The organism is Sabulicella rubraurantiaca, assembly GCF_017355885.1.
GTDB classification, from domain to species: Bacteria; Pseudomonadota; Alphaproteobacteria; order Acetobacterales; family Acetobacteraceae; genus Roseococcus; species Roseococcus rubraurantiacus.
In genome coordinates, this window is sequence record NZ_JAFEUU010000013.1 from 1 (window position 1) to 51,133 (window position 51,133).

General features: G+C 69.7%; 67 protein-coding genes and 1 pseudogene. 47 read left to right on the forward strand and 21 right to left on the reverse strand.

The window, feature by feature from the left end:
• From JTJ31_RS18575 to rplQ, 28 genes are all read left to right on the forward strand, one after another.
• The coding region (locus JTJ31_RS18575) for an EF-Tu C-terminal domain-related protein (RefSeq protein WP_457852414.1) at positions 1-129 on the forward strand (129 nt) is incomplete at its 5' end.
• An 11-nt stretch (positions 130-140) separates the two neighbouring features.
• Complete coding sequence (gene rpsJ, locus JTJ31_RS18580; protein ID WP_207540231.1) at positions 141-449, forward strand: 30S ribosomal protein S10; 309 nt, start codon at positions 141-143, stop codon at positions 447-449.
• Positions 450-471: 22 nt separating this feature from the next.
• Positions 472-1,143, forward strand: a complete 672-nt coding sequence (rplC, locus tag JTJ31_RS18585; RefSeq protein ID WP_207540357.1) for a 50S ribosomal protein L3 — start codon at positions 472-474, stop codon at positions 1,141-1,143.
• Between the two features lie 10 nt (positions 1,144-1,153).
• A complete protein-coding gene (gene rplD, locus JTJ31_RS18590) occupies positions 1,154-1,774 on the forward strand; it encodes a 50S ribosomal protein L4 (protein ID WP_207540232.1) in 621 nt (206 codons plus the stop codon).
• Positions 1,775-1,809: 35 nt separating this feature from the next.
• Complete coding sequence (locus JTJ31_RS18595) at positions 1,810-2,106, forward strand: 50S ribosomal protein L23 (protein ID WP_457852415.1); 297 nt, start codon at positions 1,810-1,812, stop codon at positions 2,104-2,106.
• A 3-nt stretch (positions 2,107-2,109) separates the two neighbouring features.
• A complete protein-coding gene (gene rplB, locus JTJ31_RS18600; protein ID WP_207540234.1) occupies positions 2,110-2,946 on the forward strand; it encodes a 50S ribosomal protein L2 in 837 nt (278 codons plus the stop codon).
• A gap of 5 nt (positions 2,947-2,951) precedes the next feature.
• The gene (gene rpsS / locus JTJ31_RS18605; protein WP_207540235.1) at positions 2,952-3,230 is read left to right on the forward strand and encodes a 30S ribosomal protein S19; all 279 of its coding nucleotides are present in this window, start codon (positions 2,952-2,954) and stop codon (positions 3,228-3,230) included.
• A gap of 4 nt (positions 3,231-3,234) precedes the next feature.
• A complete protein-coding gene (rplV, locus tag JTJ31_RS18610; RefSeq protein WP_207540236.1) occupies positions 3,235-3,627 on the forward strand; it encodes a 50S ribosomal protein L22 in 393 nt (130 codons plus the stop codon).
• A gap of 1 nt (position 3,628) precedes the next feature.
• Entirely contained in the window at positions 3,629-4,306 is a 678-nt protein-coding gene (gene rpsC / locus JTJ31_RS18615; protein WP_207540237.1) for a 30S ribosomal protein S3, read from the forward strand.
• A gap of 11 nt (positions 4,307-4,317) precedes the next feature.
• Positions 4,318-4,740 (forward strand): 50S ribosomal protein L16, encoded by a 423-nt coding sequence (gene rplP, locus JTJ31_RS18620; RefSeq protein WP_207540238.1) that lies wholly within the window; start codon positions 4,318-4,320, stop codon positions 4,738-4,740.
• Positions 4,741-4,744: 4 nt separating this feature from the next.
• Entirely contained in the window at positions 4,745-4,960 is a 216-nt protein-coding gene (gene rpmC / locus JTJ31_RS18625; RefSeq protein WP_207540239.1) for a 50S ribosomal protein L29, read from the forward strand.
• A gap of 14 nt (positions 4,961-4,974) precedes the next feature.
• Positions 4,975-5,241, forward strand: coding sequence for a 30S ribosomal protein S17 (gene rpsQ, locus JTJ31_RS18630; protein WP_207540240.1), 267 nt, complete (start codon positions 4,975-4,977; stop codon positions 5,239-5,241).
• Positions 5,238-5,606 carry a 50S ribosomal protein L14 gene (rplN, locus tag JTJ31_RS18635; protein ID WP_207540241.1) on the forward strand — a complete coding sequence of 123 codons (369 nt, stop codon included), beginning with the start codon at positions 5,238-5,240 and terminating at the stop codon, positions 5,604-5,606. Before rpsQ ends, rplN begins: the two co-directional genes overlap by 4 nt.
• A gap of 3 nt (positions 5,607-5,609) precedes the next feature.
• Positions 5,610-5,930, forward strand: a complete 321-nt coding sequence (gene rplX / locus JTJ31_RS18640) for a 50S ribosomal protein L24 (RefSeq protein WP_207540242.1) — start codon at positions 5,610-5,612, stop codon at positions 5,928-5,930.
• 125 nt (positions 5,931-6,055) lie between these two features.
• The gene (gene rplE, locus JTJ31_RS18645; protein WP_207540358.1) at positions 6,056-6,598 is read left to right on the forward strand and encodes a 50S ribosomal protein L5; all 543 of its coding nucleotides are present in this window, start codon (positions 6,056-6,058) and stop codon (positions 6,596-6,598) included.
• A gap of 55 nt (positions 6,599-6,653) precedes the next feature.
• Positions 6,654-6,959: a 30S ribosomal protein S14 gene (gene rpsN, locus JTJ31_RS18650; RefSeq protein WP_207540243.1), complete on the forward strand. Its 306-nt coding sequence runs from the start codon at positions 6,654-6,656 to the stop codon at positions 6,957-6,959.
• A gap of 12 nt (positions 6,960-6,971) precedes the next feature.
• Positions 6,972-7,370 carry a 30S ribosomal protein S8 gene (gene rpsH / locus JTJ31_RS18655; protein ID WP_207540244.1) on the forward strand — a complete coding sequence of 133 codons (399 nt, stop codon included), beginning with the start codon at positions 6,972-6,974 and terminating at the stop codon, positions 7,368-7,370.
• Between the two features lie 16 nt (positions 7,371-7,386).
• Positions 7,387-7,920 carry a 50S ribosomal protein L6 gene (rplF, locus tag JTJ31_RS18660; RefSeq protein ID WP_207540245.1) on the forward strand — a complete coding sequence of 178 codons (534 nt, stop codon included), beginning with the start codon at positions 7,387-7,389 and terminating at the stop codon, positions 7,918-7,920.
• Positions 7,920-8,282: a 50S ribosomal protein L18 gene (gene rplR, locus JTJ31_RS18665; RefSeq protein ID WP_207540246.1), complete on the forward strand. Its 363-nt coding sequence runs from the start codon at positions 7,920-7,922 to the stop codon at positions 8,280-8,282. The genes rplF and rplR overlap by 1 nt, the downstream gene beginning before the upstream one ends.
• Before the next feature lie 15 nt (positions 8,283-8,297).
• On the forward strand, positions 8,298-8,927 hold the full coding sequence (rpsE, locus tag JTJ31_RS18670) for a 30S ribosomal protein S5 (protein WP_207540247.1): 630 nt from the start codon (positions 8,298-8,300) through the stop codon (positions 8,925-8,927).
• On the forward strand, positions 8,920-9,108 hold the full coding sequence (gene rpmD / locus JTJ31_RS18675; protein WP_207540248.1) for a 50S ribosomal protein L30: 189 nt from the start codon (positions 8,920-8,922) through the stop codon (positions 9,106-9,108). The genes rpsE and rpmD overlap by 8 nt, the downstream gene beginning before the upstream one ends.
• Before the next feature lies 1 nt (position 9,109).
• Complete coding sequence (gene rplO / locus JTJ31_RS18680) at positions 9,110-9,604, forward strand: 50S ribosomal protein L15 (RefSeq protein WP_207540249.1); 495 nt, start codon at positions 9,110-9,112, stop codon at positions 9,602-9,604.
• 105 nt (positions 9,605-9,709) lie between these two features.
• Positions 9,710-11,065 (forward strand): preprotein translocase subunit SecY, encoded by a 1,356-nt coding sequence (secY, locus tag JTJ31_RS18685; protein ID WP_207540250.1) that lies wholly within the window; start codon positions 9,710-9,712, stop codon positions 11,063-11,065.
• 15 nt (positions 11,066-11,080) lie between these two features.
• Entirely contained in the window at positions 11,081-11,734 is a 654-nt protein-coding gene (locus tag JTJ31_RS18690) for an adenylate kinase (RefSeq protein WP_207540251.1), read from the forward strand.
• A 155-nt stretch (positions 11,735-11,889) separates the two neighbouring features.
• A complete protein-coding gene (gene rpsM / locus JTJ31_RS18695) occupies positions 11,890-12,267 on the forward strand; it encodes a 30S ribosomal protein S13 (RefSeq protein ID WP_207540252.1) in 378 nt (125 codons plus the stop codon).
• Position 12,268: 1 nt separating this feature from the next.
• Complete coding sequence (rpsK, locus tag JTJ31_RS18700; protein ID WP_207540253.1) at positions 12,269-12,667, forward strand: 30S ribosomal protein S11; 399 nt, start codon at positions 12,269-12,271, stop codon at positions 12,665-12,667.
• A 20-nt stretch (positions 12,668-12,687) separates the two neighbouring features.
• The gene (locus JTJ31_RS18705; protein WP_207540254.1) at positions 12,688-13,704 is read left to right on the forward strand and encodes a DNA-directed RNA polymerase subunit alpha; all 1,017 of its coding nucleotides are present in this window, start codon (positions 12,688-12,690) and stop codon (positions 13,702-13,704) included.
• A 78-nt stretch (positions 13,705-13,782) separates the two neighbouring features.
• Positions 13,783-14,205, forward strand: coding sequence for a 50S ribosomal protein L17 (gene rplQ, locus JTJ31_RS18710; protein ID WP_207540255.1), 423 nt, complete (start codon positions 13,783-13,785; stop codon positions 14,203-14,205).
• 73 nt (positions 14,206-14,278) lie between these two features.
• Here the strand turns inward: rplQ and JTJ31_RS18715 are convergent, their stop codons facing one another.
• From JTJ31_RS18715 to JTJ31_RS18745, 7 genes are all read right to left on the reverse strand, one after another.
• Positions 14,279-14,689 (reverse strand): hypothetical protein, encoded by a 411-nt coding sequence (locus JTJ31_RS18715; RefSeq protein WP_207540256.1) that lies wholly within the window; start codon positions 14,687-14,689, stop codon positions 14,279-14,281.
• Complete coding sequence (locus JTJ31_RS18720) at positions 14,682-15,632, reverse strand: Bug family tripartite tricarboxylate transporter substrate binding protein (protein WP_207540257.1); 951 nt, start codon at positions 15,630-15,632, stop codon at positions 14,682-14,684. Before JTJ31_RS18720 ends, JTJ31_RS18715 begins: the two co-directional genes overlap by 8 nt.
• A gap of 279 nt (positions 15,633-15,911) precedes the next feature.
• Positions 15,912-16,559 carry a hypothetical protein gene (locus JTJ31_RS18725; RefSeq protein ID WP_207540258.1) on the reverse strand — a complete coding sequence of 216 codons (648 nt, stop codon included), beginning with the start codon at positions 16,557-16,559 and terminating at the stop codon, positions 15,912-15,914.
• A gap of 367 nt (positions 16,560-16,926) precedes the next feature.
• Positions 16,927-18,120 carry a cystathionine beta-lyase gene (gene metC / locus JTJ31_RS18730; RefSeq protein ID WP_207540259.1) on the reverse strand — a complete coding sequence of 398 codons (1,194 nt, stop codon included), beginning with the start codon at positions 18,118-18,120 and terminating at the stop codon, positions 16,927-16,929.
• Complete coding sequence (locus JTJ31_RS18735; protein ID WP_207540260.1) at positions 18,120-18,953, reverse strand: sulfurtransferase; 834 nt, start codon at positions 18,951-18,953, stop codon at positions 18,120-18,122. The genes metC and JTJ31_RS18735 overlap by 1 nt, the downstream gene beginning before the upstream one ends.
• A gap of 5 nt (positions 18,954-18,958) precedes the next feature.
• Positions 18,959-19,669 carry an alanyl-tRNA editing protein gene (locus tag JTJ31_RS18740; RefSeq protein ID WP_207540261.1) on the reverse strand — a complete coding sequence of 237 codons (711 nt, stop codon included), beginning with the start codon at positions 19,667-19,669 and terminating at the stop codon, positions 18,959-18,961.
• Positions 19,666-20,301, reverse strand: coding sequence for an NUDIX domain-containing protein (locus tag JTJ31_RS18745; protein ID WP_207540262.1), 636 nt, complete (start codon positions 20,299-20,301; stop codon positions 19,666-19,668). The genes JTJ31_RS18740 and JTJ31_RS18745 overlap by 4 nt, the downstream gene beginning before the upstream one ends.
• Positions 20,302-20,319: 18 nt before the next feature.
• Between JTJ31_RS18745 and JTJ31_RS18750 the strand changes: the two genes are divergently transcribed.
• The 3 genes from JTJ31_RS18750 to JTJ31_RS18760 are packed head-to-tail and all read left to right on the forward strand — an operon-like array spanning position 20,320 to position 23,529.
• Positions 20,320-21,228 (forward strand): DMT family transporter, encoded by a 909-nt coding sequence (locus tag JTJ31_RS18750; RefSeq protein ID WP_236020434.1) that lies wholly within the window; start codon positions 20,320-20,322, stop codon positions 21,226-21,228.
• Positions 21,225-22,730, forward strand: a complete 1,506-nt coding sequence (locus JTJ31_RS18755) for an ArnT family glycosyltransferase (protein WP_207540263.1) — start codon at positions 21,225-21,227, stop codon at positions 22,728-22,730. The genes JTJ31_RS18750 and JTJ31_RS18755 overlap by 4 nt, the downstream gene beginning before the upstream one ends.
• Before the next feature lies 1 nt (position 22,731).
• Positions 22,732-23,529, forward strand: coding sequence for a YdcF family protein (locus tag JTJ31_RS18760; protein ID WP_328805775.1), 798 nt, complete (start codon positions 22,732-22,734; stop codon positions 23,527-23,529).
• Here JTJ31_RS18760 and JTJ31_RS18765 read toward each other — a convergent pair.
• Genes JTJ31_RS18765 through JTJ31_RS18790 form a run of 6 tightly spaced genes read right to left on the reverse strand, consistent with a single transcriptional unit; the run spans position 23,526 to position 29,633 of the window.
• On the reverse strand, positions 23,526-24,398 hold the full coding sequence (locus JTJ31_RS18765) for a glycosyltransferase family 2 protein (RefSeq protein WP_207540264.1): 873 nt from the start codon (positions 24,396-24,398) through the stop codon (positions 23,526-23,528). The two genes, JTJ31_RS18760 and JTJ31_RS18765, sit on opposite strands and share 4 nt — an antisense overlap.
• Positions 24,395-25,246: a glycosyltransferase family 2 protein gene (locus JTJ31_RS18770; RefSeq protein WP_207540265.1), complete on the reverse strand. Its 852-nt coding sequence runs from the start codon at positions 25,244-25,246 to the stop codon at positions 24,395-24,397. Before JTJ31_RS18770 ends, JTJ31_RS18765 begins: the two co-directional genes overlap by 4 nt.
• Positions 25,243-26,340: a glycosyltransferase gene (locus JTJ31_RS18775; protein WP_207540266.1), complete on the reverse strand. Its 1,098-nt coding sequence runs from the start codon at positions 26,338-26,340 to the stop codon at positions 25,243-25,245. Before JTJ31_RS18775 ends, JTJ31_RS18770 begins: the two co-directional genes overlap by 4 nt.
• Complete coding sequence (locus JTJ31_RS18780; protein ID WP_207540267.1) at positions 26,337-27,386, reverse strand: glycosyltransferase family 4 protein; 1,050 nt, start codon at positions 27,384-27,386, stop codon at positions 26,337-26,339. Before JTJ31_RS18780 ends, JTJ31_RS18775 begins: the two co-directional genes overlap by 4 nt.
• Positions 27,383-28,888: an oligosaccharide flippase family protein gene (locus tag JTJ31_RS18785; RefSeq protein WP_207540268.1), complete on the reverse strand. Its 1,506-nt coding sequence runs from the start codon at positions 28,886-28,888 to the stop codon at positions 27,383-27,385. Before JTJ31_RS18785 ends, JTJ31_RS18780 begins: the two co-directional genes overlap by 4 nt.
• Positions 28,889-28,922: 34 nt before the next feature.
• On the reverse strand, positions 28,923-29,633 hold the full coding sequence (locus tag JTJ31_RS18790) for a sugar transferase (protein WP_207540269.1): 711 nt from the start codon (positions 29,631-29,633) through the stop codon (positions 28,923-28,925).
• Positions 29,634-29,789: 156 nt separating this feature from the next.
• On the opposite strand from JTJ31_RS18790, the gene JTJ31_RS18795 reads away from it, so the two are divergent.
• The gene (locus tag JTJ31_RS18795; protein WP_207540270.1) at positions 29,790-31,319 is read left to right on the forward strand and encodes a DUF6311 domain-containing protein; all 1,530 of its coding nucleotides are present in this window, start codon (positions 29,790-29,792) and stop codon (positions 31,317-31,319) included.
• On the opposite strand, the gene JTJ31_RS18800 is transcribed toward JTJ31_RS18795, so the two are convergent.
• Entirely contained in the window at positions 31,275-32,252 is a 978-nt protein-coding gene (locus JTJ31_RS18800; protein ID WP_207540271.1) for a glycosyltransferase family 2 protein, read from the reverse strand. The two genes, JTJ31_RS18795 and JTJ31_RS18800, sit on opposite strands and share 45 nt — an antisense overlap.
• Before the next feature lie 67 nt (positions 32,253-32,319).
• Between JTJ31_RS18800 and greB the strand changes: the two genes are divergently transcribed.
• Both greB and JTJ31_RS18810 read left to right on the forward strand, forming a co-directional pair.
• Positions 32,320-32,841, forward strand: a complete 522-nt coding sequence (gene greB, locus JTJ31_RS18805) for a transcription elongation factor GreB (RefSeq protein ID WP_207540272.1) — start codon at positions 32,320-32,322, stop codon at positions 32,839-32,841.
• On the forward strand, positions 32,838-33,989 hold the full coding sequence (locus tag JTJ31_RS18810) for an MFS transporter (protein WP_207540273.1): 1,152 nt from the start codon (positions 32,838-32,840) through the stop codon (positions 33,987-33,989). The genes greB and JTJ31_RS18810 overlap by 4 nt, the downstream gene beginning before the upstream one ends.
• Here JTJ31_RS18810 and JTJ31_RS18815 read toward each other — a convergent pair.
• Positions 33,986-34,819 (reverse strand): alpha/beta fold hydrolase, encoded by an 834-nt coding sequence (locus tag JTJ31_RS18815; protein WP_207540274.1) that lies wholly within the window; start codon positions 34,817-34,819, stop codon positions 33,986-33,988. The genes JTJ31_RS18810 and JTJ31_RS18815 overlap by 4 nt on opposite strands.
• The gene (locus JTJ31_RS18820) at positions 34,816-35,697 is read right to left on the reverse strand and encodes a DMT family transporter (protein WP_207540275.1); all 882 of its coding nucleotides are present in this window, start codon (positions 35,695-35,697) and stop codon (positions 34,816-34,818) included. The genes JTJ31_RS18815 and JTJ31_RS18820 overlap by 4 nt, the downstream gene beginning before the upstream one ends.
• A 41-nt stretch (positions 35,698-35,738) precedes the next feature.
• On the opposite strand from JTJ31_RS18820, the gene JTJ31_RS18825 reads away from it, so the two are divergent.
• Positions 35,739-38,045, forward strand: a complete 2,307-nt coding sequence (locus JTJ31_RS18825; protein WP_207540276.1) for a xanthine dehydrogenase family protein molybdopterin-binding subunit — start codon at positions 35,739-35,741, stop codon at positions 38,043-38,045.
• A 147-nt stretch (positions 38,046-38,192) separates the two neighbouring features.
• Here the strand turns inward: JTJ31_RS18825 and JTJ31_RS18830 are convergent, their stop codons facing one another.
• The gene (locus JTJ31_RS18830; RefSeq protein ID WP_207540277.1) at positions 38,193-38,420 is read right to left on the reverse strand and encodes a hypothetical protein; all 228 of its coding nucleotides are present in this window, start codon (positions 38,418-38,420) and stop codon (positions 38,193-38,195) included.
• Positions 38,421-38,494: 74 nt separating this feature from the next.
• A complete protein-coding gene (locus JTJ31_RS18835; protein WP_207540278.1) occupies positions 38,495-39,346 on the reverse strand; it encodes an isocitrate lyase/PEP mutase family protein in 852 nt (283 codons plus the stop codon).
• A 76-nt stretch (positions 39,347-39,422) separates the two neighbouring features.
• Here JTJ31_RS18835 and JTJ31_RS18840 point away from each other — a divergent pair, with 76 nt between their 5' ends.
• Positions 39,423-40,505: an alpha-hydroxy acid oxidase gene (locus tag JTJ31_RS18840; protein WP_207540279.1), complete on the forward strand. Its 1,083-nt coding sequence runs from the start codon at positions 39,423-39,425 to the stop codon at positions 40,503-40,505.
• A gap of 191 nt (positions 40,506-40,696) precedes the next feature.
• Complete coding sequence (locus tag JTJ31_RS18845) at positions 40,697-41,077, forward strand: hypothetical protein (protein ID WP_207540280.1); 381 nt, start codon at positions 40,697-40,699, stop codon at positions 41,075-41,077.
• A 12-nt stretch (positions 41,078-41,089) separates the two neighbouring features.
• On the opposite strand, the gene JTJ31_RS18850 is transcribed toward JTJ31_RS18845, so the two are convergent.
• Positions 41,090-42,340 carry an AmpG family muropeptide MFS transporter gene (locus JTJ31_RS18850; RefSeq protein ID WP_207540281.1) on the reverse strand — a complete coding sequence of 417 codons (1,251 nt, stop codon included), beginning with the start codon at positions 42,338-42,340 and terminating at the stop codon, positions 41,090-41,092.
• Positions 42,341-42,385: 45 nt separating this feature from the next.
• Here JTJ31_RS18850 and JTJ31_RS18855 point away from each other — a divergent pair, with 45 nt between their 5' ends.
• The 8 genes from JTJ31_RS18855 (at position 42,386) to JTJ31_RS18890 (ending at position 48,398) form a co-directional block, all read left to right on the forward strand.
• Positions 42,386-43,012: a histidine phosphatase family protein gene (locus JTJ31_RS18855; RefSeq protein WP_207540282.1), complete on the forward strand. Its 627-nt coding sequence runs from the start codon at positions 42,386-42,388 to the stop codon at positions 43,010-43,012.
• A 47-nt stretch (positions 43,013-43,059) separates the two neighbouring features.
• Positions 43,060-43,896 (forward strand): lipid-binding SYLF domain-containing protein, encoded by an 837-nt coding sequence (locus JTJ31_RS18860; RefSeq protein WP_207540283.1) that lies wholly within the window; start codon positions 43,060-43,062, stop codon positions 43,894-43,896.
• Positions 43,893-44,579 (forward strand): lipid-binding SYLF domain-containing protein, encoded by a 687-nt coding sequence (locus JTJ31_RS25065; RefSeq protein ID WP_207540284.1) that lies wholly within the window; start codon positions 43,893-43,895, stop codon positions 44,577-44,579. Before JTJ31_RS18860 ends, JTJ31_RS25065 begins: the two co-directional genes overlap by 4 nt.
• Before the next feature lie 74 nt (positions 44,580-44,653).
• Positions 44,654-45,154, forward strand: coding sequence for a YcgN family cysteine cluster protein (locus JTJ31_RS18870; protein ID WP_207540285.1), 501 nt, complete (start codon positions 44,654-44,656; stop codon positions 45,152-45,154).
• Positions 45,151-46,095 carry a dihydrodipicolinate synthase family protein gene (locus tag JTJ31_RS18875; protein ID WP_207540286.1) on the forward strand — a complete coding sequence of 315 codons (945 nt, stop codon included), beginning with the start codon at positions 45,151-45,153 and terminating at the stop codon, positions 46,093-46,095. The genes JTJ31_RS18870 and JTJ31_RS18875 overlap by 4 nt, the downstream gene beginning before the upstream one ends.
• Positions 46,095-46,409 (forward strand): cupin domain-containing protein, encoded by a 315-nt coding sequence (locus tag JTJ31_RS18880; protein WP_207540287.1) that lies wholly within the window; start codon positions 46,095-46,097, stop codon positions 46,407-46,409. The genes JTJ31_RS18875 and JTJ31_RS18880 overlap by 1 nt, the downstream gene beginning before the upstream one ends.
• A 52-nt stretch (positions 46,410-46,461) precedes the next feature.
• Complete coding sequence (locus tag JTJ31_RS18885; RefSeq protein ID WP_207540288.1) at positions 46,462-47,682, forward strand: family 1 glycosylhydrolase; 1,221 nt, start codon at positions 46,462-46,464, stop codon at positions 47,680-47,682.
• Positions 47,682-48,398, forward strand: coding sequence for an SDR family NAD(P)-dependent oxidoreductase (locus tag JTJ31_RS18890; RefSeq protein ID WP_207540289.1), 717 nt, complete (start codon positions 47,682-47,684; stop codon positions 48,396-48,398). Before JTJ31_RS18885 ends, JTJ31_RS18890 begins: the two co-directional genes overlap by 1 nt.
• Before the next feature lie 39 nt (positions 48,399-48,437).
• On the opposite strand, the gene JTJ31_RS18895 is transcribed toward JTJ31_RS18890, so the two are convergent.
• Entirely contained in the window at positions 48,438-48,845 is a 408-nt protein-coding gene (locus JTJ31_RS18895; RefSeq protein ID WP_207540290.1) for a hypothetical protein, read from the reverse strand.
• Between the two features lie 112 nt (positions 48,846-48,957).
• On the opposite strand from JTJ31_RS18895, the gene JTJ31_RS18900 reads away from it, so the two are divergent.
• Both JTJ31_RS18900 and JTJ31_RS24735 read left to right on the forward strand, forming a co-directional pair.
• Positions 48,958-49,755 carry a helix-turn-helix transcriptional regulator gene (locus JTJ31_RS18900; protein ID WP_207540291.1) on the forward strand — a complete coding sequence of 266 codons (798 nt, stop codon included), beginning with the start codon at positions 48,958-48,960 and terminating at the stop codon, positions 49,753-49,755.
• 132 nt (positions 49,756-49,887) lie between these two features.
• Positions 49,888-50,364 (forward strand): annotated as a pseudogene (locus tag JTJ31_RS24735) (sugar transferase); the annotation flags it as partial.
• A gap of 72 nt (positions 50,365-50,436) precedes the next feature.
• On the opposite strand, the gene dnaQ reads toward JTJ31_RS24735, so the two are convergent.
• Complete coding sequence (dnaQ, locus tag JTJ31_RS18910) at positions 50,437-51,114, reverse strand: DNA polymerase III subunit epsilon (RefSeq protein ID WP_207540292.1); 678 nt, start codon at positions 51,112-51,114, stop codon at positions 50,437-50,439.
• Positions 51,115-51,133: the final 19 nt, after the last annotated feature.

Genomic DNA, 51,133 nt, shown 5'->3' on the forward strand with positions numbered 1-51,133 from the left:
CCGGGCGACAACGTGTCGATGGATGTCGAGCTGATCGCCCCCATCGCCATGGACGAGGGGCTGCGCTTCGCCATCCGCGAGGGCGGCCGCACCGTCGGCGCCGGCGTCGTCGCCTCCATCGCGAACTAAGGCTCCGAATCATGGACAGCCAGAATATCCGCATCCGCCTGAAGGCGTTCGATCACCGCGTGCTGGATGGCAGCACGCGGGAGATCGTGCAGACCGCGAAGCGGACCGGCGCGCGCGTGCGGGGCCCGATCCCGCTGCCGACCGAGATCGAGCGTTTCACCGTGAACCGCTCGCCGCACGTGGACAAGAAGAGCCGCGAGCAGTTCGAGATCCGGACCCACCGCCGGCTCCTGGACATCGTTGACCCCACGCCGCAGACCGTGGACGCGCTGATGAAGCTCGACCTCGCCTCCGGCGTGGACGTCGAGATCAAGATCTGAGGACCGGACCATGGCCAGCCAGATCCGGACGGGGCTGATCGCGCGCAAGCTCGGCATGTCCCGCCTGTTCAACGAGGACGGGTCTTCCACCCCCGTCACCCTGCTTCACGTGGACTCCGTCCGCGTCGTCGCCGCCCGCACCGAGGAGAAGGACGGCTATGCCGCCCTGCAGCTCGGCTTCGGCAAGGCGAAGGCGAAGAACGTGTCCAAGGCCAATCGCGGCCACTTCGCCAAGGCTGGCGTGGAGGCTCCGGCGAAGGTCGCCGAGTTCCGCGTCTCCGCCGACGCGGCGGTCGAGCCGGGCACGGCGCTTTCGGTCGAGCACTTCGTGAAGGGCCAGCGCGTCGACGTGACCGGCACCACGAAGGGCAAGGGGTTCCAGGGCGCCATGAAGCGCTGGAACTTCGCCGGCCTCGAGGCGACGCACGGCGTTTCGATCAGCCACCGCTCGCACGGCTCCACCGGCAACCGCCAGGATCCGGGCAAGACCTTCAAGAACAAGAAGATGGCCGGCCATCTGGGCCAGGAGCGCGTGACCACGCAGAACCTGGTGATCGCCGGTCATGACGCCGAACGCGGCCTGCTGCTCGTCAAGGGCGCGGTCCCGGGTGCGACGGGTTCCTTCGTGCTGGTGCGCGACGCCGTGAAGCGCGCCCGCCCGGCCGAGGCGCCCTTCCCCGCGGCGACGGCCTGAGGACACGATCATGCAGGTGAACGTCATCACCCTCGACAACGCCACCGCCGGCGAGGCCGACCTGCCGGAGGAGATCTTCGGCGCGGCCCCCCGCGCGGACATCATGGCGCGCGTCGTTCATTGGCAGCTCGCGAAGCGCCGTGCCGGCACCCACAAGGCCAAGGGCATGGGCGAGGTTTCGGGCACGACCAGGAAGCCGTACCGCCAGAAGGGCACGGGCTCGGCCCGCCAGGGCTCGCTGCGCGCGCCGCAGTTCCGCACCGGCGGCGTGGTGCATGGCCCGGTCGTTCGCGATCACGGCTACTCGCTGCCCAAGAAGGTCCGCCGCCTCGGTCTGATCTCCGCCCTGTCGCAGAAGGCGCGGGACGGACAGCTCGTGGTGCTCGACGCCGCCACCGCCGAGGAGGGGGCCAAGACCTCCGCCATGGCGAAGCGCGTCAAGGCGCTGGGCTGGAAGAAGGCGCTGGTCATCGACGCGGCGGTGGATGCGAACTTCATTCGCGTCTTCCGCAACATCCCGGGGATGGACGCGCTGCCGACGGCGGGCGCGAACGTCTATGACATCCTGAACCACGACGTGCTCGTGCTGACGCGCGCCGGCGTGGAGGCCCTGAAGGAGCGCCTGGCATGAGCGCGACGGTGAGCAAGCCGAAGGCGCCCGCGCCCATCGGCAAGGAGCGCATGTACCAGGTGGTGCTGGCGCCCATCGTGACCGAGAAGGCGACGGCGATGAGCGAGACGGGGCAGTACGCCTTCCGCGTCACGCTGGACGCCACCAAGCCCGAGATCAAGCAGGCGATCGAGGGGCTGTTCGGCGTCTCCGTCACCGCGGTGAACACGCTGGTGATGAAGGGCAAGACCAAGCGCTTCAAGGGCCGTCCTGGCCAGCGCTCGGATTACAAGAAGGCGATGGTGCGCCTGGCCGAGGGCCAGAGCATCGACCTGACGACGGGGCTCGCGTAACCCATGGCGCTGAAGAACTACAACCCGGTCACGCCGAGCCTTCGCGGCACGGTGCTGATCGACCGCTCGGGCCTGTGGAAGGGCAACCCGGTGAAGGGTCTGACGGAGGGCAAGTCCTCCTCCGGCGGGCGCAACAACCATGGCCGTATCACGGTGCGGTTCCGGGGCGGCGGGCACAAGCAGGCCTATCGCCTCGTCGACTTCAAGCGCCGCGCCAAGTGGAACGTGCCCGGCACCGTTGAGCGCCTGGAATACGACCCGAACCGCACGGCCTTCATCGCCCTGGTGAAGTACGAGGACGGCGAGCTGGCCTATATCCTCGCCCCGCAGCGCCTGAAGGCCGGCGACCCGGTCATCGCCGGCGACCGCGCGGACATCAAGCCGGGCAATGCCATGCCGCTGGGCGCGATCCCGGTCGGCACGGTCATCCACAACATCGAGCTGAAGCCCGGTGCGGGCGGCAAGGTCGCGCGCTCCGCAGGCACCTTTGCGCAGCTGGTGGGCAAGGATGCCGGCCTGGCGCAGATCAAGCTGATGTCCGGCGAGTTGCGGACGGTGCGGGCGGAGTGCATCGCCTCCATCGGCGCCGTGTCCAACCCGGACAACAGCAACCAGCAGCTTGGCAAGGCCGGCCGCTCGCGCTGGCTGGGCCGCAAGCCGCACAACCGTGGCGTGACCATGAACCCGGTCGACCACCCGCATGGCGGTGGTGAAGGCCGGACCTCCGGTGGCCGCCACCCGGTGACCCCCTGGGGCAAGCCGACCAAGGGCGCCAAGACCCGCAACAACAAGCGGACGGATCGCCAGATCGTGCGCCGCCGCAACGCGACGAAGGGCTGAGGGCGATGCCGCGCAGCGTTTGGAAAGGGCCGTTCGTGGACGGCTACCTCCTGAACAAGGCCGAGGCGGCCCGCGCCTCGACCCGCAACGAGGTCATCAGGACCTGGTCGCGCCGTTCCACCATCATGCCGCAGTTCGTCGGCCTGACCTTCGGCGTCTACAACGGGCGGAAGTTCCTGCCCGTGCAGGTGACCGAGAACATGGTCGGCCACAAGCTGGGCGAGTTCTCGCCGACGCGCACCTTCGGTGGGCACTCGGCGGACAAGAAGGCGAAGCGAGGCTGATGCGATGAGCAAGCCGAAGCACCCCCGCGGCCTCGCGGATTCCGAGGCCCAGGCGATCGCGCACAATATCCGCGTGAGCCCGCGCAAGCTGAACCTCGTGGCCGGCATGATCCGCGGCGCGAAGGCCCAGGACGCGATCGCGACCCTGACCTTCAGCAAGCGCCGCATCGCGCAGACCGTGAAGAAGACGCTGGAGAGCGCCATCGCGAACGCGGAAAACAACCACCAGCTGGACGTCGACCGCCTGGTCGTCGCCCGGGCCGAGGTGGGCCGCGCCATCGTGATGAAGCGCTTCCATGCCCGCGGCCGCGGCAAGTCGTCGCGCGTGGAGAAGTGGTTCAGCCACCTGAAGATCGTGGTGGCCGAGCAGGAAGCACCGAAGGCGGAGGCCGCGTAACATGGGTCACAAAGTCAATCCGATCGGGCTCCGTCTCGGCATCAACCGGACCTGGGACAGCCGCTGGTACGCCGACCGCGACTATGCGCGCCTGCTGCACGACGACGTGAAGCTGCGCGACACGCTGAAGGAGCGGCTGAAGTCCGCCGGCGTGGCCAAGGTCGTGATCGAGCGCCCGGCCAAGAAGCCCCGCGTGACGATCCACGCCGCCCGCCCGGGCGTCGTGATCGGCAAGAAGGGCGAGGGCATCGACTCCCTGCGCAAGGACCTGTCGGCCAAGGCCGGCGCGGACGTGTCGCTGAACATCCTCGAGATCCGCAAGCCGGAGCTGGACGCCACGCTGGTGGCCGAGAGCATCGCGCAGCAGCTCGAGCGCCGTGTGGCCTTCCGCCGTGCGATGAAGCGCGCCGTGCAGTCCGCGATGCGCCTCGGCGCCCTGGGCATCCGCATCAACTGCGGCGGCCGCCTGGGCGGCGCGGAGATCGCGCGGCTCGAGTGGTACCGCGAGGGCCGGGTGCCGCTGCACACGCTGCGCGCTGACATCGACTACGGCATCGCGACCGCGAAGACGACCTATGGCACCTGCGGCGTCAAGGTCTGGATCTTCAAGGGCGAGATCATGGCCCATGACCCGATGGCCCAGGACCGCCGCGCCCACGACCAGGCGCCGCAGCGGTAAGGTGACAGACAATGTTGCAGCCTAAGCGAACCAAGTACCGGAAGGCCCACAAGGGCCGGATCAAGGGCGTGGCCAAGGGCGGCTTCTCGCTGACCTTCGGCGGCTTCGGCCTGAAGGCGCTGGAGCCCGAGCGCGTCACCGCGCGGCAGATCGAGGCGGCTCGCCGCGCGATCACCCGCGCCATGAAGCGCCAGGGCCGCGTCTGGATCCGCATCTTCCCGGACGTTCCCGTTTCGACGAAGCCGGCCGAAGTCCGCATGGGCTCGGGCAAGGGCGCGCCGGAATACTGGGTGGCCCGGGTGAAGCCCGGCCGCATCATGTTCGAAATCGACGGCGTCCCTGTGGACACGGCACGCGAGGCCCTGGGCCTGGGCGCGGCCAAGCTGCCGATCCGGACGAAGATCGTGACGCGCCTCGGCGCGGCGGAGGCTTGATCCCATGACCAAGATCGCCGATATCCGCGCGAAGTCCGCTGACGAACTCAGCGGGATGCTCATCGACCTTCGCAAGGAGCAGTTCAATCTCCGTTTCCAGCGGGCCACGGGCCAGCTGGAGGCGACCGGACGCATCAAGGCCCTCCGCCGCGATATCGCCCGGGTGAAGACCATCCTGGCCGAGCGCGAGCGCGCGGCCGCCAACACCAGCAAGGCTTGAGGAGACCCCGGCCAATGCCGAAGCGAGTCCTCACGGGCCGGGTTGTCAGCGACAAGATGGACAAGACGGTCACCGTCTTGGTCGAGCGTCGCGTGATGCACCCGCTCTACAAGAAGTTCATCCGGCGTTCGAAGAAGTACGCCGCCCACGACGAGGCCAACCTGTGCAAGGAAGGCGACCTCGTGAGCATCGAGGAGTGCCCGCCCCTGTCCAAGCGCAAGGCCTGGATGGTGGTCGAGCGCAACGGGCAGCCCCTGGCCGCTGAAGGAGCGCAGGCATGATCGGCGTCGAGGCGAACCTGGACGTGGCCGACAACTCCGGCGCGCGCCGCGTCCAGTGCATCAAGGTGCTGGGCGGCTCCAAGCGGAAGACGGCCAGCGTGGGCGACGTGATCGTGGTGTCCGTGAAGGAAGCGATCCCCCGCGGCAAGGTGAAGAAGGGTTCGGTGGAGCGCGCGGTGATCGTGCGGACCGCCTACCCGGTGCGCCGCGCCGATGGCTCGGCGATCCGCTTCGACCGCAATGCCGCCGTGCTGATCAACAAGCAGGGCGAGCCGATCGGGACCCGCATCTTCGGACCGGTGGTGCGCGAGCTTCGCGCCCGCAAGTTCATGAAGATCATCTCGCTGGCTCCGGAGGTGCTGTAACCCATGGCCGCCAAGATCAAGAAGGGCGACCGGGTGCAGGTCCTGACCGGCCGCGACAAGGGCAAGCGCGGCGAGGTGCTGCGCGTGGTCCCGACCGAGAACCGTGCCTTCGTCCAGGGAATCAACCTGGTGAAGAAGCACACGAAGCAGACGCGCGTGGGCGAGACCGGTGGCATCGTCTCCAAGGAGGCGGGCATCGACCTTTCGAACCTCGCGCTGATCGACCCCAAGACGGACAAGCCGACCCGCGTGGGCTTCCGCGTCCTCGAGGACGGGAAGAAGGTGCGCGTGGCCAAGGCTTCTGGTGAGGTGCTCGACCGATGAGCGGCACGAAGAAGGGCAACGCCCCCGCGGCGAAGAAGGGCGGCGACGCGCCGGCCGAGAGCAGCGGGCGCCGCGTCGACGCGATCCCGGCGGCTGCCGGCCCAGCGGCGGCGACGCCGTCCGAGATGGCGCGGCTGCAGAAGCACTACAACGAGGTCGTGAAGGCCGCGCTCCAGCAGGAGTTCGGCTATGCGAACCCGATGGAAGTGCCGAAGCTCGAGAAGATCGTCCTGAACATGGGCGTCGGCGAGGCGGCGGGCGACCAGAAGAAGCTGGACGCGGCCGTGGCCGACATGACGCTCATCGCCGGCCAAAAGCCGGTGCGGACGCGCGCCAAGAAGGCCATCGCGGGCTTCAAGATCCGCGAAGGCCAGGCGATCGGCTGCAAGGTGACGCTTCGCAAGGCGCGCATGTACGAGTTCCTGGACCGCCTGGTCACGATCGCGCTGCCGCGCGTCCGCGACTTCCGCGGCATCCCGGGCAATCGCGGCTTCGACGGGCGCGGGAACTACTCGCTCGGCCTGAAGGAGCAGATCGTCTTCCCCGAGATCAACTACGACAAGGTTGATCAGGTTCGGGGCATGGACATCGTGTTCGTCACGACCGCGAAGACGGACAAGGAAGCCAAGGCCCTCCTCAAGGGCTTCGACCTTCCCTTCGTCAATTGATTCATCGGAAAACCGTGGGCCGGAGGGCCCGCAGGTTCCAGGAGACCCTGACGTAATGGCCAAGACCTCTTCCGTCGAGAAGAACAACCGGCGCGCCCAGCTCGCGGCCCGGCACGGCGCCAAGCGCGCGGCGCTGAAGGCTGTCGTGATGGATCGCGACGCGCCGATCGAGGATCGCTTCGAGGCGACGCTGAAGCTCGCGCAGATGCCGCGCAACGGCGCCAAGATCCGCGTCCGCCTGCGCTGCGAGCTGACGGGCCGCCCGCGCGGCAACTACCGGAAGTTCAAGCTGAGCCGCAACATGTTGCGGGACCTGGCCAACAAGGGCCAGCTCCCCGGCGTGGTGAAGGCGAGCTGGTAAGGAGCCCCCGGCATGTCCATGTCCGATCCGCTGGGCGACCTGCTCTCCCGCATCCGCAACGCGCATGGCGCGCGGCAGACCAAGTGCCTGGCCCCCGCCAGCCGTCTCAAGACCGACGTGCTGGAGGTGCTGAAGCGCGAGGGCTACATCCGCGCCTGGCGCGTCTCCGAGCTGCGCCCCGGCGTCAGCCAGATCGAGATCGAGCTGAAGTATTCCGAGGGCGAGCCCGCCATCAAGGAAATCAGCCGCGTCTCCAAGCCCGGTCGCCGCGTGTACAGCAAGATCAAGGAGCTGCCGAAGTTCTATAACGGCCTCGGCATCCAGATCTTGTCCACGCCGCGCGGCGTGATGAGCGATGCAGAAGCACGCGCTGCCAATGTTGGCGGCGAAGTGCTCTGCCGCGTCTTCTGAGCCAGGAGGGAACACGATGTCCCGAGTTGGCAAGTATCCCGTGCCAGTTCCGGCGGGCGTCTCGCTCGCGCTGAACGGCCGCACCCTCACCGCCAAGGGCAAGCTGGGCGAGCTGACGCTCGACCTCACCGACGCGGTGGATGTCGAGATCCGCGAGAAGGAGGTGGCGGTCAGCCCGCGTGGCGACGACCGGCGCTCCCGCACGCTGTGGGGCACCACGCGCTCCCTCGTGCAGAGCATGGTGCAGGGCGTGTCCACGGGCTTCTCCAAGTCCATGGAGATCACCGGCACCGGCTATCGCGCTGCGATGCAGGGCAATGACCTGGTTCTGAACCTCGGCTACAGCCACGAGATCCGGTACCCGGCCCCGGCCGGCATCAAGATCACGACCGAGCGCCCCACCGCCATCAAGGTGGAGGGGATGGACAAGCAGAAGGTCGGCCAGGTGGCGGCTGAGATCCGCGCCTATCGCGGTCCCGAGCCCTACAAGGGCAAGGGCGTGAGGTACGACAACGAGGTGATCCTCCGGAAGGAGGGGAAGAAGAAATAATGGCCGACAAGCTCGCCATGATGGAGCGCCGCCGCCAGCGGCTGCGCTACCAGATCAAGCAGAAGGGCGCCGGGCGCCCGCGCCTGTCCGTGTTCCGCTCGGGCCGGCACATCTATGCCCAGGTGATCGACGATGCGGCGGGCCGCACCGTCGCCGCTGCCTCGTCGCTCGAGAAGGACATGCGTTCCTCGCTCAAGACCGGCGCCGACAGGTCGGCGGCGGAGGCGGTGGGCAAGCTGGTCGCCGAGCGTGCGGTGGCTGCGGGCGTGACCGCCGTGGTCTTCGACCGCGGACCCTTCCTGTACCATGGCCGCGTCAAGGCGCTGGCCGATGCCGCCCGCGAGGGCGGGCTGAACTTCTGACGCGAGGGCAACGACATGGCACGTGAACCGCGCGGCGGCGACGGCAGCAACGAGAACCGGGGGCGCGGCCGTGGCCGCGACCGCGACCAGAACCGCAACCAGCCCGAGCGGGAGCAGGGCGACGAGCTGCAGGACAAGCTCGTCACTATCAACCGCGTCGCCAAGGTGGTGAAGGGCGGCCGTCGCTTCTCCTTCGCCGCCCTGGTGGTGGTGGGCGACCAGAAGGGCCGCGTCGGCTGGGGTTCCGGCAAGGCGCGTGAGGTGCCCGAGGCGATCCGCAAGGCGACGGAGCGTGCCAAGAAGGGCATGATCCGCGTGCCGATGCGCGAGGGCCGCACCCTGCACCACGACGTGATCGGCGAGTTCGGCGCTGGCCGCGTGATCCTGCGCGCGGCCCCTGCCGGTACGGGCATCATCGCGGGTGGCCCCATGCGCGCCGTCTTCGAGACGCTGGGCATGGGCGACGTGGTGGCGAAGTGCACCGGCTCGACCAACCCCCACAACATGGTGAAGGCGACCTTCGCGGCGCTGGAGCGTGCGGCGAGCCCGCGCGCGGTGGCGAACCGCCGCGGCAAGAAGGTCGCGGACCTGCTCGGCCCCCGCAAGGACGGCGCCGAGCCGGCCCAGGAGGCGGCGAATGTCTGAGGCTAAGAAGACGGTGAAGGTTACGCAGGTGGCCAGTGGGAACGGGCGCAAGCCCGGCCAGCAGGACACGCTGAAGGGCCTTGGCCTGAACAAGATCGGTCGCACGCGCGAGCTGGAGGACACTCCCTCCGTGCGCGGCATGATCCGTAAGGTGCAGCACCTGGTGAAGGTGGACGACTGAGATGAAGCTCAACGAACTGCGCGACAACGAGGGCGCGCGGCCCAAGTTCAAGCGCGTCGGGCGCGGCATCGGGTCCGGCAAGGGCAAGACCGCGGGCCGCGGCGTGAAGGGCCAGAAGGCGCGTACCGGCGTGTCGCTGAACGGGTTCGAGGGCGGTCAGCTCCCGATCTACCGGCGTCTGCCGAAGCGCGGCTTCAAGAACATCTTCCGCGTCCACTATGCGCCGCTGAACATTGGCGCGCTGCAGGAGGCGATCGAGGCCGGGCGCATCAGCGCCGAGGGCGAGATCACTGAGGCGGCGCTGCGCGAGGCCGGGCTGGTCCGGCGCGGGCCCAAGTATGCCGGCGTCCGGCTGCTGGGCCGCGGCGAGATCAAGAACGCGGTCCGGATCACCGTCTCCGGCGCTTCGGCCACGGCCAAGGCGGCGATCGAGGCGGCTGGCGGCACCCTGACCCTGCCGGAAGCGGCGGCCAGGACCGAGGCGGCGTCCGAGTGACGCCGGGGGCGTGCCGTCACGGCGCGCCATGCTAACATGGCGACGGCGCGGGCCGGGGTGGACCCCTGGCCTGCGCCGTTCGCGTGAGATGGGATAGGGACGCGCATGGCTTCGGCCACCGAACAACTTGCGGGCAGCATGAACCTCGGCGTTCTCGCCAAGGCCACCGAGCTCAAGAAGCGCATCTGGTTCACCCTCGGGGCGCTGATCGTCTACCGCATCGGCACCTACGTGCCGGTGCCGGGCGTGGACGCGCAGGTGATGGGCGAGATGCTGCGCCAGCACGGCGGCGGCATCCTGGGCATGTTCGACATGTTCACGGGCGGCGCGCTCGGACGCATGACCGTCTTCGCGCTGAACATCATGCCCTACATCTCTGCCTCGATCATCACGCAGCTGATGACCGCCGCCATCCCCTCCTGGGAGACGCTGAAGAAGGAAGGCGAGTCGGGACGGAAGAAGCTGAACCAGTACACGCGCTACCTCACCCTCGTCATCGCCATCGTCCAGGCTTGGGGCATCGCGGTGGGGCTGGAAGGGATCCGGGGCAGCACCGGGGCGGCGGTCGCCGATCCCGGCATGTTCTTCCGCGTCTCCGCCGTCATCACCCTGGTCGGCGGGACCATGTTCCTGATGTGGCTGGGCGAGCAGATCACCGCGCGCGGCGTCGGCAACGGCATCTCGCTCATCATCTTCGCCGGCATCGTGGCGAACCTGCCCTCGGCGCTGGTCTCGACGCTGGAACTGGGCCGCACCGGCGCGCTCTCCACCTTCTTCATCATCTTCTTCCTGTTGGCGGCGCTGGCTGTCATCGCCTTCGTGGTGTTCATGGAGCGCTCGCAGCGGCGCATCCCGGTGCAGTACCCGAAGCGCCAGGTGGGCAACCGCATGTTCGGTGGCGAGGCCACTCACCTGCCGCTGAAGCTGAACACGGCCGGCGTGATCCCGCCGATCTTTGCCTCCTCGCTGCTGCTGCTGCCGGCGACGGTGGCCGGCTTCTCCACGGATGCGACCGCCGATAGCTGGCTGACCACGATCGCCAACCTGCTGGCACACGGACAGCCCCTCTACATGGCGCTATACCTGGCGCTGATCGTCTTCTTCGCCTTCTTCTACACGGCGGTGGTGTTCAACCCGGCCGAGACAGCGGACAATCTCAAGAAGTATGGCGGCTTCGTGCCGGGCATCCGCCCGGGCCAGAACACAGCGGATTACCTGGACCGGGTGCTTACGCGCCTGACCGTGATCGGCGCCGCCTATCTCTGCATCGTCTGCATCATCCCCGAGTTGCTGATCAGCAATTACGGCGTGCCCTTCTATTTCGGCGGCACTTCGCTCCTCATCATCGTGACGGTGACGATGGACACGGTGGCGCAGATCCAGTCGCATCTCTTCGCCCATCAGTATGAGGGGCTGATCAAGAAGGCCCGTCTCGGCGGGCGTGGGCCGCGGCCACGGTAAGACGGGGACAGACCGATGAACCTCATCCTTCTGGGGCCGCCGGGGGCGGGCAAGGGCACCCAGGCGAAGCGCCTCGAGGAGCGCTTCGGGATCGTGCAGATCTCGACAGGCGACATGCTGCGGGCCGAGGTGAAGTCCGGCTCGGCCATCGGCCAGGAGGCCAAGGCGATCATGGAGAGCGGGGCGCTGGTCCCGGATTCCATCATCACCACCATGCTGGCCGCCCGGGTGAAGCAGCCCGACGCCACCAAGGGGTTCATCCTGGACGGGTTCCCGCGCACCGTGCCGCAGGCCGAGGCGCTGGACGTCGTGCTGCGGGAGAAGGGCCTCCATCTCGACCACGTGATTGAGCTGAAGGTGGATGACGCCGCCCTGGTGCGGCGCATCTCCGGCCGCTTCACCTGTGCCAAGTGCGGCGAGGGCTACCACGATGAGTTCAAGCGCCCGCGCCACGAAGGGGTCTGCGACGTGTGCGGCTCGACCGAGTTCAGCCGCCGCGCCGACGACAAGGCAGAGACGGTAGGAGCGCGGCTTGATGCCTATCACCGCCAGACCGCGCCGTTGCTTCCGTACTATGCGGCGCAGGGCAAGCTTCGGCAGGTGGACGGCATGGCCGACATGTCCGTGGTGACGGAGGAATTGAACCGCCTCCTCGCGAACTCGGCTTGACGGGACTGGCCCCAGGTCGTAAGACCCCGCCTCTCGCGGGCGGGGCGTGCCGGGTGCGGCTGCCTTCGGCCGCGTTCGGCTTTTGGATCATAGAGGATTGGGCCGGCTGTTCCGGCCCGCACGTGTGGGCCGAGAGGCCCCAGAGGAGCTGAGACGTGGCGCGCATCGCTGGCGTGAACATTCCCCCCAACAAGCGCGTGGAAATCTCGCTGCGCTATATCTATGGCATCGGTCCCGTGAACGCGAGGCAGATCTGCGACACGGTCGGCATCCCGGCCGAGCGTCGCGTGAATCAGCTCACCGACGACGAGATCATGAAGCTGCGCGAGATCATCGACCGCGACTTCCGCGTCGAGGGTGACCTGCGTCGCGAGACGGCGATGAACATCAAGCGCCTGATGGACATGGCCTGCTATCGCGGCCTGCGCCATCGCCGCGGTCTGCCGGTTCGTGGCCAGCGCACCCACACCAATGCCCGTACGCGCAAGGGCAAGGCCGTGCCCGTGGCCGGCAAGAAGAAGGTGACCAAGTAAGATGGCCCGCTCTCCCGCCGCCGGTTCCCGCCCCAAGAAGAAGGAGCGGAAGAACATCTCCTCCGGCGTGGCGCATGTTCTCGCCACCTTCAACAACACCATCGTGACCATCACGGACGCCCAGGGCAACGCCATTGCCTGGTCCTCCTCGGGCACGAAGGGGTTCAAGGGCTCGCGCAAGTCCACCCCCTACGCCGCGCAGGTCGCCGCCGAGGATGCGGGGCTGAAGGCGCGCGACCACGGCATGGAGACCCTCGAGGTCGAGGTGTCGGGTCCGGGTTCGGGTCGTGAGTCGGCGCTGCGCGCGCTGCAGTCCGTGGGCTTCCACGTGACCGCCATCCGCGACGTGACGCCCATCCCGCACAATGGCTGCCGCCCCCGCAAGCGCCGCCGCGTCTGACCGGGGCCAGGAGAAGCACCTTGCTCGAACGGAACTGGGAAACCCTCATCAAGCCGGAAAAGCCGCGCGTTGACTCGGTCAGCGCCGACGGCCGCGCGGCTGAGCTGGTGGTGGAGCCGCTGGAGCGCGGCTTCGGCATGACGCTCGGCAACGCGCTGCGTCGCGTGCTGCTGTCCTCGCTGCAGGGTGCGGCGGTGACGGGCGTGCGCATCGACGGCGTGCTGCACGAATTCAGCAGCCTGACCGGCGCGCGCGAGGATGTGACGGACATCATCCTCAACCTCAAGCAGCTGGCGATCCGGTACGAGGGCGAGGGTGCGAAGCGCCTGATGCTGACGGCCACCGGTCCCGGTGAGGTGCGTGCCGCCGACATCCAGGTCACCGGCGACATCGAGATCAGCAACCCCGAGCTGCTGATCTGCACGCTGGACGAAGGTGCGACCCTCAACATGGAGCTGACGGTCGAGACCGGCCGCGGCTACGTGCCAGCGTCGCAGAACCGCAAGGAAGACAGCCCGATCGGTCTGATCCCGATCGACGCGATCTTCTCCCCGGTGCGCAAGGTCGCCTATCGCGTCGAGCCGACGCGCGTCGGCCAGCAGACGGACTTCGACAAGCTTGTCATGTCGGTCGAGACCAACGGCACGGTGGCGCCGGAGGACGCGGTGGCGCTGGCCGCTCGCATCCTGACGCATCACCTCGGCATCTTCATCACCTTCGAGGAGCCGCGCGAGCAGCGCCGCGACGAGGTGCAGGACGACCTGCCCTTCAACCGCAACCTGCTTCGCAAGGTGGACGAGCTGGAGCTGTCGGTCCGTTCTGCGAACTGCCTGAAGAACGACAACATCGTCTACATTGGCGACCTGGTGCAGAAGAGCGAGCAGGAGATGCTCCGCACACCGAACTTCGGCCGCAAGTCGCTGAACGAGATCAAGGAGGTCCTCGCCTCCATGGGGCTGAGCCTCGGCATGCCCGTGCCGGGCTGGCCGCCGGAGAACATCGAGGATCTCGCGAAGAAGGTCGAGGAGCCGTTCTGAGCGGCATCCCACGGCGGGGAGGGGGCTTCCCGCCGCCACTGCACGGATAGGCGGGCCGCGCGCCCGGGAGTTTGAAAGATGCGTCACGGAATGGCCGGCCGGAAGCTCGGCGTCACCTCGGCCCACAGGGTCTCGATGCTCCGCAACATGGCGACGAGCCTGTTGAAGCACGAGCAGATCACGACGACCCTGCCCAAGGCGAAGGAGCTGCGTCCTTATGTCGAGCGCATCATCACGCTCGGCAAGCGCGGCGGTCTGCATGCGCGGCGTCAGGCCTATGCGCAGATCCGTGACGAGAAGGTGGTGGACAAGCTGTTCTCCACCATCGCTGAGCGCTACCAGGGCCGCAGCGGCGGCTACACGCGCGTGCTGAAGGCGGGCTACCGCTATGGCGACATGGCCTCCATGGCCGTGATCGAGCTGATGGACCGCGACCCGGCGGCCAAGGGCCAGGATAGCGGCCCGAAGCCGGAAGCGACCGAGGAGCAGGAGGCGGTCTGAGCCCGCGTGGGTCAGGCCACCGAAAGGGGCGGCGGGGCAACCCGGCCGCCCTTTTTCTTTGCGCGGGCGCTTCTCAAAGGAAGCGCATCTGCTCCGGGATCTGCGGATTGAAGCGGCGCAGCGGCTCGCGCAGCGCGCGGGGCCAGGGGGCGAAGCGCGGCGGGATGAAAAGGGAAGGTCGGTTCCCCTCCCACAGCATCACCGCGATCTGCTCGCTGGCCGGTGAATAGGCCAGGAAGACATGGGCGGAGCCGTGGGCATGGCCCGAGAGCCAGCCTTCCTCCCACGCGATGCCGGGCCCCTCGCCGCGCAACGCGTCGCTCACGATGCGCTGCCGCCCACCCGTCACCGGGCGCAGCCGCGGCGTCACGGCTGGGTGCACCGCCAGCGCCAGGACAGGCTGGCCGGGCAGCCCGGCGAACTCCTCCGGCAGCGGGGCGGAAGCCGGCGCCGCGGCCAGCAGGAGGAGGTCGCGCCTAGTCAATGCGGATATTCGCCTCGCGCACCAGCGTCGCCATCGCCGCGCGGCCCTCGGATACGAAGCGCGCGAAAGTCGCGGGATCGCTGCCCACCGGCACGGCGGCGAGCTGCGCAAGGCGGCGCTGCACCTCGGCTTCCGCCAGCGTGGCGGCCAGGGCCGTGTGGAGCTGGGTCACCAGGGCGGGCGGCGTGCCGACGGGAGCGAAGAGAGCGCACCATTCGCTCAGCTCGATGCCGGGGGTGCCAAGCTCGGCGAAGGTGGGCACGTCCGGACGCAGGGAGACGCGCTGCGGCGCCGAGACGGCGAGGAAGCGCGCACGGCCGCTATCCACGATCGGTCCGGCGGAGAGCATGGTGATGAAGCACCCGTCGAGGGTACCGGCCGCGAGGTCGCGCGCCGCGTCGGCGCCACCTCTATAGGGGATGTGGGTTACGTCGATCCCGGCAGCGCGGGCGAATTGCACGAGGCCGAGATGCCCGGCTGTGGCATTGCCCTGAGTGCCGAGATTCAGCGTCTGGCGCTTAGCGAGGGCGATGAACTCGCGCAGGTCGCGGGCCGGGAGGTCGTTCTTCACCGCCAGCACCTGCGGAAAGGTGACGGCGAGCGAGATCGGCGCAAAGGCCGTGGCGTAGTCGAAGGTAAGGCCGCGTAGCAGGGCCGGGTTCACCAAGTGCGAGGAGGCATCCATGAGCAGCGTGTGGCCGTCTGGCGCAGCGCGGGCCACCTCGTTGCCGCCGAGCGAGCCACCCGCGCCGGTGCGGTTCTCCACGACGATGGTGGCGCGAAGGCGCTGCGACAGCCCAGGCGTGACGGCGCGTGTGGCGCTGTCGGCCGCCCCGCCGGCCGCGAAGGGCACGATGACGCGGATCGGGCGGCTGCCGAAGCCCTGCGCCGACACGGCGGCCGGCAGAAGGGCAGGGAGTGCGAGAAGGGTACGGCGCTTCATGCGACCCTCTTTCTCCGGCGTGGCCAGCCCGTCAAGGCAAAGCGCTGCGTCGCATCTGCCAAGCGTGGGAGAAACCCGCCCGGCACATTGCCGTTGTTCCAAGGTCATCACAAACAGGTGGGACCATGAACAACATCGTGTACATCGTTGGCGCCGTCGTCATCGTCATCGCCATCCTCAGTTTCCTCGGCCTGCGCTGAAGCCCCGCACACGAAACGGGGGCGGCCGGTGGTTCCGGCCGCCCCCTTCTTTTGCCCGGCTGAAAGACGCCGGGTGCGATCAGGCAGCGCTGCGCCTGCGCAGCAGGGCAAGGCCCAGCACGCCTGCGCCGAGCAGTGAAAGCCCAGCGGGCACCGGAACCGCGACCGGAATCGCGGCAGACCCGCCCGAAAAGGCGAAGGTGCCGGCGAGATTCAGCCCATCCGTCTGACCGGAGAAGGTGAAGGTCCCCGGCGTGTCATCGAAGCCCAAGGCGCGCAGCACCCCAACGCCGTTGATGAGCAGGTAGTCCGTCGGCTGCGACTGGGGCGAGAGAGCGGGGATCGTGTACTGCGTGACCGTCAGGTTCGCCAGGTCGAAGGACAGGCCTCCGACGGTGAAGAAATCCGTGATCGGCCCTGTGAACCCCGCGAAGATGAAGTCCTGAATTGTCCCAATGTCGCCAGCCGTGACGGGCAGGTTGGAGCCAGGATCCACGTTGTTGACCAGGAATGCCCCGGTCCCCGACCCCGCCCCCGCATTGGTGACACAATCGCCCGACACGGAAGCGCAGAAATCGACGGCCACCGCATCCGCCAGACGGACAGCGTTGCCCCCGGCATCCTCGCCCTGAAAGAGACCCGTGAAGTCGATGGAGCCGCTCAAGGGCACGGCCTGCGCCGCCACGGGGGCAAGCAAGACCCCAAGGCCGAAGGCTAGTCTTTGCATGATTTTTGTTTTCGCCATTCCACGGCACCTCCCCCCGGCCAAGGCGCGTACAGCACGCACCCTGATCGAGCCAGGGTCATGAATAGAATTCTCGGAATGGGTATGTCGTTATGCGTGTATCGAGTTTTATTAACGAACCGCGCGTTGAAATATGCGACGTCTCTTTACTTATACGCGCGTCGGGCAGCTCGAGCCTAATGCAGGAAGACTGCATAGCTTGCGAGGTGGCTGGGCCACCGGAACCCAGCCCAATCCAGGGCCGGCGCAGGCTGCTTGTGGCGTTGGCACGCTGCTGGCCCTGGCCGAGACGTGCACGCCGTCAGCCAGGGCTAGCCTCAATCCACGGTGCCCTCTGCGGAGGGCGCGATCAGCGCGACAGCGTCGCCAAGCCCTGCTCGAGATCACCCAGCAGATCCGGCACTTCCTCCAGCCCGACGTGGATGCGGAAGGTCGGGCCGCCGAAATCCCCTGTGCCCGCGCTGCGGCTGAGGAAGCCGGTGGTCGGGATAGCCAGGCTCTCGAACCCGCCCCAGGATGCGCCGATGCCGAAAAGCCGCAGTGAGTCCACGACGCGGAACATGTCCTCCTGGCTGTAGCGCGGCTGCAGCACCACGCCGAACAGGGAGCAGGTTCCGGTGAAGTCGCGCTTCCACAGCGCATGCTGCGGGTGGGAGGGCAGCGCGGGGTGCAGCACCTGCTTCACCTCGGGACGCGCCTCCAGCCAGCGTGCGACCTCCAGCCCGGCCTCACCCTGCGCCTGCAGCCGCACTGCCATGGTGCGGACGCCGCGCAGCGCCAGCCAGCAATCATCCGGCGACGCATACTGGCCGAGGGTGGAGGCGGCGGAGCGCACGGCGAGGTGATCCTCCTCCGAGTTCACCGTCGCCGAGCCGAGCAGGATGTCGGAATGGCCGCCGACATACTTGGTCAGCGCCTGGATGGAGACGTCCACCCCATGCCGGAAGGGCTGGAAGTGGTGGATGCCCCAGGTATTGTCCATCAGCACCTTGCAGCCCCGCGCATGGGCGGCGCGGCTGATGGCCGAGATGTCCTGCACCTCGAAGGTGTGTGAGCCGGGGCTCTCCGTATAGACGACTTTGGTGTTGGGGCGGATCAGCGCCGCCATCCCCGGCTCGTCCACGCACGGGTCGTAGAAGGTGGTCTCGATGCCCCAGCCCTGCATCAGCGTGGTGGCGAGGTTGCGCGCCGGGCCATAGACGCTGTCCGGCATGAGGCAATGGTCGCCCGCCTTCAGGAAGGCGAGCAGCGGCACCGCGACGGCGGCGAGACCGGTGCCGAGGATGGTGCAGCGCGTGCCGCCCTCGATCTCGCAAATCACGTCCTCCAGGGCGTAGTGCGTCGGCCCGCCCTGGGTGCCGTAGGTCATGAACTGGTCGTAGCGCTTCGCCGCACCCGCCTTGCGGGACTCGCAATCGGGAAAGAGCACGGTGGAGCCGCGATGCACGGGCGGGTTCACGAAGCCGTGGATGCGGACTCCGGCACGTCCCGCATGGCTCATGCGGGTGGCAAAGCCGTGCTTGCCGTAGGGGGCCTCAGGCATCAGGAAGCGACCTTCTCGGTTTCGGGGCGCGAGGCCCATTCAGTCCAGGAGCCGTCGTAGACGGCGGGTTCCGGCAGCCCGGCGCGCAGCGCGCCGAGGGTGAGGATGCAGGCGGTGACGCCCGTCCCGCAGGAGGTGATGAGCGGCCGCGACCCGTCCGCGCCAGCCTGGGCGAAGCGGGCGCGCAGCGCCTCGGGCGGCAGCATGGTGCCGTCGGCGGCGAAGAGCTCGTTGAAGGGGATATTGGCGGCGCCCGGCATGTGGCCGGAGGGTAGGCCGGGGCGGGGTTCCGGCGCCTTGCCGTCAAAGCGGCCCTTGGCGCGCGCATCCAGCACCAGGGCCGAGCCGTCGCGCAGCGCCGCCTTCACGTCGCCAATGCCGCGCAGCCGGGCCGTGGAGAAATCCGCCGTGTACCTGGCCTGAGCACGCTCCGCCGCCTCCCCGGATTCCACGGGGCGTCCCTCGGCCAGCCACTTGGGCAGGCCGCCATCCAGCACGGCCGCCTTGGTGTGGCCCATCAGCCGCATCAGCCACCAGCCGCGCGCCGAGGATTGCAGCCCCTTCTGGTCGTAGAACACGACCGGCATGTCATTGCCGATGCCCATCCAGCCCATCAGCCGCTCGAAGCGCGCCGGCGTCGGGGCCATGTGCGGCAGGGTGGCGTCGGGATCCGCGACTTCGTCGATGTCGAAGAAGGCGGCGCCGGGAATATGCGCCTCGCGGAACTTGGTGCGCCCGTCATGCGGTTCGTTCGGCAGGTATTTCGTCGCATCGAAGACCCGCACATGGGCGAGGTTCGCTTCCAGCCATTCGGTGGAGACGAGGTGGTCCATCTGTCTCAATCCTCCAACGCGATGGAGATGCGGCGGTTCTGACGACCCTTGCTTTCCAGCTTCAGCACCGTGACGCGGCCGATCTCGCCGGTGCGGGCGACATGGGTGCCGCCGCAGGGCTGGAGGTCCACGGGCGTCTCGCCCGCGCCGATCCGCACCAGCCGCACCTGCCCGCCGGTGCGGGGCGGCTGTACCGACAAGGTGCGCACGAGGCCGGGATTGGCATCCAGCTCCGCCTCGCCGATCCAGGAAAAAGACACGGGGTGGTCCTCGGCCACCAGGGCGTTCAGCCGCTCCTGCCACCATTCCTTGGGCGGCGGCTCGGGCAGGTCGAAATCGAGGCGCGACTTCTCCGCGCCGATCTGTCCGCCCGTCACGCCGATACCGGGCGTGAGCGAGCAGAGCAGGTGCATGGTGGTGTGCATCCGCATGTGGCGGTGCCGCCGCGCCCAGTCGAGCGCGACCGTCACCTCCGCGCCGACGGGCGGCAGCTCCCCCGCAACGGGGTGCAGCACCGTGCCGTCCTCGCCCTTCAGCGCCTCGCCGGTCGCGGCCTCACCGCCTTCCCAGCGCATGGTGCCGGTGTCGCCCGGCTGCCCGCCAGAGCGCGCATAGAACACGGTGCGGTCCAGCACGATGCCGTTGGGCTGATGCTCGACGACGCGGGCGGTGCACTCGCGCAACGCCGCGTCTTCCAGGAAGAGTTTTTGGGTCATGTCCAGGCCTCGCGCAGCCTTGCGCGGTTTTGCCGCAGCCAGAACAGGCACAGCGCGGCGGTGGCGTTGCGGATCGCGCCGCCATCGAGGCGGGCGAAGCCCTCCTCAGCGGGCAGCAGCAGGGTGCGGATGTCCTCGCCCTCGGCGGCAAGGCCGTGCGTCGCCGCCACCGTCTCGGGCAGGCGGACGCGGCCGCAATACAGGTGGATGTGCTCGTCGCAGCCGCCCTGCATCAGCATGTAGTGGCCGATGGCTTCCAGCTGGTCCGCCTCCAGCCCGGCTTCCTCCACCGTCTCGCGGCGGGCGCAATCCGCCGGGTCCTCACCGGGTTCCAGCAGCCCGGCGACGCATTCCGTCATGACCGGCTCGAAGCCGGCGGCAAGGGCCGGAAGGCGGAACTGCTCGATCAGGCAGATCCGGTCGGTCCAGGGATCGTAGGGAAGCAGGGCCACGGCGCCGCCACGGCGCCACAGCTCCCACACCAGCTCGGGCGAGCGTGCGCCGTCGAAGCGACGATAGGTGAAGCGGACGCGCTGCACGGGGAAGCGGCCATTCCAGGCTACCTCATCCTCCCGCACATCGAGTCCCGGATGCGGCGGGATCGGCGGAGCCTTGCTCGGTCTGGCGCTCATTGGCCGCGGAGCCTAGCCTTGCCCCCGACGCCCGTCCACATGACCACTCCCGACATAAAATCCGCCCGAAGGCGCGCCATCCTCGCCATCCTGCTGGCTGCCCTGCTTTTCGCGGGGGCGGCGGCCTGCGTGAAGGCGCTTGGCGGGGAGGTGCCGCTGGCGCAGATCGTCCTGTTCCGCTCCGCCTTCGCCTTGCCGGTGCTCCTGCCGATGCTGCGCACGGCGGGGGGCTGGAAGGCGCTGCGGACGACGCGTCCGGGCGGGCATGCGCTGCGCCTCGTCTTCGGCTTCGCGGGGATGGCGGGGGCCTTCTACGGCTACGCCCATCTGCCGCTGGCGACAGTGACGGCGCTGGGCTTCACCATGCCGCTCTTCCTGGCGCTGCTGGCCGTGCCCCTGCTGGGGGAAAGGCTGGAGGCGGCGCGCGGCCTCGCGGCGCTGGTGGGGTTCGGCGGCGTGCTGCTGATGGTGCGGCCCGGGGCGGGCGGCGATGGCTGGGCCATGCTGGTGGTGCTGGGGGCGGCGCTGGCCTGGGCGCTGGCGATGATCACCATTCGGCGCATGGGGGCGCGGGGCGAAAGCGGCGTGTCCATCGTCCTGTGGTTCTCCTTCGGCTCCACCCTCGTCGCGCTCCTCTGGAGCCTGCCCGGCTGGGTCTGGCCGACGCCCACGCAATGGCTGCTGCTGGCGGTGATCGGCGGCGTGTCCGCCTTCGCGCAGATCCTGATGACGGAGGCGTATCGCGTGGCCGAGCCCACGGTGGTCGCGCCCTTTGAATATTCCGGCATCGTCTGGACCACGGCGCTTGGCGCGCTGATCTGGGCGGAGGCGCCGGATGGCTGGGACGCGATGGGCATCCTGCTGCTGGTGGGGGCGGGGCTGGCGCTGTGGCGGCGCGAGGCGATGGCGGCAGGCTTGAAGCGGTGAGGATTCCAGCCGCACATGGCGCCATGCCCGCGCGCATCGCTTGGACCCTGGCCCTCCTTCTGCTTCCGCTGCTCGCGCTGGGGCTGCGCTGGGCGTCCTTCCTCCCTTCCGTGATCGATTGGGATGAGAGCCTCTACTTGCTCCAGGCGCGGGAGTGGCTGCGAGGGAACTGGCCGCTTTCCGGCGTGTGGGACATGCACCCGGTGGGCGCGCCGGGAATGATCGCGCTGGCCTTCCTCGTTTTCGGCGAGAATCTCTGGGCCGTGCGCCTGCTGGGCGCGCTCTGCGTCGCGGCGACAGGCTATGCGCTCATCTGGCTGGTGCGGAATCTCGGCGGCGGCCGGACGATGGCCTATGCGGCGGCGCTTCTCTACGCCGCGCATTCGATGCTGCTGGGCGGGCTGGCCTCGAACACCGAGATCCTCTTCGCGCCGATGGCGGTATCCGCTCTGGCCCTCGCCGTGGCCCAGGGCGAGCCCTGGCGGCGCCTCTTGCCCATGGGCGCGCTGGTCGGCCTCGCCCTGCTGGTGAAGCCGGTGGCGACGCCGGAAGGCTGCCTTGCCTTCGCCCTGCTCGTGCTGCCGCTGCTGCGCGCGCGGCGCTGGCGCGAGGTGACGTTGATGGCGCTGGCCTATGCCGCGCTCTGCGCCGCGCCGACGCTGCTCACCGGGCTGGTCTATGCGCTGCGCGGCGAATTCTCCGATTGGTTCACCTCTTCCCTCCTCGCGCCGCTGCAATACGCCTCCGGCCGCATGTCGGCGGAGCAGGCGCTGTGGCGCAGTACCCTGGCGGGGCTGGAGTTCCGCTGGCTGATCCTGCTGGCGCTGCCGGCTTTCGCCGGGCTGACGGTGGCCGACGAAGGGCCGCGCCGCGTCGCGCGCTTCGGGCTGCTGTGGCTGGCCGTCGCGCTGGTGGCGGTGGTGGGGCCCGGGCAGTTCTTCGGCCATTACTTCCTGATCCTGCTGCCGCCCCTGTCGCTGCTCGCGGCGCTCGGGCTGTTCCTGGCTGCGCGCGCCCTGGCTTCGGCGCGCGCCCGGGCCGCGATGCTGGCGGTTCTCGCCCTCATCGCGACCGACCTCGTGGCGCGGGACCTTGAGCCCCGGCTCTCGCGCGGCTTCGCCCTGGGCAGCCCGGACACGCCACGCCGCATGGCGAACCTCATGAATGAGGAGCTGCAGGAGGGCGACACGATCTTCGTGCCGAACTACCAGCCCGTCGTGTATTTCCTCACCGAGGCGCGATTGCCGACGCGCTTTCCCTTCCCGGTCCACCTCACCGGATCCTTCGCCACGCTGGCTGGGGTGGACACAGATGCGGAAGTGAAGCGCATCCTCGAATCCCGTCCGCGCTTCATCGTGCTCGACCGCTCGGAATGGTTCGGCATGCGCGTGAGCGCCATGGCGATGCTGAGCGAGGCGCTGGAGGAGGGCTACGAGCTTGCCGCCTCCTTCGTCGAGGAGCGGGGTACGGTAGAGCTGTGGCGGCGGTTGGAGTCGGAGTAGCGTGGTTCAGGACATTCTCTTCTTCGCGTCGAAGATCTTCTGGCTCTTCGCGCGGCCCAACACCTTTGCGCTGCTGCTGCTCGCGATCGGCTTGGCGCTGCTGTGGCGCGGGCGGCGCTGGGGGCGCTGGCCCGCCCTGCTGGGCTTCGGATGGTATGCGGCGGTGCTGCTGACGCCACTCGCCGCCTGGGTCACCTTGCCGCTGGAGGACCGATTCCCGCGTCCCTCGGCGCCGGAGCGGGTGGATGGCATCGTCATCCTTGGCGGGGCGGTGGAAACGAAGCTGACCGAGGGGCGCGGCATCCCTTCGCTGAACGGCGCGGCGGAACGCATGACGGAGACGGTGGCGCTGGCGCGCCGCTACCCGCAGGCACGAATCGTGTTCAGCGGCGGCTCCGGCTTGGCTATTCCGGGCCTGCTGACGGAGGCGGAGGTGGCGAGGCGCCTGTGGGAATCGCTCGGGCTGGAAGGGGAGCGGGTGATCTACGAGGACCGCTCCCGCAACACCTGGGAGAACGCGACCGAGACTCACGCCCTGCTGAACCCGCGCGCTGAGGAGAACTGGCTTCTCGTCACCAGCGCCAGCCACATGCCACGCTCGATGGGGTGCTTCCGGCGGGCCGGGTGGCGCATCACGGCTTGGCCCGTGAACTACTCGACCCAGCCGGGCGGGGCCGGGTGGTTCGACCCGCCGCTTTCCATGCGGCTGGGGCAGGCGGAATGGGCGGTGCGGGAGTTCGTGGGCCTCGTGGCCTATTACCTGCTGGGGCGCACGAGCGCGCTCTTCCCCGCGCCCTAAAGCTCCGTGATGCGGCCCGGATGGGCGCGGCCGCGCAGCAAATCCCACAACCCGCGCAGATTGCCACGCAGCCGGCCGAACCGGTCCACCTCCTTCTCCGGCCAGGGCGACTTCAGCAGGTTCACCAGCAGGTGCCGCCCGGCGGAGGGCAAGGCATGCGACCAGGGAAACGAGCCCTTCCGCGCCAGGTAGACCGGGTTCACCACCTGCGAGTAGCCCAGCCGCCGCCCCGGCACGCGCCCCGACTTGGTGCCGAGATGCACGCCGCGCGCCGCCAGCAGCCGCAGGATCGTCCCGTGCGGCAGGAGGCGGCGCGACAGGTCGATGTCCTCGTACCAGGCGTAGAGGGGCAATTCCTCGTCGAAGCGGATGCCGTGCTCGCGCAGCGGAGCGAGGCGCAGCGCCATGTTGCAGCCATAGGCGTTGAAGGCGGGCGCTGTGGACAGCGCCTCGCTAAGTGGCGGTGCGGCGGCGAGCACGGCGCGCGCCTCCTCCGGCGAGAGGCCTGGGCCCTTTGCGCCATCGGCCAGGACGACGCCCGTCGCGACGGTGCAATCGGGCCGCGCCTGCAGCACCGTCTCCAGCACTTCCAGCCATTCGGGCGCGGGCAGGAAATCGTCGTCGAAGAAGGCCACTGCGTCGCAATCGCCCAGCTCGGCGATGATGCGGTTGCGCTGGCGCGGCAGGCCCGGCTCTCCGCGCAGCAACTCCACCCCGGGAAAGCGCGCGGCGATGCCCGCCACGTCCTCGTCGGAGACATGGCAGACGAGGATGCGGTCCGGCGCGCGTGTCTGCCGGTCCAGCTCCGCGAGAGTCTCTGCCAGGATGGCGGGGCGGCCGCGCGTGGCGATGCCGATGGCGATCCTCATGCGAGCGGCCCTGGCGGCGGCAGGGGTGCGGCGCGCATTCCGGCGAAGCGCCCGCGCAGCGTGGCGAGGTAGTAGCGCGCATGAAGGCCGCGCCCGCGCAGCAGCGACAGCGCCGCCCCGGCGAGCGGGCGATACAGGAAGGGCGCCCAGATGCGCGCGGGCACGCCGTGACGGCGCAGCGCGAAGCCCAGCCCCTCTCCATAGCGGGCGGCGCGTGCCACCGCCTCGGGGGAGAGGCGCTTGTCCGGGTGGACCACGCGCAGCCCCGGCTCGTAGCGCGCCGCATGGCCGGCGGCGATGGCGCGGCAGACTAGGTCATTGCCCTCCGCCGAGCCGAAGCGCGTCCCCGGCCCCATGCGCTCGTCGAAGCCGCCCAGCGCCAGGGCGATGTCGCGCCGAAGCCAGAGGTTGAACTCGATCACGCTGGTCCAGGCATTGGCGAAAGTGATCGGGCCGCCCTCCGACCGCCAGCGGCCGGAACCCAACCCGCCCTCGGGCGCCTCGGCCGGGCCGGTCAGCACGGCCAATCTCGGGTCGGCAGCGAAGGCGGCACGGACCTGTGCGAGCGTGCCCGGCTTCAGCAGGCAATCATCGTCGGGAAAGGCGACGATCTCCCCACGCGCATGGCGCAGGCCGAGATTGCGTCCCGCATTGGCATTGGCAACCTCGCTGCGGAGATGCAGCAGCGGGAAGCGGTCCCCCCATTCCGACACCAGCGCGCCCAGTCGCCCATCCTCGTTCTGATCGGCCAGGATGACCTCGAAGGGCTGCTCCTGCGCCGCAAGGCTCTCGAACAGCGCGCCGATTTCCGCGACGCGGCCGCGCGTGGCGACGATGAGGGAGATCATGCCGCCACCGCACGCAGGAGCCGCTCGCGGAACTTCTCGGCGGAGAAATCCTCGGCGTGGAGGCGGCAGACGGTGGGATGGAAGCGCGCCTCCTCCCGCACGAATTCTCGGACGGCATTGACGATGCTGTCCACCGACTGGTCGGGGAAGAGCAGCCCCGTCTCGCCCTCGCGCACGATGTCGGCGGCACCGCCGCGCCCGTAGCAGATTAAGGGCGTGCCGGCGGCCTGGGCCTCCACCAGCGCGATGCCGAAATCCTCCTCCGCGGCGAAGACGAAGGCGCGGGCGGTCTGCACCAGCTCCACCAGCTTCGGCTGCGACACGCGGCCCAGCACCTGGATGTTGGGCGCGCCCTCCGCCGCCTTCGCCACCAGCGGAGCGGAAGGCCCGTCCCCGGCGATGAGCAGCGGAAGATCAGGCATGCGGCGGAAGGCTTCCGCCACCAGTTCCACGCGCTTGTAGGGCACCTGGCGGGAGGCAACGACGAAATGGGTGCGTGGCGCCGTGCCCATGGGGAAGCCCGCCACGTCCACCGGCGGATGCAGCACCTCCGCCTCCCGACGCCAGGTCTTGCGGATGCGCTCGGCGATGTAGCGGCTATTGGCGAGGAGCTTGTCGGGACGCGAGGCGCTCGCCTGATCCCACAGCCGCAGGCGATGCAGCAGCCAGCGCGTATAGGCGCCCTTTAGCCCGCCCTCGCTGCCCGATTGACGCAGATACTGGCCCTGCAGATCCCAGGCGTAGCGCATGGGCGAGTGGATATAGGAGACGTGGCGCGTGCCTGGCCCCGTCACCACGCCCTTTGCGACCGCATGCGAGGAGGAGAGCACGAGGTCGAAGCCGCGCATCTCGAACTGCTCGATCGCGATCGGCATGAGCTGGAGGTAGTTGCGGAACATGCGCCGCGCGAAGGGCATGCGCTGGAGAAAGGAGGTGTGCGGCACCTTGCCGTGCAGGAATCCCCGCTGCCCTTCCGCAAGGAAGTCGCAAAGCACGAATAGCTCCGCATCCGGATAGCAGAGCAGCATCTGCTCCAGCACGCGTTCGCTGCCCGCGTAGCTGTCGAGCCACTCATGGACGATGGCCACCTTCATGCGGCGATGAACCCCAGCAGGCGGCGCGCGGCCGCGTCCCAAGAAAACTGTGCGGCCTGGTGCCGCCCGGCTTCGGCCAGATGTGAGCGCAGCGCGGAGTCGTCGGCCAGTCGTGCCACCGCCTCGCCCAGGGAATCCGGGCGAGCGGGGTCGAACCAAAGTGCCGCCTCGCCGCAGACTTCCGGCAGGGCACCGGCGGGGGCGGCGATGACGAGGCAGCCGCACCACATCGCCTCCACCGGCGGCAGGCCGAACCCCTCGTAGCGCGAGGGGAAGAGCAGGGCGAGGGCGGCTTCGTAAAGCGCGCGCAACTCTGCGTCGCTGACGCGACCCAGGGCGCGCACCTCGCCGAGGAGGTCGGAGCCACCCGCACGGAAGACGGCGGCGTCCTTGGCCCCCGCCACGGCGAGGACGAGGCCGCGCGACGCCAGCGCACCGCCCGCCGCATGCAGGGCCGCGAGGTTCTTGTGTGCCGCGCCGGTGCCGACCACGAGGGCAAAGCGCCCCGCCTCTAGGCCATGCCGGGCGAGGATGGAGGCATCGGCGGGTTCGCGCAGGATATGCTCGCCGCCTTCCAGCGTCGCCGGCGGCTCCGCGATGCGAAGGTGATGCGCGATGCGGCCGGCGGAGAAGCGCGAGACGGAAAGGATACGCGCCCCACGCCGCGCCAGCGCGGTCTGCAAGCCGCGATACCAGAGGCGGAACGCGGTCCCGTAGCTTTCCGGCGTGTCGAAGGCGCCGGCGTCGTGGATCACCACCGCCTGATTCCTGCCGGCCAGCAGCGGCCCGGTATTGCCGAGGCTGACCAGCATCCCGCCGCGCGCAGCGCGGGGCAGGGTCCATTGTTCCCAGAACTGGCCGCCGCGCGCGCCGACGATGCGCGGCGCGAGGCGGGGAAATAGGTCGAGGTCGCGCGCATCGGGCGGGCAGAGCAGGATAATGGGCGGCCGGTCCTCCATCGCATCCAATGCGCGCGCGATCTCACGTGCATAGCGCTGCACCCCAGTCAGGCCCTGGGCCAGGAACCGGCCGTTGAGGAAGATCATGCGCGCAACAGCCTCCGTGCCTCGGCGGGGCTGCGCAATGCGCCGCGCTCCTCGGGCGTCAGCAGTGGCGCCAGCAGCAGCAGCGTCCCCAGCAGCCCCAGCGCGGCCGCGGTGGCGGCAAGAGGCAGCGTGGGTGCGGCAGCGGTGAGGGCCAGGGCCAGCGCGGCGGCGAGGAGCGGTGCCACGAGGCGGCGCAGCGCTGGGCGCGCCGCGGGGTAGAGGCGTGCGGCCAGCACCGCCTTGCCCCCTGCATCGACGGCGGCGCGCAGCGCCCAGGCCAGCGCCGCACCCTCAATGCCGAAGCCGTGCAGCAGCACCCAAAGCACCGGGAGGAAGAGGATGAGTTCGGCCGCGATCAGCTTCGCCGCCGCATCCGGACGACCGATCGCGTCCAGCAGCGCATTGGGCACGAAGGCAAGGCAGGAAAAGAACACCCCCGCGCCCAGGAAGCGCGCCACCGTCCCGCCCTCGCGCGCGAAATCCGCGCCGAGCCACAGCCCGAGCAGCCAGTCCCCCAGCCCGGCGAGAAGGAGGCAGGGCGGCAGCACCAGTGCGATGACCAGGAGCGCGCCGCGCCGCAGCAGCCCGGCCGTCACCTCGGGATGGGCCCGGAACGCAGAGGCCATGGGCGGCAGGAGCACCTGCGCCACGGCCACGGGCAGGATCCACATGCGCAGCACGAGGTCGAGCGGCGTGGCGTAATGCGCCACGGCGGCGAGGGTCAGCACCGCCCCCACCAGGAAGCGGTCGGCGTAGATCAGCGCCTGGTTCAGCACGGAGGAGACAGTCATCCAGCCGCCGACACGCAGCAGCGGCGCGATCAGCCCTGGCGAGCCGAGGCCGAGGCGCGGCAGCAGCGGCCGCGCCAGCCAGGCATAGGACAGGGTGTTGAGCAGCCGGCAGGTCACCAGCACCAGCATCACGCCGACGAGGCTCTGCCACGCCATCAGCACCAGCACCGGCCCCAGGTAATACATGGCAGAGACAGGAATGGTGACGAGGTTGGCGGCGCGGAAGCGCTGATGCGCCGCCAGCACGCCCCAGAGCGCTGCGTTGGCGGTGACGAGCGGCGCGGCGAGGGCGAGGATGCGGAAGGCCAGCACCGCCTCCGCCTCCAGCGCGGGCGGCACGTTCAGCACGCGCCCGACCAGCGCCGGCACGGCGAGGAACACCAGCACGGCGCCGAGCGTGGCCAGCCCGCCAAGGGCCAGCAGCGCCGTGCCGACGAGGCGCCCGGCCTCCTCGCTTCGGCCTTCTTCCATGCGTTCGGAGAGGGCGCGGGTGAGGGCAGGGCCGATGCCGAGGTCGAGGATGCCGAACACCCCCACCAGCGCCAGGGCGAGGGTGAAGAGGCCCCAGCGCTCCAGCCCCATTTGCGCCACCAGCACGGGCGTGAGTACGAGCGCGAGCAGGAGTGGCAGGCCGCGCCCCAGCGCGTTCCAGATCAGGCCGGAGAGGAGGCGTCCCGCCCCGGCCCGGGCCTCGGCGGTGTCGCCGGTCATGTCTTTGTGAACCCCTCGGAGGGGGGCTTCTAGCTCAGTGCGCGCCCTTGCGCGACAGCACCGCCAAGGGAGTGCGCAGCAGGATGCGGAGGTCGGCCATCAGCGAGGGGCGCGACACATAGGCCACGTCGAGTGCAACGCGCTGGGCGTAGCTGGTTTCCGAGCGGCCCGAGACCTGCCACAGCCCGGTGATGCCCGGACGGACGCTCATGTAGTGGAAGGCGGCGGCGCCGTAGTAGCTATCAAGCTCCGCCTGCTGGACCGGGCGGGGACCGACCAGGGACATGTCGCCGCGCAGCACGTTGAGAAGCTGCGGCAGCTCGTCCAGCGAGGTCGCGCGGAGGAAACGGCCGATGCGCGTCACGCGCGGGTCGAAGCGCAGCTTGCGGGTCTCTTCCCACTCGGCGCGGGCCGCGGGATCGGCAGCGAGCAGGGCAGCGAGGCGCGCCTGGCTGTCGACCACCATCGAGCGGAACTTGAGGCAACCGAAGATCTGGCCGTTCCGCCCAACGCGAGGATGGGCGAAGAAGGCCGGCCCGCCATCGACGCGCACCAGCAAAGCCAGCAGGGCAAAGACCGGCGCCAGGAACAGCAGCAGCGCCCCCGCGCCCAGCACGTCGAGGCCCCGCTTAGCCACGGCGCGCCAGCCAGGTCCGCGCGACACCTGCACAGCCTGGGGCGGGGCGAAGGCGCCGAGCGCCGCGGTGTCACGCTGAAGGGACGAGAAGGCGTCCAGCCCAGTCATGTGCCGATCTCTCTTTTGTGCTGCGGCGCGGTGCACCCGCTCCGGATCACGAGGCAGGTTTAACCTTGCCTCAAGGGCGTCATTCGGACCTACCCATGGCAGGATTGTGGCAAGCCCAGCCCTTGCCGAGCCTAGGTTTGCGCGCAAAGCAGGGCCATGCGCGCCGCCTTTTTCGCCTATGGAATCTCAGCCCTAATTGGAGCCTTTCTCGCCATCACCTTGTTCCCGCTGGACTTCTTGGTTCCCCAATCTGGGCAGGATTGGCGCGCGGCGGGCGATGCAGCGCAGCATGCGATCGCCCAGCGCCATTTCCTGGCGGATGCCTGGCGCTGGCCAATTTTGCGCATCGAGACGCTCGGCGGGGCGAATCTCGCCTTCATGGACGGCATTCCGGCCCTCGCCCTGCCGCTGAAGCTTCTGGCGCCGCTGCTGCCGGAGGGATTCCATGGAATTGGGTTGTTCTACGCCCTGGCCTGGGTGGGGCAGGCCGTGGTGGCGGTCTTCGCGCTGCGCGGATTCGGCGAGCGAAGGGTAGTGCCTTCCCTGGCTGTGGCGGTGATGGCGCTTTCCATGCCGGCCTTCGTCATGCGCTTCGGCCATGCCGCGCTGACCGGGCATTTCGTGATCCTCCTGGCACTGGGCCTCTACGCGCGCGTGCTGGGCGATGCGCGCTGGTGGGCGGCAGCGATTCCGTTCCATGTGCTGGCGCTGCTCGTGCATCCCTATCTCGCGCTGATGGCGCTGGCCCTCCTGGCGGCGGCGCCGCTCACGCTGCTGCTGCGCGGTGAAGCCTGGCGCGGTGCGGCGCTGGGTGCGGCAGGGGCGGCGGGGGCGATGGGCGCGACGATGGCGCTGCTCGGCTACCTGGGCGCCGAGGGGGATGGCGGCTTCGGGCAATACGCCATGAACCTGCTCTCGCCCTTCTGGCCACACCGCTCCTGGTTCCTCGGCCAGCTCGTCTCCACCGAGGTGGATGCGACGGGCCATGGCGGGTGGGAGGGCTATAACTGGCTCGGGCTAGGGTTGATCCTGGCGGTGGGGGCGGGGCTGATGCTGCGCCCCGCGCGAATCGGGCGACACTGGGGACTTGTCCTGGCGCTGCTGGGCCTCACCGCGCTGGCCGTGTCCTTCCGGGTGGGGCTGGGCCGTGAGGTGATTCTGGACCTGCGGCCCGTGCCGGAATTCCTGGAGCAGTTCCGCGCCTCGGGCCGCTTCTTCTGGCCGGTTGCCTATGCGTTGCTGATCGGCGCCGCGCTGCTGCTGCGCCGCGCCGGGCCGCGCGGCATCGCGCTGCTCTGCGTCTGTGCCGCGGCGCAGTTCCTGGACGCGATTCCCGCCCGCGCCGCGCTGCGCGCCTGGGCGCATGAGCGCGCCGCCTGGAGCGTGGACGCTTCCGCGCTGCGCCCCCTGCTGCGCGAGGCGGAGACGGTGACGCTGCTGCCCAGCTGGCCCTGCGTGCCGCGCGAGGACTGGATGTCCCGCGTGCGCCTGCTGGAACTGTTGCTGCTGGCGAGCGAGACGCCGCGCCCGGTCAACACCGCCTATGTCGCGCGCTGGCGCACCCCGCCGCGCTGCGAGGCGCCAGCGCCGATGCGTCCTGGCGAGCTGCGAATCGCCCTGCCGGGCACCGACCCCGCGGCGTCAGGCTGCGTCGCGTTGGGAGATCTGACGGTCTGCCGCCCGTGAGGGAATATGCCGCTCGACGAAGTAGAGCGGCCTTCCCTTGGTCTCGTTGAAGACGCGGCCCAGATACTCGCCGATCACGCCCAGCATCATCATCTGCACCCCGCCCAGGAACAGCACCACCGCCATCAGCGAGGGATAACCGGCGACCGGGTTGCCCCACAGCAAGGTGCGGATGACGAGCAGGGCAAGATAGGTTGTGGCGGCAAGGGACACGGCAAGGCCGAGATAGGTGGCGATCTTCAGCGGGCCGACGGTGAAGGAGGTGATCCCCTCCAGCGACAGGTTCCACAGCTTCCACCAGTTCCACTTGGTCTCGCCGGCCGCGCGGGGCGCGCGCTCATAGGGAACGGCGACGGAGGGGAAGCCGACCCAGGCGAAAAGGCCCTTCATGAAGCGGTGCTGCTCCCGCATCGAGAGCAGCGCATCCAGGGCGCGGCGCGACATCAGGCGGAAATCCCCGGTGTCGCGCGGCAGGGCGACGCGCCCGCCCAGCCTCTCCATCAGCCGGTAGAAGCCGGCGGCCGTCGTCTTCTTCAGCCAGGATTCGCCGTGGCGCACGCTGCGCTGCGCGTAGGCGATGTCGAAGCCTTGGTGCCATGCGGCGATGAGGTCAGGAATGACCTCGGGCGGGTCCTGAAGATCGGCATCGGTGACGATCACCGCCTCCGTCCCCGCCGCGTGGTCGAGGCCGGCGGTCAGCGCGATCTCCTTGCCGAAGTTGCGCGACAGATTGACCACAGCCACGCGCCCGTCTTGCGCCGCCATCTCCTCCATGATCCGCAGCGTGGAGTCGCGGGAGCCGTCATTCACCAGCACCAATTCCCAGGGCAGGCCAATCCCATCCATCGCGGCGACGAGGCGCCGGTGGAACTCGGGCAGCACTTCCTGCTCGTTGAAGCAGGGGACGACGACGGAAAGGGAAGGGTGGGACATACAGGACCTATACAAGCGGTGCGATGATGGCGTTTCGTGGGCAGGCTTGCCACGGTAACAGGACAGGATGGCGACGGACGATGAGGACGAGGATGACATCCCCGGCCTGCCCCCCAACACCCCCTTCTACATGACTCCCGAGGGCCATCGGGCCATGCGCGATGAGTTGCACGCGCTGTGGAGCGTGGAGCGCCCCAAGGTGGTGGAGATCGTGTCCTGGGCGGCGGGCCTGGGCGACCGCAGCGAGAATGCCGACTACCAGTACGGCAAGAAGCGCCTGCGCGAGATCGACCGCCGCGTGCGCTTCATCCGCAAGCGCCTCGACCGCGCCGAGGTGGTGGACCCGGCCGCCCAGACCCGACGCGACCAGGTCTTCTTCGGCGCCACCGTCACCTACGTGCACGAGGATGACCGCGAGGTGACCGTGACCATCGTCGGCGCGGAGGAGGCCGATGCGGGGCAGGGGCGCATCTCCTGGCTCTCGCCCGTCGCGCGGTCGCTGCTGGGCAAGCGCGTGGGCGACGTGGTCCGGCTGCGCAAGCCGGGCGGGGCGGAAGAGGTCGAGGTGCTGCGGATTGCCTATCCATGAGAACGGTGATCCTGCTCGGCACGGCGCAGACCTTCGCCTGGGCCGGGTCCTACTACGTGCCGGCGCTGCTGGCCGCGCCGATGGCGCGGGAACTCGGCATCGCGCCGTCGCGCGTCTTCCTGGCCTTTTCTGTGGCGCTGCTGCTGACGGCCTTCCTGGGCCCCAGCGTCGGCCGCGCGATCGACCGGCATGGCGGGCGCGGTGTGCTGTCCTTCGGCAATGCGTCGCTCGCCCTAGGCCTCGCGCTGATGGCGACGGCACAGGGCGAGGCGATGCTCTTCCTCGCCTGGGCGGTGATGGGAATCGGCATGGCGGCAGGGCTCTACGACGCCGCCTTCGCCACGCTCGCGCGGCTCCTGGGCAAGGAGGCGCGTGGCGCCATCACCGGCATCACGCTGATCGCCGGTTTCGCCTCGACGCTGGGCTGGCCGCTTTCCGCCGCGATGGAAGGGGAATTCGGCTGGCGCGGGGCGCTTTGGGGCTGGGCCGCGATCCAGATCTTCCTCTGCATTCCGCTGAATCTTCTCCTGCCACGCCCGCCCCCCGTGCCGGCAGCTGTCGCCAGCCCGGCCGCACCGCCCCCGGATGCTCGCCGGGCCGGGCTGCGCGCCGCCATATTGGTGTCCGTCGCCATTGCGGTGGGCGGGTTCGGCGCCTCGGCGCTGGGGGCGCACCTGCCGGGACTCCTGCTGGCGGCCGGCGCGACTCCGACCGCCGCCATCGCCGCCGCCGCGCTGCTCGGCCCCGCGCAGGTGGGGGCGCGGCTGCTGGAATTCGGCCTGTTGCGGCGGCTGCATCCACTGCTCTCCGCGCGGATGGCGATGCTGATGCACCCGGCCGGCGCGGCGGCGCTGATGACGGTGGGGGCACCGGCCGCGCCGGTCTTCGCCGTGCTGCATGGCGGCGGCAACGGCATCATGACCATCGCGCGCGGCACGCTGCCGCTGGCCCTGTTTGGCGCAGCCGGATACGGCGCGCGCCAGGGGCTGATCATTGCCCCGGCGCGGTTCCTCGGCGCGCTGGCCCCGGCGCTGTTTGGTTTCGTTGTGGAAGGCTGGGGCGTGCAGGCGCTGTGGCTGACGACAGCCTTGTCGCTGATCGGCTTCGCGGCGCTGATGCTGCTGTCGGTGGAGCGGGAGCGGGGCTAGCTGCCCCGCGCGGCCAGAATCTCCAGCAGCGCCGCGTTGAACTGCTCCGCCGCTTCATAGGCCACCCAGTGCCCAGCCTCGGGGAAGACGTATTCCATCAGCCCGGGGTCGATGCCGCGCAGCACGTCGAGGCGCGCGCGCACCCCGGGCCAGGCCACGGCGTCGCGCTCGCCCCAGATCCCGGCCAGCGGGGCGTGGACGCGCAGCAGGGCGCTCTTCAGCGAATCACCCGGCGCGTAGCCGCGCGAGCGCAGCCTTGCGTGGACCGTGTTGTGCTCCTGGATGTCCAGGGCGGTGTCGTCGATCCGCGCGCGGTCGAAGATCATCAGCCGGGCGAGGTTCTCGCGATTCGCCTCACGCCGCGCCGCGCCTTCCTTGTCGCGCACCTTCAGGAGGTCGAGCGGCGGCCGCGGCAGGCCGAGCGAGGCGGCGCCCACCACGGTGAGCGAGCGCACATGCGCCCCCTCCGCGGCGGCGAGGTGCCCGGCCACGTTGGCTCCGAAGGAGAAGCCGCAGAGGTGGTAGAAGCGACGCTCGCCCAGGATCAGGCGAAGCCCGTCGCGAAGCGGCTGCGCGGCGTTGTCCGGGCTGGGCTCCGGCCCCGGCGGCATGGCGCTCTCGCCCAGGCCCGGCGTGTCGGGGGCGAGCACGCGGTAGTGGCGCGACAGCGGGCCGATATTGCGCAGCCAGTGCATCCAGGAGCCGGAGCCGCCATGCAGCAGCACCAGCGGCGTGCCTGTGCCCCAGCTTCGCCAGACCGCCTCGCCCGACCCGCAGGGGGTGCGGATCACCTCGGCCGTGGAGGAAAGCGCTTCGATTTCAGGATTCATGGTTTCCGCTTCGCTTCCACACGCGCGATCCAGCTCGTGGCCGCGAAGATGACCAGCCCGCCCACCAGGGTGGAGCGTTCCGGCACCTCCGAGAAGACGAGGTAGCCGAGCAGAGTGGCCCAGATCAGGTCCAGGAACCGCACCGGCTGCGCGGTGCTGATGTCGGCCAGCTTGAAGGCCGTGGTGAGCAGGAAATGCCCGAGCGTGCCGAGCATCCCGCAGAGGATGACGATGCCCCATTGCGTCGCGTTCGGCCATTCCCAATCCCAGGCGGCGAAGGGGAAGGTGAACAGCGCCACGGTGATGGACTGCCAGGCCACGATCACCTCCGGCGCGTCGCGTCGCGTCAGCGCCTTGGTGATGAGAAAGGAGGCGGCGAAGAGCGGCGAGGAGCAGAGCATGATCACGGAGAACCCGCCCCCCGCGCCGGTCAGGTTCGGCCCCACCACCACCAGCACCCCGGCAAAGCCGAGGAGAGCGGCAGCCCAGCGCTGCCAAATCATGCGTTCGCCCAGGAAGGTCACGGCGCCCAGCATGATGAAGAGCGGCGTGGTGAAGCCGATCGCCGTCATCTCGGCGAAGGGGATGTGGGGCAGGGCGGTGAACCAGAAGAACAGGCCCGAGGCATGCACCGCCCCGCGCCACATCTGCCCCGCGATCCCGTTCGGCCTGTAGGCCGCGAGGCCGGCACGCCAAATCCAGGGCAGAAGGGGCAGAAGACCGGCGGCGTAGCGGAGGAACTGCACCTCGAAGGGCGGCAGGACCTGGGCAAGGGCGCGAAGCTGGGAGTTCAGCAGCGCGAAGCACAGTCCCGCCCCGGCGGCGAAGAGCATTCCGGCGAGGTTGGGGTTCATCGGCGCGGGCAGCTTCGCAGGCATGGACCGGTTGCGGAAGCCCCGCCCGGCCCTACACTCACGCCATGCCCGACACGAACCTTTCCTTCGACCCCAGCCGGATGAAGTTCGGCATCGGCCAGCCCGTACCGCGCCAGGAGGATCCGAAGCTCCTGCGCGGGCAGGGGCGCTACACGGATGACCTCGCCCTGCCGGGGCAGGCCTATGCCTTCGTCGTGCGCTCGCCCTACGCGCACGGCGTCCTGCGCGACGTGGACGTCTCCGCGGCGCGGGAGGCGCCGGGCGTGCTGGCGGTGATTACCGCCACCGACCTCGAATCCTACGGCGAGATGGTCTGCGCCATGCCCCTGGGAGGGCTGAAGACGACGCGCCGCCCTGCCCTGGCCAAGGACAAGGTGCGCTGGGTGGGCGACCCGGTGGCCGTGGTGGTGGCGGAGACGCGCGCCCAGGCCAAGGACGCCGCCGAGTTCGTCATGCTGGACGTGGAGCCGCTGGACTCCGTCACCGAGGCGTCTAAGGCCGCGGACGCGCCCGCGCTGTACGACGACATTCCCGGCAATTGCGTGTTGGATTTCTCCTACGGTGACCGCGCGGCGCTGGACTCCGCCTTTGCCGGGGCGAAGCACGTGGAGCGGCTGTCGCTGCGCAACAACCGCGTGGTCGTGGCCTCCATGGAGCCGCGCTCGGCCATCGGCGAGTATGCCGACGGGCGCTTCACCCTGCATGTGGGCTGCCAGGGCGTGTTCGGGCTGCGGAACCAGCTGGCGGACGACATCCTGAAACTGCCCCGCGACCAAGTGCGGGTGCTGACGGGCAATGTCGGCGGCTCCTTCGGCATGAAGGCGAATGCCTATCCGGAATACCTGCCGCTGCTGCACGCCTCCAAGCTGCTCGGGCGCCCGGTGAAATGGACCGACGAGCGCTCGGGCGCTTTCCTTTCCGACCAGCACGGCCGCGACCACGAGGTCGAGGCGGAACTGGCCTTCGACGCGGAAGGGAAGATGCTGGCGGTGCGGCTGACGGCCTTCGCCAATATGGGCGCCTATCTCTCGACCGTTGCGCCGCTGATGGGCACGGGCAATTTCGTCAAGAACGTGCAGAGCAACTACGCCATCCCGCAGATCGGCGTCTTCACGCGCTGCATGCTCACCAACACCACCCCGGTCAGCGCCTATCGCGGCGCGGGGCGGCCCGAGGGCAACTACTTCATGGAGCGGCTGATCGAGGCCGCCGCCCCGCGCCTCGGCATCCCGGCCAATGAGATCCGGCGGCGGAACCACATCACGCAATTCCCCTACAAGGCGGCCAGCGGCTCCACCTACGATTCGGGCGAGTTCTCGGCCGTGCTGGACAAGGCACTGGAGGCGGCGGACGTGGCGGGCTTCCCCGCCCGCCGGGCGGAAAGCGAGTCGCGCGGCATGAAGCGCGGCCTCGGCATCGGCAACTTCCTGGAATGCACCGCCCCGCCGGCCAAGGAACAGGGCGGGCTGCGCTTCGAGGAGGACGGCACGGTGACCATCATCACCGGGACGCTGGACTACGGGCAGGGCCACTGGACGCCCTTCGCCCAGGTGCTGCACGCGAAGCTCGGCGTGCCCTTCGAGAGCATCCGGCTGATGCAGGGCGATTCGGACCTGCTGGTGGCGGGCGGCGGCACGGGCGGCTCCAAGTCGCTCATGGCGAGCGGCGCGGCGATCCTGGAGGCGAGCGACCTCGTGATCGAGAAGGGGCGCGCGGCCGCGGCGCATGTGCTGGAGGCAGCGCCGGTGGATATCGAGTTCACCGATGGCCGCTTCAGCATCGCCGGGACGGATCGCGGCATCGGGGTGATGGAACTAGCGGCGCGGCTGCGGGAAACCCCGTCACTGCCCGCCGAGGTGCCCTCCAACCTCGACGTCACCCATGTCTTCGACCAGGCGCCGATGGCCTACCCCAACGGGTGCCATGTCTGCGAGGTCGAGGTGGACCCCGATACCGGGGTGGCGAAGGTGGTGCGCTACACGGCCGTCAACGATTTCGGCGTCATCGTGAACCCGTTGATGGTCGCGGGCCAGGCGCATGGCGGCATCGCCCAGGGACTTGGCCAGGCGCTGCTGGAGCGGGTGGCCTATACGGAGGATGGCCAGCCCATCACCGGCACCTTCATGGATTACGGCCTGCCGCGCGCCGATGACCTTCCCGCCATCGAAACCCTGTCCCATGGCGTGCCCTGCGAGACCAACCCGCTTGGCGCCAAGGGCTGCGGCGAGGCGGGCTGCGCCGGCAGCCTGCCAGCGGTGATGAACGCGCTGTGCGACGCGCTGGGCGTGACGCATATCGACATGCCCGCGACGCCCGAGGCGGTGTGGCGCGCCCTGCACGCGGCGGGGTGACGGACGCGGCGTTCTGGCCACCCTAGCGGCCCGAAAGGGCCGAGCGCCCGACTGGGCGCCGCCGCAAGTGCGGCGAAGCCAAGGGACGCGGACGCGTCCCGCCCGGCGACTGAGGGGCACGAAGGCGACGCCTTCGTGCGGCCTAAATCAGTGTAGGGCGTAGCTGCGGAGGTGCCGGTGCTCGCGCTCGGCAACCAAGCCGAGGGCGAGGTGGTCCACCGCCTCCATGGCTTGGCGGGCCTTCTGATAATGGGTGCTTTCCGGCGCCGTTTCGCGCAGGACCTGGGTGCAGAGGCCGCGGAAATCCTCGGCAGCCTCCAGCACCTCGCGCACGGTTTCGGGCTTCAGCTTGCGGCGACGTGGGGACCTGGTCATGCCCCTTTTCTAGCCCAGACGCGCGAACAAACCAAGAATGCGACGGTGGGAGGGTGGTGGGGGGCCATCGCCTCTCAGCCCAGGTATTCCTTCATTTCTTCGCTATATTGGGCCTCGCGGGTCCAGCGCGCCATGGCGCCTTTTTCCGGCATTCCGGGCACGGCGTGGCCGTGGCGCAACGCCGTCAGAGCGGCAAAAATCGCCTGTGCCGCAGCCTGGGACGGGGCATGGCCGATCAGCGCCACCCGCACCCCCCGGCTGGCCAGGTAGTCGCGGTCCCGGATCTCCTCCGTCAGCGTGCCAAGGATGAGGGGCAGGGTCGCCGCCTCGGCGGCCGCGTCCAGCTCCTCCCGGGTGGTGACGCCGGTCAGGAAGATCGCGTCGGCGCCGGAACGGTTGTAGGCGGCGATGCGGCGCAGGCAGTCCTCGCGCCCCGTCACCGACATGGCGCCCGTGCGCGCGAAGACGCAGGTCGCCTTGTCCATCCGGGCGGCGAGCGCGGCGCGGACCTTGCCCACCCCTTCTTCGACGGAAAGCAGCCGCGGCTTGGGGGCGCCATAGGGGCGGGGCAGATCCGTATCCTCGATGGAGAAGCCGGCGATGCCCGACGCCTCCAGCTCCTCGGTCGTGCGGGCGGCATTCATCGCGTTGCCGTAGCCATGGTCGGCATCGGCCAGCACCGGCAGGCGCGTTGCGGCGCGGCAGATGCGGCGCGCCTGTTCCGCGAACTCGCTCAGCGTGATCAGGATGTGGTCCGGCGCGCCGAGAATGGCGAGGCTGGCGGTGGAGCCGGCGAACATGCCCAGCTCGTAGCCGATCTCCTCGGCGATGCGGGTGGAGAGCGGGTCGTGGACCGAGGCGGGATGGAGGCAGGATGCGCCCGAGAGGACGGCGCGCAGGGCCTCGCGGCGTTGCGTATGGGTCATGGTGGCAGTGTTGCCGCCCCAGCCTCCCACGCCTAGCCTCCCGGCCGACCAGTCGAGGAGAGGGACGCATTCGATGGTGAGCGAGACGCAAGGCGAATACCTGTGCCTGCATGAATTCGTGAAGGCGGCGAAGCGCAAGCTAAACGGCAATATCTGGGACTATCTGGTCGGTGCCACCGAGACCGAGACGACGCTGAAGCGCAACCGCCTCGCCATCGACTCCGTCGCCCTGCGCCCGCGCGTGCTGAACAATGTTGAGAAGGTGGACACCTCGGTCGAGTTCCTGGGCCACCGCATCGCCCTGCCGGTGATCCTGGCGCCGGTGGGCTCGCTGGAAAGCTTCCACCCCGAGGGCGGCGCAGCCGTCGCGCGCGGCGCGGGCGAGTTCGGCGTGCCCTACATGCTCTCCTCCGTCAGCCAGCCGGGGCTGGAGGAGACGGCGCAGGCGGGGAAGGGACCCAAGATCTTCCAGCTCTACGTGCGCGGCGACCGCGCCTGGAGCGATGCGATCGCGGAGCGCGCCATCGCCGCCGGCTACGACGCCTTCTGCATCACGGTGGACACAGCGCATTACAGCCGGCGCGAGCGCGACATCGCCAAGCGCTTCGTGAAGACCTGGCGCGCCGCGAATACCGGCATGGAATGGCAGGCCGCGCTCTCCTGGGCCGACATCGCGCACTTCAAGGCGAAGCATAAGATCCCGCTGATCCTGAAGGGGATTGGCACGGCGGAGGACGCGCTGATCGCCCTCGATCACGGGGTGGAGTTCGTCTACGTCTCCAACCATGGCGGGCGGCAGCTGGATGGCGGGCGCGGCTCGCTGGACGTGGTGCCGGAGGTGGTCGAGGCCCTGTCCGGCCGCGCTAAGGTGATCGTGGACGGCTCCTTCTCGCGCGGGACCGACCTCGTGAAGGCACTGGCCCTGGGAGCTGACTATGTCGGGCTGGGCCGCCTCTACCTCTACGGCCTCGCCGCCGAGGGCTCGGCGGGGGTGCATCGCGTGCTGGAGTTGCTGCAGGACGAGACGATCCGTGCCCTGGGCCTGACCGGGGTGACGGAGTTCGCCGGCCTGCAGCGCGGCCACATCCACATGAACGCGCCGATGGTGACGCTGCCGCATGTGCACAGCGCCTTCCCGCTGATCGGCGAGGGCTACTGAAGGCGTTCCCCGCGAGGCAGCGGCTGCCGGTCTCGTGGGGAAGCATCGGCTGAAACTCGGGCCCGCCTCCGGATACCGCCGGAGGCGCCCCGAATTGCGCCCCAATCCTGCCCTTCCGGCGCCGCGACCTCGCCCTTGTCGCGGCGTTACCATGTCGTGAGGATTTACCCATGGTCCGGAGGAACCGACGCATGGTCCGCAAGATCATCCTGATGCCGCTGGCCGCGCTGGCCCTTTCGGGCTGCGTCGTCAACGAGGGCGTGGGGTATTACAGCCCGGGCTACAGCCCCGGCTATTACGCCGCTCCAGCCGCCAGCTACTACGCGCCACCGGCCTATTATGCCCCGGCCCCCCGTTACTACGCGGCGCCCGCGCCCCGCTACTATCCAGCCCCGCGCTATTATTCGGCGCCGCGTTACTATGACGGGCCGCGCCACTGGGACCGCGGGTCCCCGCCCGTGGTCACGGTGCCAAACAGGAATTACGGGCGCGACTACAGCCGCGGTCCCAGCTACAGCAATCGCGGATACTCGCGGCTGGAGCAGGGGGCAGTGAACATGCTGCCGCGCTGACGGGGCACCGTCTTAAGCTGGCCGCGGTTCCGTGACCGGCCGGGGCGGCAGCTTCCACAGCAGGAACAGCATCACCAGCAAGGCCGGCACTGCGGCAAAGGTGGTGAGCAGGAAGAAATTCGGCCAGCCGAGCCATTCGGCCAGCTGGCCGGACCATCCGCCAAGCACGCGCAGCGGCACCCCCGCCAGCGAGGACAGCAGCGCGTATTGCGTGGCCGAGAAGGAGCGGTTGGTCAGGCTCGTCAGGTAAGCGACGAAGGCTGCGTCGGCGAGGCCGTCGGTGAAGTTCTCCACCCCCACCTGGGCATAGAGCATCCCCATGTCGCGGCCCGCATGGGCAAGCGCGACATACATCAGGTTGGAAAGCATCTGCGCCAGCCCGGTGATCACCAGCGCCCTTCCGGTGCCGATGCGCCGGACGAACCAGCCCCCCGCCACCACCCCGGCCAGTGTCGCGACCAAGCCGAAGACGCTGCCCACCGCCGCCACCTCGCCGCGTGTGAAGCCGAGTTCGCGGTAGAAGGGCGCGGTCATGATGCCGGCCAGCGCCTCCCCCAGCTTGAACAGCGCGACGAAGAGCAGGATGGCGAACCACCAGCGCCGGTTCATGAAGTCGAGGAAGGGGTTCACCACCGCGACCTGGATGCGCCGCCCCCAGGACATGAGTTCGCGCGGCGGCGCGGCAGGCTCGGGCGCCAGCAGCACGGCGATGAAGCCGATTCCGACCAGGGCGGCGCAATAGGCGAAGGCCCCGGCCCAGCCGACAAAGGCGACCAGCGCCAGCGCACCCGCATTGGCCGCCAGCAGCGCGAAGCGATAGCCCCAGACATAGCAGGCGAAGCCGTAGCCCTGCTCCTCCTCCTCTAGGATCTCGATGCGGTAGGCATCCACCACAATGTCCTGCGAGGCGGAGAGGAAGGCGACCAGCACCGCCACGGCCGCCGTGACAGCGGGGGCGGAGGCGGGATCGGTAAAGCCCAGGGCGAGGATGGCCAGCATCAGCGGCGGCTGGATCGAGGCCATCCAGCCGCGACGCCGCCCCAGCCGCGCCAGCAGGGGCGGCGTCGCGTGGTCCAGCACCGGCGCCCAGAGGAATTTCAGCGAGTAGGACAGGCCGATCAGTGCGGTGAAGCCGATCGCCGCCAGCGACACCCCGGATTCGGAGAACCACTGCCGCAGCACGAAGCCGGTGAGCGGCAGCGGCACCCCTGCGGCAAAGCCCAGGGCGAGCATGACGAGGAAGCGGCGGTCGCGAAGCAGCATGCCGCATGGCTACCAGCGCCCGCGCCCGGGGGCTACACGCCCCCCATGGATGTCACCCGCTTCTTCCTGATCCGTCACGCCCTGGTGGAGCCCTCGGCCCGCGCCATCCTCTACGGCTCCATGGACGTGGCGTTGTGCGACGCCGCCCTACGCGAGGAGGCGGCGCTGTATCGCTGGCTGGCGGCGCGCCTGCCCCAGCCGGCGCGCTGGGTCACCTCGCCCCTGTCGCGCACCCGCGCCACCGCCGCCGCCATCTTCGCTGCCGGCTACCCGGAGCAGGTCCTCGACACGGAGGAGGATTTGCAGGAGCAGCATCTGGGCGAATGGCAGGGCATCACGCACGAGGCGCTGGTCGAGCGGCTTCGCCATCCGGCCCATCCTTTCTGGCCGCATGGCGCGGAGGAGCGCCCGCCCGGCGGCGAAAGCTTGGACGACGTGCGCGTCCGCGTCGGCCACGTGCTGGAAGGCCTGTCACAGACCTGCCGTGGCGGCGACGTGGTGATCGTCGCGCATGGAGGCTCCATCCGCGGCGCGCTGGCCCATGCGCTGGGTCTGTCCGCGCATCAGGTGCTCTCCTTCTCCATCCGCAACCTCGGCCTGACGCGGTTGGAGCGGCACGGGACGGATTGGCGTGTCGTCGCAGTGAATGAGGAGCCCTGGACCCCGGCCTGAGCGGCGTCTAGAAATATGACGTAATAGGGGCTTGGGGGAGATCATTGATGCGGCGATGGATGATTCTGGCTGGAGCGGCGCTCCTGGCCGCGTGTAGCGCGACACCTCAGGGGACGGAGCCGCAGGTGCTCGTGGACCGCTCGGCCCTGACGGTGCAGGAAATCCTGGGCGACGGGAATGATCGCCTTGATGCCGCGTCCCTGCTGCGCCGCGCGCGCGGGGCGTTGATCTGCCCGCGCTCCTTCCGGGTTGCGTTCTTCGCGGGGGGCGAAGGCGGCGGCTGCGTGCTGCTGGGTCGAGATGCCGCCGGGTCCTGGTCCTCGCCGGCCTTCTATGGGGTCGGGGCGGGCTCGATCGGCTTCCAGGCGGGCATCCAGGACAGCCAGACCCTGCTCCTGCTGATGAATGAGCGTGCGCTGAGCGCCATCATCGACGGGCAGTTCAAGTTCGGCGCCGACGCCTCGCTGGCCGTCGCGCATGTCGGTGGCTCGGTGGAAGCAGCGACCACCGCGGCGCTGGGCGCCGACATCCTGTCCTTCTCCCGCTCGCGCGGCCTCTTCGCCGGACTCGCGCTGGAAGGCGCGGTGGTGAATGCCCAGCCCGCCTGGAACGCGGCCTATTACGGGCGCGAGGTGACGCCGCGCGACATCGTGGTGAACATGGTCGCGCACAACCCGGCGGCGGACCCGCTGCGGGCGGCGCTGCTGCGCTTCGGCCAGGGGGCCGGCGCTCGTGCCACGCTCACTCCGGCCCCGATGCCCGAGGCGGCGCCAGGGCCGCAGCCCATCGTGCCCATGGGCGCGGTTCCCGCAGCGCCGACCCGGCGCGGCCCGGTCACGGGCGGGAGCGGCGTATCGCGCGCCCCCCTGGCCCCGGTCAGGTGAGGCGCCTCCTTTCGCTTCTTCTTCTCGTCCTCCTTGCTCTCCCGGCGCGTGCCCAGGGGCGCGAGGAGGCACAGATCCTCGTGGACCAGGCGGCGATGGTGCTGCCGGAACTCGTGGGTGACCTCGACCCGGCATCGCGGGACCAGCTTTCCCTGCTGCTTCGCGATTCGCGCGGTGTGCTGATCTGCCCGCACATCCTGCGTGCGGGCTTCCTGCTCGGCGGGCGGGGCGGCGGCTGCGTGCTGCTGGGGCGCGAGCCCTGGGGCTGGTCCGCACCCGCCTTCTATGGCCTCGGTGGAATCGGCTTCGGCCTTCAGATCGGCATCCAGGACATGGCGCTGATGATGCTGGTCCGCACGGAGCGCGCGCTGCGGGCGCTGATGGAGGAATCCTTCACCCTGGGCGGCGACCTCGGCATTTCGGTGGCCGGGTTCGGCGCCACGCTCCAGGGCGCGACCACGGCCGCGCTCGGGGCGGACCTTGTCTCGCTGGCGCGGGCGCGCGGCCTCTTCGTCGGGGCCTCGCTGGAGGGAGCGCTGCTCTCGGCGCGGCCCGGCTGGCTCGCGGAGTATTATGGCGAGGCGCTGACGCCGCGGCAGGTCGTGCTGGAAGGGCTGGGCCGCAATCCCGGCGCGGACCGGCTGCGCACCCTCCTAGGCCGCATCACCGCACCCGCGCGGTAGACACCCGGCTGGCCCGCGGGGCGCGACTGGCCGAGGCAGGTGGCCCGGAGCCGGTTCTGGGCTAAAACCCCCTGGTGTCCGAACCCGCCACCCCCTTCTGGCGCGAAAAGCCCCTGTCCGCGATGAGCGAGGCGGAGTGGGAGAGCCTGTGCGATGGCTGCGGCCGCTGCTGCCTGCACAAGCTGCGCGAGGACGACACCGGCCGCCTCCATCACACCGAGGTCGCCTGCCGCCTGCTCGATGTCGGCTCCGCGCGCTGCACCGACTACGCCAATCGGCGCCGCCGCGTGCCCGACTGCATCCGCCTGACGCCCGACATGCTGGACGGGCTGGACTGGCTGCCCCCCACCTGCGCCTACCGCCTGCTCTCCGAGGGGCGGGACCTGCCCGAATGGCATCCGCTTCGCTCCGGCGACCCAGACAGCGTGCGCCGCGCCGGCATCTCCGTCGCCGGGCGCTGCGTGAGCGAGCGCCGGGCCGGGGCGCTGGAGGACCACATCGCGCGCTGGCCGGGGCAGTGGCCCCGCCGTGCCGGACCACGACCGCTTCCCACCCCGAAAGGAAACATCCGATGAAGGACGCCCTTTATGGCGGCATCAACGCCGCCGTGCTCACCGCGCTCAAGGGGGATCTCTCCCCCGACCTGGACCGTATGGCGGAGCACGCGAAGTGGCTGCTCGCCAATGGCTGCAACGGCCTCGGCGTGCTGGGCACGACGGGCGAGGCGAACAGCTTCTCGGGCAGCGAACGCAAGGCGATCGTCGAGGGGCTGATCCAGCGCGGCATTCCGGCGGCGAAGATGATGCCGGGCACCGGCGTCAGCAGCATCACCGAGACGGTGGAGCTGACCCAGCACGCCCGCGCCCAGGGCTGCCGCGGCGTGCTGCTGCTGCCGCCCTTCTACTATAAGGGCCCGTCCGATGACGGCCTCTTCGCCCATTTCGACGAGGTGGCGAAGCGCGTCGGCGGCGGCATCGCCCTCTACCTCTACCACTTCCCGCAGCAGAGCGCGGTGCCGCTCACGCTCAACCTCATCGGCAAGCTGCTGGACGCGCATCCGGGCGTGTTCAAGGGCGTGAAGGACAGCTCGGGCGACTATGCGAACATGAAGGCGATGATCGACGCCTTCGCCCCCCGCGGCTTCGAGGTGTATTCGGGCTCCGACGAATACGTGCAGCGCATCCTGGCCGATGGCGGCGCGGGCTGCATCACGGCGGCGAGCAACGCGAACTGCCACTGGGGCGGCATCGTCTATGCGAAGCGCACGGGGCCGGAGGCCGACAAGGCCCAGGCCATGCTGACCGCGACGCGCAAGGCCGCCACCGCCGCGCCGCTGATCCCCAACCTGCGTGAGGTGATCGCCCGCTCGCGCAACGATGACGCCTGGCGCCGCATCCGCCCGCCGCACCTGCCGCTGGACAAGGCGGCCGCCGACAAGGCCTGGGAAGCGTGGGTCGCCACCGGCGCCATTCCGCTGCCCGGCCTTTCCGGTGCGGCGCGCGCGGCGGCCGAGTAGTGCGGGAGCCGCTCCGCTGCCGTCCGCCGGCGGTGCCGACGACCCAGGTGGATGACGACAAGCTGCGCGTCATCCGCTGGGACTTCGAGCCCGGGGCGGAAACCGGATTCCACCGGCATGGCTGGCTCTACGTCGTCGTGCCGGTGACGGACGGGACGCTTCACATCGAGTTCCCGGACGGCTCCACCACCAGCGCGGAACTCAAGGCGGGGGTGGCGTATCACCGCCCCGCCGGGGTCGAGCACAACGTGGTGAACGGGGGCGCGGCGCCCCTGAGCTTCGTCGAGACCGAGGTGAAGGCCTTCCCGGGCTGACGGAAGGGAGGGGCGGACCTAACCGCCGCCCCGCTCCCGCGTTGCGGGCAGCATGTTCCCGCAGTTCATCTTCGCCACCGGCATCGAGAACAGCTACCCCAAGGTGGGCGGCCGCCGCGTGGACGAGATGGAGGCCTGTGGCCATTACCGCCACTGGCGCGAGGACTTCGCCCTGGTGCGCGAGCTAGGCCTCAGCTTCCTGCGCTACGGCCCGCCGCTGCATCGCGTCTGGCTAGGTGAAGGCCGCTACGATTGGGAGTTCACCGACCAGGCCTTCGCCGAGCTGTGGCGCCTCGGCATCGTCCCCATCGTCGATCTCTGCCATTTCGGCGTGCCCGACTGGGTCGGCGATTTCAACAATCCGGATTTCCCTTCCCTTTTCGCCTGCTACGCCCGCGCCTTCGCCGAGCGCTTCCCCTGGGTGCAGCTCTACACCCCCGTGAACGAGATCTTCATCTGCGCCCAGTTCTCCGGGCGCTTCGGCTGGTGGAACGAGGGGGAGCGGTCGGATCGCGGCTTCGTCACCGCGCTCAAGCACCTCGTGAAGGCGAATGTAATGGCGATGGAGGCGATCCTGGAGCGGCGGCCCGACGCGCTCTTCATCCAGAGCGAGTCGAGCGAGTACTTCCATGCCGTGAATCCCGCCGCCATCTCCCCGGCGGAGGCGATGAACCAGCAGCGCTTCCTGTCGCTCGACCTCAATTACGGGCGGCGGGTGGATAGCGGCATGTACGAGTTCCTGCTCGACAACGGCATGACTCGGGACGAGTACCATTTCTTCCTGGGCCGTCACCTTCGTCGCCACTGCGTCCTGGGCACCGACTACTACGTGACCAACGAGCATCTGGTGGAGGCGGACGGGCGCACGCGCGCGGCAGGGGACATCTTCGGCTATGCGGAGATCACACGGCAGTATCACGAGCGGTACCGCATGCCGGTGATGCACACGGAGACCAACCTGATCGAAGGCCCAACGGGGACCGAGGCGGTCGCTTGGCTGCGCAAGCAATGGGCCAATGCGCTGCGTGTCCGCAATAACGGAATCCCGATGCTGGGCTTCACCTGGTACTCCCTGACCGATCAGGTGGACTGGGACACGACGCTGCGCGAGGCGAATGGCAACGTGAACCCGCTTGGCCTCTATGACCTCGACCGCAAGATCCGCGCCGTAGGGCGCGAGTACCGGCGCATCGTGGAGGAATGGTCCAGCGTGCTGCCGACCCAGAGCTATAGCCTCGTCCTGCCGGTGCGCCCCCTGGAGGAGCAGGAGTGATGCGCTTCGCCGGGCGCCATGTTCTGGTGACGGGCGGCAGTTCGGGCATCGGGCGTGCGACCTGCGAAAGACTCGCGGCGGAAGGCGCGCGCGTCGCCGTGCTGTCGCGCGACGGGGCGGCGGCAGGGGACGTCGCGCAGCGCATCGGCGGCATCGCCATCCCAGCCGACCTTGCGGAGGAGACAGCGATCCAGGACGCCGCAGCGCGCATCGCGAAGGAATGGGGCACGCTGGATTTCCTGGTGAGCAACGCCGCGACGATGACCTTCACGCCCATCCTGGAGACCGAAGCGGCGGATTTCGACCGGGTGATCGCCGTGAACCTGCGCGCGCCCTTCCTGCTGCTGCGCTACCTGGGCGGGATGATCCGGCGCGGCGGGGCGGTGGTGCATGTCTCCTCCGTCCATGCGGCGGCGACTACGGCCAATGTCGCGCCCTATGCCGCCAGCAAGGGCGGGCTGGAGGCATTGACGCGCGCCGCCTCCATCGAGTTCACGCCGCGCGGCGTGCGGGTGAATGCCGTCGCGCCCGGCGCGGTGGAGACGCCCATGCTGCGCGCCAATCCCAACATCGCGAGCGGAGTGGAAAAGCTGGAGGGGCCGGTCGGCCGTCCCGAGCAGATCGCCGCCGCCATCTGCTTCCTGCTGAGCGAGGAGGCCGGCTTCGCCACCGGCGCGGTGCTGTCGGTGGATGGCGGGCGCTTGGCGGCGCTTTAAGGCCGGGAAGCGCGACGAGCCGCGCTTCCCGGTCAGTCCCTAGGCAGGCTGGGCTTTCGCCGCGCCGCGCATCGCCGCGGCCTGGGCGGCGGCAAAGCCCGCCACCGCCGCCGCCTGCGCCAGGACGAAGGCGGTGCCCAGGGCGGTGGGGGACAACCCCGCTAGGGCCGGGCCGAGCGCAAGCAGCGCGACGCTGTCCAGCACCCAGACCACGTTCACAGCGATGATGGCCCGCACCGCGGCGCGCGGCGGCGCGGCGCTGCGCCCCACCCAGCCGACGAAGGCGGCATAGAGCAGCAGGGCCAGCCCCGCCACGCGGAGCAGGCTCTCGGGTAGGCCGAGAAGGCCGGCGATGGGTGCCGCGGCGAGCAGCAGCCCGGTGGCGGCGCTGGCCGCCGCGTCGCCCAACAGGGCGAGGTGCAGGAAGCGAGTGGGTCGAAGCGTCATGGCGTGAACTCCCTTGTTCGAGCAACGGGGCAACCCTTCCCCATCGCGCCGGGCAAAGCGATGACCTCCGAGGTCATCGTGAAGCGGCGCGGCGCGGCCTATCCTCCGCGCCATGGCCCAAGCACAGCCCCGTCCCGCCTCGCCCCCGCCCGTCGGCGCGCTGCTGCGCGAATGGCGCCAGCGCCGTCGCCGGTCGCAGCTGGATCTGTCGCTCGATGCCGCCGTGTCGCAGCGCCACCTGTCCTGCGTGGAAAGCGGCCGCGCCGCGCCGAGCCGGGAGATGGTGCTGCGGCTGGCGGCGGAACTTGACGTGCCACTGCGCGAGCGCAACGCGCTGCTGCTGGCCGCCGGCTTCGCACCCGCCTTTCGCGAGCGGGGGCTGGACGACCCGGAGATGGTGGCGGCGCGCACGGCGGTGGAGACGCTGCTGCACGCCCACATGCCGCACCCCGCCCTGGCGGTGGACGGGGGGTGGAACCTCGTTTCTGCCAATGCGGCGGTGGCCAAGCTGCTTGGCGGACTGGTGGACCCCACGCGTCTGGCGCCGCCGGTCAACGTGCTGCGCCTGTCGCTGCATCCCGAGGGGTTGGCGCTGCGAATCCGCAACCTGCCCGAATGGCGCACGCACCTGCTGGAGCGGCTGCGGCGCGAGGTGGCTACCAGCGCTGATGCCGGGCTGACCGCGTTGCTGGCGGAGCTTTCCGCCCTGCCGGCGCCGGGGGGCGAAGCTGCCGCGCCGCATGGCATCCTGGTGCCGCTGGTGCTGGACACGCCCTGGGGCACGCTTTCGCTGATCTCCACCACCACGGTCTTCGGCACGCCCGCCGAGGTGACGCTGTCCGAACTGGCGATCGAGACCTTCTTTCCCGCAAATGCGGAGACAGCGGAGCGGCTGTGCGCCCTGGGCTAGCGCATCAGCCAATGGGCGCCACGCGCCCGTCCGGCGTCACCTCCCAGAGCGGACTATCCGCGGCGAGGCACTGCCCGCCGTCGCGCTGCTGACGCTGGAGGGCCTGATCCGACCGGAGGGCGGCTGGATGTAGTGGCGGCGAGTCTGCTGCTGGTTCTGCTGGCGCCGCTGCTGTCTGCCGGCGCGCTGGGCGTGCTGATGGCGCTCGGAAGGCCGGTGCTGTTCCGGCAGCGCCGCGCAGAGCACGACGGCGTGCCCTTCACCTTACTGAAGCTGCGCAGCCTGCGCGAGGATCCGGGTCCGGACGCGGTGCGGGTGACGCGTTTCGGTCGCATCCTGCGCGGATCGGTGCTGGACGAGGCGCCACGACTCCTCAACGTGCTGCGTGGCGAAATGTCCCCCGTCGGGCCGCGCCCGCTGCCGTTGGACCACCTGTCCCGCTACTCGCCGCGCGAGGCGACATGGCTGCGCGTGCGGCCCGGCCTGTGCGGGCTGACCCAGGCACAAGGTCGCAACGCCGTCCCTTGGGAGGCGCGGCTGGAATGGGACGCGTGCTACGTGGAGCGCGTGAGCTTCATGGGTGATCTGCGCATCCTCGTGCGCTGCGCGCTTGTCCTGCTGCGCGGGGGGGGGGGGGGGGGACAGAGTTCTCGGAACCTTTGCGCGAAACGCGCTGATCTCTCAGCCGCGCAGCCAGATCGCGTCCTTGACGGCGGAAGCCAGGAAGGCGCTGTGCGCTTCCTCCTGCTCCGGCGTCGGGATGATGGGGAGGGGGGAGCGCGGCCGCCTCTCCTCCTGCACCAGCGCGGCCACCATCGGCGCCTCATCCAGGGCGAGGCCGCCCTGCCTTCCGCCGCGCAGCTCCAGATAGGCGGCGGCCAGCAGGCGCACGTCGAGCAGCGCGTTGTGGGTCGTCCGCTCGGACAGGTCGATGCCGAAGCGGCGGCACAGCGCGTCCAGGCTGTTGGGCGCGCCCGGGAAGCGCTCCCGCGCCAGCACGAGGCTGTCCACCATGCGCGAGGCGTCCAGCGGAGGCAGGCCGGCCCGCACCAGCTCCGCATCCAGGTGCTTGAAGTCGAAGGGCGCGTTGTGGGCGACGATGGGCGCGTCGCCCAGGAAATCCAGCATCTCCTGTGCCACGGCGGCGAAGAGCGGCTTGCCCTCCAGGTCGGAGCGGGTGAAGCCGTGCACGCGCGTGCTTTCCGGCGGCACGTCGCGCTGCGGATCGATCAGCGTGTGGAAGTAACGGCCCGTGGGCAGGAGGTTCACGAGCTCGATCGCCGCGATCTCGATGACGCGGTGGCCTTCCTCCGGCTCGAAGCCGGTGGTCTCGGTGTCCAGGACGATCTCGCGGGTCATTTTGCTGGCCTCAGGCGCC

Excerpts from the sequence above, each read along its gene's own strand:
- rplQ (WP_207540255.1), top strand. The coding sequence starts at position 13,783 with ATGCGTCACGGAATGGCCGGCCGGAAGCTCGGCGTCACCTCGGCCCAC.
- greB (WP_207540272.1), top strand. The coding sequence starts at position 32,320 with ATGGCGACGGACGATGAGGACGAGGATGACATCCCCGGCCTGCCCCCC.
- JTJ31_RS18735 (WP_207540260.1), bottom strand. The coding sequence starts at position 18,953 with ATGGACCACCTCGTCTCCACCGAATGGCTGGAAGCGAACCTCGCCCAT.
- JTJ31_RS18860 (WP_207540283.1), top strand. The coding sequence starts at position 43,060 with ATGCGGCGATGGATGATTCTGGCTGGAGCGGCGCTCCTGGCCGCGTGT.
- rpsN (WP_207540243.1), top strand. The coding sequence starts at position 6,654 with ATGGCCAAGACCTCTTCCGTCGAGAAGAACAACCGGCGCGCCCAGCTC.
- JTJ31_RS18835 (WP_207540278.1), bottom strand. The coding sequence starts at position 39,346 with ATGACCCATACGCAACGCCGCGAGGCCCTGCGCGCCGTCCTCTCGGGC.
- rplX (WP_207540242.1), top strand. The coding sequence starts at position 5,610 with ATGGCCGCCAAGATCAAGAAGGGCGACCGGGTGCAGGTCCTGACCGGC.
- rplE (WP_207540358.1), top strand. The coding sequence starts at position 6,056 with ATGGCGCGGCTGCAGAAGCACTACAACGAGGTCGTGAAGGCCGCGCTC.
- JTJ31_RS18790 (WP_207540269.1), bottom strand. The coding sequence starts at position 29,633 with ATGACTGGGCTGGACGCCTTCTCGTCCCTTCAGCGTGACACCGCGGCG.
- rplB (WP_207540234.1), top strand. The coding sequence starts at position 2,110 with ATGGCGCTGAAGAACTACAACCCGGTCACGCCGAGCCTTCGCGGCACG.
- JTJ31_RS18690 (WP_207540251.1), top strand. The coding sequence starts at position 11,081 with ATGAACCTCATCCTTCTGGGGCCGCCGGGGGCGGGCAAGGGCACCCAG.
- rpsE (WP_207540247.1), top strand. The coding sequence starts at position 8,298 with ATGGCACGTGAACCGCGCGGCGGCGACGGCAGCAACGAGAACCGGGGG.
- JTJ31_RS18815 (WP_207540274.1), bottom strand. The coding sequence starts at position 34,819 with ATGAATCCTGAAATCGAAGCGCTTTCCTCCACGGCCGAGGTGATCCGC.
- rplV (WP_207540236.1), top strand. The coding sequence starts at position 3,235 with ATGAGCAAGCCGAAGCACCCCCGCGGCCTCGCGGATTCCGAGGCCCAG.
- metC (WP_207540259.1), bottom strand. The coding sequence starts at position 18,120 with ATGCCTGAGGCCCCCTACGGCAAGCACGGCTTTGCCACCCGCATGAGC.
- JTJ31_RS18850 (WP_207540281.1), bottom strand. The coding sequence starts at position 42,340 with ATGCTGCTTCGCGACCGCCGCTTCCTCGTCATGCTCGCCCTGGGCTTT.
- JTJ31_RS18875 (WP_207540286.1), top strand. The coding sequence starts at position 45,151 with ATGAAGGACGCCCTTTATGGCGGCATCAACGCCGCCGTGCTCACCGCG.
- rpsK (WP_207540253.1), top strand. The coding sequence starts at position 12,269 with ATGGCCCGCTCTCCCGCCGCCGGTTCCCGCCCCAAGAAGAAGGAGCGG.
- JTJ31_RS18795 (WP_207540270.1), top strand. The coding sequence starts at position 29,790 with ATGCGCGCCGCCTTTTTCGCCTATGGAATCTCAGCCCTAATTGGAGCC.
- JTJ31_RS18895 (WP_207540290.1), bottom strand. The coding sequence starts at position 48,845 with ATGACGCTTCGACCCACTCGCTTCCTGCACCTCGCCCTGTTGGGCGAC.
- JTJ31_RS18810 (WP_207540273.1), top strand. The coding sequence starts at position 32,838 with ATGAGAACGGTGATCCTGCTCGGCACGGCGCAGACCTTCGCCTGGGCC.
- rpmC (WP_207540239.1), top strand. The coding sequence starts at position 4,745 with ATGACCAAGATCGCCGATATCCGCGCGAAGTCCGCTGACGAACTCAGC.
- rpmD (WP_207540248.1), top strand. The coding sequence starts at position 8,920 with ATGTCTGAGGCTAAGAAGACGGTGAAGGTTACGCAGGTGGCCAGTGGG.
- rpsS (WP_207540235.1), top strand. The coding sequence starts at position 2,952 with ATGCCGCGCAGCGTTTGGAAAGGGCCGTTCGTGGACGGCTACCTCCTG.
- JTJ31_RS18855 (WP_207540282.1), top strand. The coding sequence starts at position 42,386 with ATGGATGTCACCCGCTTCTTCCTGATCCGTCACGCCCTGGTGGAGCCC.
- JTJ31_RS18725 (WP_207540258.1), bottom strand. The coding sequence starts at position 16,559 with ATGCAAAGACTAGCCTTCGGCCTTGGGGTCTTGCTTGCCCCCGTGGCG.
- JTJ31_RS18885 (WP_207540288.1), top strand. The coding sequence starts at position 46,462 with ATGTTCCCGCAGTTCATCTTCGCCACCGGCATCGAGAACAGCTACCCC.
- JTJ31_RS18780 (WP_207540267.1), bottom strand. The coding sequence starts at position 27,386 with ATGATCTTCCTCAACGGCCGGTTCCTGGCCCAGGGCCTGACTGGGGTG.
- rpsJ (WP_207540231.1), top strand. The coding sequence starts at position 141 with ATGGACAGCCAGAATATCCGCATCCGCCTGAAGGCGTTCGATCACCGC.
- JTJ31_RS18775 (WP_207540266.1), bottom strand. The coding sequence starts at position 26,340 with ATGAAGGTGGCCATCGTCCATGAGTGGCTCGACAGCTACGCGGGCAGC.
- JTJ31_RS18825 (WP_207540276.1), top strand. The coding sequence starts at position 35,739 with ATGCCCGACACGAACCTTTCCTTCGACCCCAGCCGGATGAAGTTCGGC.
- JTJ31_RS18890 (WP_207540289.1), top strand. The coding sequence starts at position 47,682 with ATGCGCTTCGCCGGGCGCCATGTTCTGGTGACGGGCGGCAGTTCGGGC.
- rpsH (WP_207540244.1), top strand. The coding sequence starts at position 6,972 with ATGTCCATGTCCGATCCGCTGGGCGACCTGCTCTCCCGCATCCGCAAC.
- JTJ31_RS18845 (WP_207540280.1), top strand. The coding sequence starts at position 40,697 with ATGGTCCGCAAGATCATCCTGATGCCGCTGGCCGCGCTGGCCCTTTCG.
- dnaQ (WP_207540292.1), bottom strand. The coding sequence starts at position 51,114 with ATGACCCGCGAGATCGTCCTGGACACCGAGACCACCGGCTTCGAGCCG.
- rplP (WP_207540238.1), top strand. The coding sequence starts at position 4,318 with ATGTTGCAGCCTAAGCGAACCAAGTACCGGAAGGCCCACAAGGGCCGG.
- JTJ31_RS18900 (WP_207540291.1), top strand. The coding sequence starts at position 48,958 with ATGGCCCAAGCACAGCCCCGTCCCGCCTCGCCCCCGCCCGTCGGCGCG.
- rplN (WP_207540241.1), top strand. The coding sequence starts at position 5,238 with ATGATCGGCGTCGAGGCGAACCTGGACGTGGCCGACAACTCCGGCGCG.
- JTJ31_RS18770 (WP_207540265.1), bottom strand. The coding sequence starts at position 25,246 with ATGATCTCCCTCATCGTCGCCACGCGCGGCCGCGTCGCGGAAATCGGC.
- JTJ31_RS18765 (WP_207540264.1), bottom strand. The coding sequence starts at position 24,398 with ATGAGGATCGCCATCGGCATCGCCACGCGCGGCCGCCCCGCCATCCTG.
- JTJ31_RS18785 (WP_207540268.1), bottom strand. The coding sequence starts at position 28,888 with ATGACCGGCGACACCGCCGAGGCCCGGGCCGGGGCGGGACGCCTCCTC.
- JTJ31_RS18820 (WP_207540275.1), bottom strand. The coding sequence starts at position 35,697 with ATGCCTGCGAAGCTGCCCGCGCCGATGAACCCCAACCTCGCCGGAATG.
- JTJ31_RS18720 (WP_207540257.1), bottom strand. The coding sequence starts at position 15,632 with ATGAAGCGCCGTACCCTTCTCGCACTCCCTGCCCTTCTGCCGGCCGCC.
- JTJ31_RS18830 (WP_207540277.1), bottom strand. The coding sequence starts at position 38,420 with ATGACCAGGTCCCCACGTCGCCGCAAGCTGAAGCCCGAAACCGTGCGC.
- rplO (WP_207540249.1), top strand. The coding sequence starts at position 9,110 with ATGAAGCTCAACGAACTGCGCGACAACGAGGGCGCGCGGCCCAAGTTC.
- rpsC (WP_207540237.1), top strand. The coding sequence starts at position 3,629 with ATGGGTCACAAAGTCAATCCGATCGGGCTCCGTCTCGGCATCAACCGG.
- secY (WP_207540250.1), top strand. The coding sequence starts at position 9,710 with ATGGCTTCGGCCACCGAACAACTTGCGGGCAGCATGAACCTCGGCGTT.
- JTJ31_RS18800 (WP_207540271.1), bottom strand. The coding sequence starts at position 32,252 with ATGTCCCACCCTTCCCTTTCCGTCGTCGTCCCCTGCTTCAACGAGCAG.
- JTJ31_RS18745 (WP_207540262.1), bottom strand. The coding sequence starts at position 20,301 with ATGAGCGCCAGACCGAGCAAGGCTCCGCCGATCCCGCCGCATCCGGGA.
- rplD (WP_207540232.1), top strand. The coding sequence starts at position 1,154 with ATGCAGGTGAACGTCATCACCCTCGACAACGCCACCGCCGGCGAGGCC.
- rplR (WP_207540246.1), top strand. The coding sequence starts at position 7,920 with ATGGCCGACAAGCTCGCCATGATGGAGCGCCGCCGCCAGCGGCTGCGC.
- rpsQ (WP_207540240.1), top strand. The coding sequence starts at position 4,975 with ATGCCGAAGCGAGTCCTCACGGGCCGGGTTGTCAGCGACAAGATGGAC.
- JTJ31_RS18740 (WP_207540261.1), bottom strand. The coding sequence starts at position 19,669 with ATGACCCAAAAACTCTTCCTGGAAGACGCGGCGTTGCGCGAGTGCACC.
- rplF (WP_207540245.1), top strand. The coding sequence starts at position 7,387 with ATGTCCCGAGTTGGCAAGTATCCCGTGCCAGTTCCGGCGGGCGTCTCG.